This is a genomic window from Streptomyces sp. UF-297 (genome assembly GCF_058245575.1).
The window spans coordinates 1-40554 of sequence record NZ_JBSIBZ010000088.1 but is presented as its reverse complement, the minus strand read 5'-3'; the positions used below and the strand labels follow the sequence as shown (position 1 = coordinate 40554).

The following is a 40554-nucleotide window of genomic DNA, read 5'->3' as shown; positions in this document are numbered from 1 at the left end:
CGCCCCCCCCCCCCCCCCCCCCCCCCGCCGTCGACTCCCCGGTCCTCAGCTCCCGGCGTCCATCAGCCGGAACAGCTCCTCGTCGCTGGCCGACATCACATCCAGCGACTCACCGGGGCCGGTGTCCGTGCCACTGTCCGTGGCGGCCGTCCCCGCCGTCAGCGCCTTCAGCCGTGCCGCCGTCTCCTGCGAAACCTCGGCCCCGGACATGAGCAGGGACTCCAACTCGGCCACGACAGCGGCCATATCGCGCGCGGGAGAGGGCGGCGCGAGGCGTTCGCGGACGAGCCGCACGATGGCGTTCGGCGTGGGGTAGTCGTATACGAGCGTGGCGGGAAGCCGCATCTCCGTCGCCTCGATGAGGCGGTTGCGCAGTTCGACGGCGTTCACCGACGTGATGCCCAGCTCCTTGAACGTGCGGTTGCCCTCCTCCCCCCGCGTCTCCTGGCCGCCGAGGACGGCCGAGGTCTCGGCGAGGACCAGGTCCCGTACGAGCGCGTCCTGTTCGGCGCCGTCGAGGCCGGACAGCCGGGCCTGCAGCGCCGGCGGCTCTTCGGCGTCCGCCGTCCCGCCCGCGGCAACCGGGGCGTCCGCCGGGCCCCCGTCGGCAGCCGGGCCCGCCGGGGCCGACGCCAGCCAGAACCGCCGCCGCTGGAACGCGTACGTCGGCAGGGCGACGGGCCGGGCCCCGGGAAGCACCGCGTCCCAGTCGACGGCAACGCCATGGGCGTGCACCCGGGCGACCGCCGTGAGCAGGGCGTGCCGCTCCGGGTCGCCGGTGCGCAGCGTCGGCATCACGCAGGCCCCGGGCTGCGGGCCGGGCGACTCCAGGCACTCGTCGATCATCGGCGTGAGCACCGGCTCGGCGCCCAGCTCCAGGAAAGCGGTGACGTGCTCGTCCCGGAGCCGGCCGATCGCGTCCTTGAAGCGTACGGACTGCCGCACGTGCCGCACCCAGTGGTCCGGGTCGCACGCCTCCGCGCCGGTCAGCGGGCGGCCGGTGACGGTGGAGACGAGGGGAACGGTGGGCGCGGCGTAGGACAGGGCCCGGACGACCGCGCGGAACTCCTCCAGCATGGGGTCCATCAGCGGCGAGTGGGGCGCGGCGCTCACCATGAGCCTGCGGGTCTTGTGGCCGGCGGCGGCGAGCCGGTCCGTGAGCGCGGCGAGCGGGGCCTCGGCGCCCGAGAGGACGAGCGAGTGCGGACCGTTGACGGCCGCGATCGCGACCGCGTCCGTCAACTCCGCCAGCCACGGCTCCACTTCGGGCTCGGTGATGCGCACCGCCACCATCGCGCCACCGGGCGGCAGCGCGCCCATCAGCCTGCTGCGGGCCGCCACCAGGGTGCACGCGTCCTGGAGGCCGAGCACGCCCGCCACATGGGCCGCGGAGATCTCGCCGACCGAGTGCCCCACCAGGTGGCCGGGGGCCACGCCCCAGGACTCCAGCAGCCGGTACAGGGCGACCTGGACGGCGAACAGCGCGGGCTGCGTGTAGGTGGTGTCGTCGAGGAGGGCCGCCTCCTCGGAGTCGGGAGCCGCCCACATCACCGAGGTCAGCGGCCGCGGCAGCAGCGGATCCAGCGCGGCGCACACCTCGCGCAGCGCCTGCCCGAAGACCGGGAACGCCTCGGCCGCGCCCCGGCCCATGCCGTTGCGCTGGCTGCCCTGCCCGGAAAAGACGAAGGCCAGTCCGCCCGGTACGCCATCGTGCGGGATGACGCCCGAGGTGCGCTCACCGCGCCCGAACTGATCGGTCAGGGACAGCAGTTGGTCCCGGTCGGCGCCGCTGACGACGGCCCGGTGCCGGTGCCGGGCACGGGTGGTGGCCAGGGCGTGGGCGACATCCTGGGCCCGCAGGCCGGAATCGGCGCTCACGTGCTCGGCCAGCCGCCGCGCCTGGGCGCGCAGCGCCGCCCGGCTGTGGGCGGACAGCACCCACGGCGCGGCCACGTCATCGGCCGCCTCCTCCGGGCCCCGGGCCGCCCCGGACACGTACCGTCCCTCTGCCGGGGCCTCGCCCGGTGCCGCCTCCCCCGGCGCCTCCTCCACGATCACGTGCGCGTTGGTGCCGGTGATCCCGAAGGAGGACACCCCTGCCCGGCGCGTGTGTCCGCTCTCCCGTGGCCAGGGCCGGGCCTCGGTCAGCAGCCGGACCGAACCGGCCGACCAGTCCACCTCGGCCGAGGGAGCGTCCACGTGCAGCGTCCGCGGCAGGACGCCCCGGCGCAGCGCCAGCACCGTCTTGATGACCCCGACGACCCCGGCGGCGGCCTGTGTGTGCCCGAGGTTCGACTTCACCGATCCCAGCCACAACGGCCGCTCCGCGGGCCGCTGTTGGCCGTACGTGGCCAGCAGGGCCTGGGCCTCGATGGGGTCGCCGAGCGGGGTGCCGGTGCCGTGTCCTTCCACGGCGTCCACGTCCTGCGGCGTCAGTCCGGCGTCGGCCAGGGCCTGGCGGATGACGCGCTGCTGTGCGGGCCCGCTCGGCGCGGTGAGCCCGTTGGAGGCGCCGTCCTGATTCACGGCGGAGCCCCGTACGAGCGCCAGGACGCGGTGTCCGTTGCGCCGGGCGTCGCTCAGCCGCTCCAGCAACAGCAGCCCCGCGCCCTCCGACCACGCGGAGCCGTTCGCGGCGTCGGCGTAGGCCATGGAGCGGGAGTCGGGGGACAGCGCGCGCAGCCGGGAGAAGTGCGCGAAGGGCGCCGGGGTCGCCATGACGGTGACGCCGCCGGCCAGCGCCAGGTCGCTCTCGCCCGACCGCAGCGACCGGCAGGCCAGGTGCAGGGCGACGAGGGAGGACGAGGAGGCGGTGTCGATGGTCATCGCGGGGCCTTCGAGCCCGTAGGTGTAGGCGATGCGCCCCGAGACCGCGCTGCCGGAGGTCCCGGTGATCAGCATGCTCTCCCAGGCGCCGGGCGCGGCAAAGGCGCCCGCTCCGTAGCCGCGGTCCATCGCGCCCGCGAAGACGCCGGTACGGGTCCCCTTCAAGGACGTCGGGTCGATGCCCGCCCGCTCGAAGGTCTCCCACGCCGCCTCCAGGAGCAGTCGCTGCTGCGGATCGGTCGCCGTCGCCTCCTGGTCGGACAGCCCGAAGAAGCCCGCGTCGAAGTCGCCCGCGTCGTGCAGGAAGCCGCCTTCGCGCGCGTAGGAGGTACCCGGGCGGTCGGCGTCCTGGTCGAAGAGCCGGTCCAGGTCCCAGCCGCGGTCCTCGGGGAAGGGGGACATGGCATCGCTCCCGTCGGCGAGCAGCTCCCACAGGGCCTGAGGGGAGTCCGCTCCGCCCGGCAGCCGGCAGGCCATCGCGATGACGGCCACCGGGTCGGCGTCGTCCGCCGGGGTCCGGTACGGCTCCTGCGGGGACGGCTCCTCCTGCTCGGCCAGTACGCGCGCGACGGCCCGCGGGGTGGGGCAGTCGAAGGCCAGCGTGGCCGGGAGCGGCAGCCCGGTCTCCTCCCGCAGCAGATTCCGCAGCCGCACCGCGAGGATGGAGTCCAGGCCGAGCCGGCGAAAGTCCGTGTCGGGGGCGAAGGGGACGGCCGTGCCGCCGCTCCCGAGCACCTGGCCGACGCAGTCGCGTACCAGCTCCAGCGCCTCCTGGACCGAGTACGGCGGGACCGCGCCGAGCCGGGCCGCGACGCTCGCCGCCTCGTGGCCGGCGAGCAGCTGCTTGAGCGCCCGGCGGTCGAGCTTGCCTGCGGGAGAGAGGGGCAGCTCGCGCACCGAGACCAGTTCGAGGGGGATCTTGTGGTCGGCGAGCCCCAGCCGGCGCAGGAACGCGGTCACTTCGCTCAGGCCGATCGTGCGGTCCGCGTGGTCGGTCACGACCAGGCACGGGTACTCCCCCAGCCGGTCATCCGGTGCGCCGGCCACGGCCAGCGGGCCCAGGCCCGCAAGGCCCGCGAGCAGCCCCTCGACCTCGGTGGCGCTGAACTTGCGGCCGCCCGTGTTGATCAGTTCGCTCGCCCGGCCGTGCAGCACCACCACGCCGTCCGCGCCGATGGCCGCGAGATCGCCGGTGCGCAGCCAGCCGTCCTCGGTGAGGGCCGCGCGTGTCAGCTCCGGCTCGCGGAAGTAGCCGCGGAACAGCCCCGGCCCCCGGTACTGGAGTTCACCGCTCTCCCCCGCCGCGCACACCTCGCCGTGCTCGTCGAGGACCCGCAGGTCCACGCCGCGCACCGGCCGTCCCACGCTGCCGTCGAGGTCGTGGGCCCGGGTGCGGGTGCCGGTGCCGATCTCGGACATCCCCCACACCACGACCAGTTCGCAGTCCAGGACGGCGCGTACCCGGTCGGCGAGTACGGGCGCGACGGCGGCCCCCGCCGTACGCACCTGGTGCGGCGCGAAGCCCGCCGGCTCCTGCGCCCCGGCCAGCCGCGCCACGACATCGCGCAGCTGCGTGGGCACGGCGAAGACGACGCGGGGGTCGTGCTTCCTGGCCAGTTCCAGGAAGCGGTCCACGTCCCAGCCGGCCAGCAGGACCTGCGCGCGGGCGGCGAACAGCGCCGTGTGCATGGCCTGGAGGCCGAAGAGATGGGTCATCGGGCAGGCCGTCAGGACCGTACCGGCGAAGGCGTCGGCGGCCTCGGCGGTGACGGCCGCGGTGTTCGACAGCAGGCCGTCGTGGCTGTGCACACAGAGCTTGGGCCGCGCCGAGGCCGTGCCGGACGAGGGGATCAGGACGAGGGGCAGGTCGGGGGTGACGTCCACCGGCCGGGGCTCGCTGCCCGCCCAGGCCGTCAACAGCCCCTCCAGCGAAGCGAGTTGCGGCTCCTCGCGCCCTTCCTCCGGCGCACCGGCCATCAGCGCGCCGCGCAACGACGGCACGCTCTCCACCAGCGAGCGGGCCGTCGCCGCGCTCTCGTCCCCGGCGGCCGACAGGACGAGCAGGACGGGTTCCGCCCGGGTCAGCAGCGCGTGGGCCTCCGGGGCCGTGGTGCCCTGGTGGACGGGCAGCAGCACCGCCCCGACGGCCGCGACGGCCAGGTGCAGGGTCTGCAGTTCCCAGCAGTTCGGCAGCCGCACCGCCACCACGTCGCCGGGCCCGACGCCCGACTCCTGCAGACCGCGGGCCAGCGCGTCGACGTCCGCGCGCCACTGCGCCCACGTCCAGGAGCGGTCCCCGTCGACGAGGGCCACCGCGTCGGGGGCGGCTGCCACGGCGGACGCGAACACCTCGGGGAGCGTGCAGCCGCCCCGTACACCGGCCGCGTCGGCGGGCGGGTCGATCACGTAGTCATCTGTGCGAACGGGCACCATCACTCCCGGATGTCATGCGCTGTCGTCGGTTGCGGGGGTCCGGCGGGCGGATCGCCCGGGTCGGGCGTCAGCCCTCGTGCACGGTGATCGCCCGGGACGGGCACAGGCCGCCCGCGATCCGGACCTTGGACTCCTGGTCGGCGCCGGGCTCGGCGAGCAGGGTGACGATTCCGTCCTCGTCCTGGTCGAAGACCTGTGGCGCGGACAGCACGCATTGCCCCGCGCCCACGCAGCGGTCCGAGTCGATGGTGATACGCATGCCGATGTCTCTCCTGCAGTGGATCGGGTCCGCCGGGCGGCCGGTGGCACGCCGGGCGGACGGGTCGGGGCTCTTGGCCGGGAGGCCGGTGCCCTACCAGCGGACGGGGAGCTCCTCCAGGCCGTAGAGGACGCCGTCGTACTTGATGCTCAACCCCTCGACGGGAACGGCGAGTTGGATGTCGGGGATGCGCTCGAAGAGCTTGCGGTAGGCGATCTCCATCTCGACGCGCACCAGGTTCTGCCCCAGGCACTGATGGATTCCGTAGCCGAAGGCCACGTGCTGGCGGGCGCTCCTGGAGGGGTCGAACGCGTGGGGGCACCCGAAGGCGCCCGTGTCGTGGTTGGCCGCGGCGATCAGGGGCACGATGCCCTCGCCCGCCTTGATGAGCTGCCCGCCGATCTCCACGTCCTCGATGGCCACCCGCAGGGACACGATGTCGGCGACCGAGTGGAAGCGCAGCGTCTCCTCCACGGCCCGGTCGTCACCGATCCACTGGGGGTTCATCAGCAGCGTGACCACGCCGAGCGAGATGTTGTTGGCCGTGGTCTCGTGGCCGGCGATGAGCAGGAGCATCAGGACGCCCGACAGCTCGCGCGGAGCGATCGAACCGGAGGCCAGCAGCCTGCTGATGAGGTCGTCTCCGGGCCACTTGACCTTGATGTCCACCAGCCGCTTGATGTAGCGCAGCAGTTCCTTGACGGCGGCCTCGCGCTGCTCGTCGGTCGAGGCGCGGAGCGAGACCAGGGTGCGGGTCCTGGACTCGAAGAAGTCGCGGTCGCAGGGCGGCACGCCGAGCAGCGACGAGATCACCAGGGAGGGGACGGGCAGCGCGTAGTCGGCGACGAGGTCGGCGGAGTTGCCCGCGGCCAGCATGGCGTCCAGGCGCTCGTCCACCGTGCGCTCGATCGCCGGGCGCAGCCCCCGGATGCGCCGGACGGTGAATTCGGGGATCAGGGCCTTGCGGAAGCGGTCGTGCTCGGGGGAGTCCAGCCCCACGAACCAGCCCGGGATCTGCTCCTGCGTGGGCACGCCCACGGTCCCGACGTTGGGGAATCCCTTGTGCGCGGGGTTGGAGCTGATCCTCGAATCGGTCAGTACGGCGCGTACGTCCTCGTGCCGGGTGACCAGCCATGCCCGGGCGCCGTTGGGCAGGCGGGAGAGGACCAGTCCCTCCTGCTCCCGGTACTTGGCGTAGTCGGGCGGCGGAAAGGGCACGCCGGGCCGGCGCACGGGGAAGTCGACCACCATCGGGTCCGACTGCGTCATGTGCGGAATTCCTCTCTCGGACGGGACCGGTCAGCTGGCGCCGTAGAAGGCGCGGATTCGGCCGATGATGAAGTCCTGGTCGGCGGCGGTCAGATCGGTGTGCGTGGGCAGATACAGCCCGTCCTCGGCGAATTCACTGGCCTTGAGCAGGGGCCAGTCGGGGTGGAAATACATGGGCTGGCGGCTCATCGGCTTGAAGAAGAGCCGGGTCTCGATGGAATGCCCGGCCAAGAACGCCTGCAGCTCCGCCCGGCGCTCGGCCCGCAGGTCGTACATCCACAGCACATCTCTCGGCGGCATCAGCGTGATGCCGGGGACGTCGGCCAGCCCCTCGTCGTAGCGCTTCTCGATCCCGCGGCGCACTTGGAGAATCTCGTCCAGCCGCTCGGCCTGGGCCAGTGCGACGGCGGCCTGCATGGCCGTCATGCGGTAGTTGTAGGCCACCTTCTTGTGCAGGAAGCTGTGGTCCTTGGTGAAGGCCATGGCCCGCAGATGCGCCATCTGCCCTGCCAGCTTGGGGTCATCGGTGAGACAGATGCCTCCCTCACCCGCCGTAATGATCTTGTTGGCGAACAGCGAATAGCAGGCGATGTCGCCCACCGGCCGCACGCCATGGGCCTCGGCGCTGTCCTCCACGACCTTCAGGTTGTACTGGAACGCGATATCCATGATCGCGTCCATGGCGCAGCGCCGCCCGTAGATATGGACGGGCATGATGACCTTCGTCCGCGACGTGATCTTCTCTTCGATGCGGGAGACATCGATATTGAGGTCGTCCCCGCAGTCGACGAACACCGGCGTCGCACCGGTGTACGTGACCGCCCACGCGGAGGCCACCATGGTGAACTCGGGAACGATCACCTCGTCCCCCGGCCCGACGCCCAGCGCCCGAAGTGCCAACGTCAGCGCGGCCGTTCCGGACGAACAGGCCACACCGTGCGCGACCTCGTTGTACTGCGCGAAGGACTGCTCGAAGCGCTGGACCATCGGCCCCTGCGACGATATCCAGCCGTCCTCGACCGTAGCGGTCAGATACTCCAGCTCTTTTCCGCCCAGCGCAGGCCGGGACACGGGATAGGTGAACGCCATTCGCTATCTCATCCTCCTCATACGTGCACATGCCTCATACGTACTCACGAGCGCGCCCGCCCCTACGCTTTCGCCAGCGCCGGCAGCCCGAGAATCAGATCGGCGGCGGCCGTGCGCCCGCCCGCCGCCCGCTGCAGAGCGCCGAGCCGCTCGGCGTTCGCACGGAAAGAGGGGGTCTCCAGCACCCGGTTCAGCTTGTCGACCACATCGTCGACATCCATGTCCCGCGGCCGGTCGAGCGTCAGACTGATCCCGAAGTCCCGGCCGCGCACGGCCTGGTCGTAGCAGTCCACCCACAACGGCCGTACCACCAGCGGCTTTCCGAAGTACGCGCCCTCGTTGTAGCCATTGCCACCGGCATGCGTGAAGAACACCTTCACATTCGGGTGGGCGAGCACATCCAGCTGCGAAGGAACCCAGCTCTCGATCCGCAGATTGCCCGGCAGCGACTCCTTCGGCGGCAGCAGATGCTGCTGCTGCGAAGGCAGCTTCCACAGCACCTGATGCCGCCCCTCCAGGCGCCGGGCCACCTCCACCATCGAAGCGACCTGATCCCGCGTCAGACGGGTGATCGTCCCGAACCCCGCATAGACCACCGACGACTGGGCATCCAGCCAGGCCGAGAGCTCCTCGTCGTCCGGTGCCTCCGGCAGCGGCGGCACCATCGCCCCGACCAGCCGCATCTTCTGAGGAATCCGAAGGGGATAGTCCAGCTCGGCAATCGAATTGCACAGCACCAGCTCGGCTTCCTCGATCCGCGCCATCGGACTCATCAGCCCCAGCCCGAGCGCCTTTCGCCGCTGCGTGTCCTCCGCGACCACCTTGCGCATCTTCGGCGAAAGGAACAGTCCCAGCGTCCGCCACTTGAACAGCTGATTGCTGATCTGCTGCGCCGGCGACATCCGCAGCGGAAGTCCGGTATGCGGTACGGGAAAGCCCCACGGCGTATACCGCTTGCCGAACGGCGTGAACGCCGTCAGCACATTGCTCGGCGCGAACGGCACGCTCAGTACGAACGGAATCTTCCGTGCAATGGCCAGCTCGACCGCGAACCCACTGATGCAGTCGATGACCATCAACGCGGGCTGGACCTCGTCGACCACGGCCGCGAGATTCTGGAACTTCTCCTTCTGCGCGGCAGGCACGAACGACTGCCTGATCACCGCGCGATGCGCCTTGAACCGCGACGACTGAGTGATCTCCCGATAGACGTCATCGCCCCAGGTCACCGCCGACAGCTCGGAGATGACCTCCCCCAGCGAGGCGAACTCCACCGGAGAGCCCACCGAGATCCTCTTCACATCCTCGCGCCGCGGCTCATCGGTGGCGAACCAGAGATCCGGCACATTCTGTCGGGAGAGTTCCTCGGCGAGTACGAGCAGCGGGTTGGCCAGCCCGCTCTCCGGAAGGCTGACAAAGAGGATCGGCCGTCGGGAGGATTCCATGGATTACCTTTCAGCGATGACAGACGGGGTTCAGCAGACACACCCCTGTGCGGATCGACGGGCCGCACCCCCTCTTTGATCTCACGCCCCCCACCGGAAAATCCTTAGAACCCGTGCGAGCGCTTTCGAGACAGCAAAGAGTCAACCCCCGCCGCCCCGGAACAGCGGAAACGGCAGAAACGACAGAAACAGCGGAAACAGCGGAAACAGCGAACCGTGGGGTGCGGATCAGCGCGCGGCCCGGACGTCCTCCGCGACGATCCGCTCGATGTTCCGCTCGGCCAGCGCCGTAATGGTCACGAAGGGGTTGACGCCGATGGACCCCGGTACGAGCGCGCCGTCCGTGACATAGAGGTTGCGGTAACCGGCGACCCGGCCGTAGAGGTCGGTGGCCTTGCCCAGGACGCAGCCGCCGAGCGGGTGGTAGCTGAAGTCGTCGGAGAAGTTCTTCAGCTGCGGGCCGAACAGGTCGTAGCGGTACATCGTCGTGTTGGCCTTGTTGATCCGGTCGAAGAGCAACTTCGCGGCGTCGACCGCGGGCGTGTTCTGGTCCCGGGTCCAGCGCAGCGCGGCCCGGTCGGTGGCCTTGTCGTAGACGAAGGTGCCGCGCTCGGGGTTCTTGGTGATCGCCAGATAGAGGCTGACCCAGGTCTCCACACCGGCCGGCATCGGCGCGATCTCCGCGAAGACCGGGGCGGCGGGGTTGTCCCAGTCGTCGATGCCCAGGGCGGGAATCGAGGACTGGTGGGCCCCGGTGGGGTTCCAGACGTGATTGGCCCGGCCGGTCATGATGTTGCCGTTGGGGCCCCAGCCCGCGCCGACCTCGGCGTTGAGGTCGGGCAGCGTTCCGGTGTCCCGGGCGCGCACCAGCAGTTCGGTGGAGCCGAGGCTGCCGGCGCCGAGGAAGAGATGACGGCAGCCGATCTCCTTGCGGGCGACGGTTGTGCCGTCGGCGTCGGTCTGGTCCACGGACAGCACATAGCTGCCGTCCAGCTGCTGACGGATCGCCTTGACCTGGTGCAGGGTCTCGATGGTGACCTTGCCGGTGCCCAGCGCGGCGGCCAAGTAGGTCTTGTCCAGGCTCTGTTTGCCGTGGTTGTTGCCGTAGATGACCTCGCCCGCCAGCGCGGACTTGGGCGCCTCACCGGCCGCCTCGCGCCGCATGTGGCCGAAGTCGTAGACGTTGGGGACGAAGGTGGTCTTCAGGCCCGTCTTGCCTGCCTGTTCGCGCGAGACCCGCGCGAACTTGTACCACTCCGTCTCCTCGAACCAGCCCTTGTCGATGTGGTTCACCTTGAGCATGGAGTTGGCGCGCGGGAAGTACCGCCCGTACATCTCGGCGGCGTCCACCCGCGGCAGGACCTCCTCGAAGTACGAGCGCTTGGGCACGACGGCCATGCCGCCGTTGACCAGCGAGCCGCCGCCCACCCCTCGCCCCACGTACACCGACATCTGATCGAAGTGCACCCGGTCCAGCACGCCCGCGTACGGGTCGATGTCCCGGTTGATCACATCCAGCCACAGGAACGAGCCCAGCGGGGCCTCGGTGCGCGACTTGAACCAGCTGGAGCGGCGGTCGGGCTTGAGCATTTCGCAGAAGACGTTGCCGTCGGCGGCGGGCTGGTTCCACAGCTGGCCCATTTCGAGCATGAGCGTGGGGATGTTGGCCTCGCCGAGCCGCAGCGCGGAGACCGCGGCGCCGTATCCCGTACCGATCACCACGGCCGGTACGAACGAACCGCTGTCGGCCTGCCGACTGCCCTTGTCCGCGGCAGCGGCCCGCGGAGCGGCGGAAATCGTAGTCATTCCGGCGACGGCGGCGCCGCTGAGGGCGGCCAGTCCGAGCAGACGGCGCCGTGACAGATGCTGGTTCTGCTGGTTCTCGAACACGCTGGTAGTACCCGACCTTCGCCGACAGGAATTTTCCCCGCAGGGCTGCCCACGGCGACGCCCCGGTGGGGAGCGCGGGCCGTCTTCCACCGACCCGAGCCGCCGCGCGCCACCATCCTGATGGCGAAAATCTGGGGGAAATGCCAGAGATCCAGCCGCTGTTGACAAGGCGGCGATCGGCCGCGCCCCAAAGGGGCGCGGGGCGGCGTCGCTATGCGGCTCCGCCGCGTGGACGCGACCAGCCACAACGCGCCCGCAGACGACACCCGACATATCCAGCGCAGCGCTCAGACAGCAGGGCCCAGGCCAAGAGCGGTACGGGCCAGGTCCAAGGAGCGCCGCTCCTCGGCCTCGTACAGGGCGAAGGGATCGTGCACGGTGCGGCCGACCGCCCCGGACAGCCACTCGCGGTCATAGGCGGCAGCCTCCCGCACCACGTCCCGGCCGGACCCGGCCGCCCGCTCCGCGAGGTTGGAGTGGAAGATTCCGGCCGCCGAGCGGGGCAGGAAGTCCTCGTAGACGACCGGAGTGGCGGTCAGCCAGCCCTGCTCCACCAGGGCGGCCGGATCCGCGGGCGGGCGGCGGCCGTCCAGCGGGCGGTCCTCGGCGGCGGCGTAGGTGAAGAACGCGTGTCCGGACAGGGCGAGTTGGCGCTCGCTGGAGGGGAAGCGCCCGGTCCACAGCGCGCGGGCCGCCTCCTGGCGGGAGGGCGCGCCGGGCCGGTCGAGCCGCTGGTCGGTACGGGCCACGAGGTCGTCGTACAGGGCGCGGCCCGAGCGGGTCAGGGCGATGCCGCGGGCCTCGACCTCGCCGAAGCGGACCCGCAGCGCGCCGGTGGTCAGGGTGCCGTCCGGCTCGCGGAAGCAGCGCGGTTCGTCCAGGGCGCGGAAGGAGGTCTGGCGCAGCAGCACGTCCGGGCCGTCCCAGCGGGGCGGGCCCTGGATCTCATCGATCATGGCGATGCCTTCGGCGGCCATCCGGCGGTACAGCTCGTCGATGTCCAGGACGCGCGGGGTGAGGTGGTTGATGTGGGTGGTGGTGACGCCGCCGATGTCGGCCGCGACGCCGGATACGCGTTCCAGTTCGGCGTACCAGGCGCGGTCGACCGGCTCGGCGGACAGCGCGAAGGAGGCGGCGGCGAGGGTGAGGAAGCGCTCGGCGGCGGGCTCCGGCAGGCCGCCCTCGCGCTCGGCGCGGTCGGCCAGGTCCAGGAGCTCGGGCGGGAAGAGGCGGCGCCGGGCGAGGAAGGCCTCCAGGCGGGCGCGGAGCGCGGGGCCGAAGAAGCGGCCGTCGCCGGTGGCCAGGAGCGAGGTGAACACGCGAAAGGGGTTGCGGGCCAGTTCGGCGGGGTCGGTGGGGCGGAAGGCGGTGGAGACGACGGGTACGGGGCCGCCCGGTGCGTCCCGCAGGTCGTAGAACCCGACGGGGTACATGCCCATCGCTCCGAAGACCCGCGCGACCTCGTGCAGTTCGCGCGGGGTGCCGACGCGGATCGCGCCGTGCCGCTCGGCCGAGACCCGCTCCAGGCTGCCCAGCCGCGCGGCCCGCTCCGGGTCCCGCGCGGCCACCAGGTCGTTGACCTCGCGGGTCACCTTCAACAGGGTGGTGTAGGCGGGCACTTCGCGGCCGTAGAGGTCGGAGAGACGGCGGGCGAAGGCGGCCCGCAGCTGCCAGGGCGCGAGGGTCGGGGTGGGCATGGCGTGGCGTCCTCCGCTCTTCTCGTGGCGGGCCGGGGCACGCAGCCCAAGGCCCGTACGTCCGGCGCCGTCTACGAGACGAGACCACCGATCCGCGAGCGCGCACAAGACCGCGTCGCCACCGAGCGCGGAATCGGGCCGGGAGAGGCCGGGCGGCCCGGCGCGCCGCCGTCCCCGTCAACCGAGCCGCCCTCCCCATCGACCGGGCCGCCGTCCCTGTCAACCGACCTGCCGGACCCTCGACGCGGCTGCTTCCTTCGCGGCCCGTAACGGTCCATGATGATCCGCCGTCGGCCAACGACGGAGAGGACAGGCCATGGGGCTCCGTGCTGGACAGGGCGTACTGCGCCGCAAACCGATCGAACTCATCCAGGATTCGGAGGGCGGCAAGGGCGAACAGCTCCACCGCGTACTGGGGCTGTGGCAGCTGACCGCCATCGGCGTCGGCGGCATCATCGGCGCGGGGATCTTCAGCCTCGCGGGCACGGTGGCCAACGGCAAGGCCGGACCGGCGGTGCTGGTCTCCTTCCTGATCGCGGGCGTGGCCAGTGCCGCGGCCGCCTATTCGTACGCGGAGTTCGCCGGGCTCATCCCGAAGGCGGGCTCCGCCTACACCTACGGCTACGCGGTCCTCGGTGAGCTGGCGGGCTGGTTCATCGGCTGGGATCTGCTGCTGGAGTACACCGCGATCGTGGCGGTGGTCGCCATCGGCATCTCGGGCTATTTCACCTTCCTGGTCGAGGAGATGGGCGGTGATCTGCCCGCCTGGATGCTGGGCGCGCCGGGCACCGGCGAGGGCCACAAGGTCAATCTCTTCGCCGCCCTGCTGTGCCTGCTGATCGCGTATCTGCTCACCCTCGGCATCAAGAACGCCGCGCGCTTCGAGACGATCGTGGTCGGGCTGAAGGTGCTGGTGGTGCTGCTGGTGATCGGGGTGGGCTTCTTCCACATCAAGACCGGCAACTACACCCCGTTCTTCCCCTTCGGCGTCAGCGGCGCGTTCACCGGGGCCGCGACGGTCTTCTTCGCGGTGTTCGGGTACGACGCGATGAGCACCGCGGCCGAGGAGTCCAAGGACGCCCAGCGCCATATGCCCAAGGCGATCCTGTACTCCCTCGCGATCTCGATGGTGCTGTACGTGCTGGCCACGCTGGTGCTGACGGGCATGCAGAACTACCAGGACATCGACCCGGAGAGCGGGTTCTCCTCGGCGTTCGTGTCGGTGGGCCTGAGCGGGTTCGCCGATGTGATCGCCGTCGGCGCCATCATCGGCATCCTGACCGTGATGTTCACCTTCATGCTGGGCGTCACCCGGGTCTGGTTCTCGATGAGCCGGGACGGACTGCTGCCGAAGTGGTTCGCCAAGACGCACCCCACGCGCCATGTGCCGACCCGGGTGACCTGGATCGTGGGCTTCGGGTCCGCGGCGATCGCCGGTTTCGTGGACATCGCCGAGGCGGCGGAGCTGACCAACATCGGCATCCTGCTGGCCTTCGCGGTGGTGTGCACGGCCGTGATCGTGCTGCGCTACAAGCAGCCGGACCTGCCGCGGCAGTACAAGTGCCCGGGCATGCCGGTGGTGCCGACGATCGGGGTGGCGGCCTCGCTGTGGCTGATCACCTATCTGGCGTGGCAGACCTGGGTGCGCTTCGCGGTGTGGTTCGCGATCGGCCTGGTCATCTACTTCGCGTACTCCTACAAGCGCTCCGAACTGGCCAAGGCGGAGCGGGAGATCGACGAGCTGGAGGACCGCGAAGGGCGGCTGTGACCGTACGCCCCCAGGGGCGGTCCGCCGACCCGGGCCGGCGGACCGCCCTCGCGTATGGCCGGTGCGTACCGCCTGCCCGCAAGGCCCTCTTGACGGGCACCGGGCCGCTGTCAAAAATGACCGGAACCTGACAACGTTGTCCTAGGAGGTCGTGCTCCATGGCAGGCAACGGTCGACACCTCAGACGCACCATCATCAGACGTACCGCCATCGCGGCCCTGGCCGCGGCGCTGATCACCGGCGGTGTGGCCGCCCCCGCCTCGCAGGCCGGGCCGCGCCAGGACCGCGGCGCCGACGGCGGCAAGCTCACCGATCTGGTCAACCCCTTCATCGGCACCCAGAACGACGGCAACACCTTCCCCGGGGCCGCCGTCCCCTTCGGCATGGTCCAACTCTCCCCCGACACCGGCCACTTCTCCGGCTACGACTACACCCACGACCGCATCCGCGGCTTCAGTTCCGTCCACCTCTCCGGCGTCGGCTGCTACGCGGGCGGCGATCTGCCGGTGCTGCCGACCACCGGCGAGATCACGCAGACCGATCACGCGAAGTACGCGTCCCGGTTCAGCCACGACGAGGAGACGGCCCGCCCCGGCCACTACCGGGTGCGCCTGAAGGACTACGGCGGCATCCTCGCCGAACTGACCGCCACCACCCGCACCGGCAAGCAGCGCTTCACCTTCCCCGCCACCGACAAGGCCAACGTCCTGCTCAACTCGGGCCAGTCGCTGCACAAGAAGACCGTCTCCACCCGGGTGGAGATCCTCGATGCGCGCACCATACGCACCGCCATCACCGGGCGCGGCTTCTGCTGGGACTCCCAGCCCTACACCCTCTACACGACCACCCGCTTCGACCGGCCCTTCGACTCCTTCGGCACCTGGAAGGGCGGCACGGTCACACCGGGCTCCACCACCTCCACCTCCGACGGCCGCAACGGCGCCTACGCCCGCTTCGACACCCGCAAGCACCGCACGGTCGAGGCGACCACCGCGCTGTCGTGGGTGGACGCGGCCGGCGCCGAGCGCAATCTGCGCGCCGAGGGCGGCATCTCCTTCGACGGCGCCCGCCGCGCCGCCGACCAGGCCTGGGAGAAGCGGCTGGGCCTCGTACAGGTACGCGGCGGCGACCGCGCCCTGCGCCGCACCTTCTACTCCTCGCTCTACCGCGCCTTCCTCGCGCCCAACACCGGCGAGGACGTGGACGGCCGCTACACCGGCTGGGACCGCAAGATCCACCACGCCAGGGGGTTCACGTACTACCAGAACTGGTCGCTGTGGGACACCTACCGCACCCAGGCGCAGCTGCTGGCGCTGCTCGCGCCGCACGAGTCCCGCGACATGGCGCTGTCGGTGCTGCGCATCGACAAGGACAGCGGCTGGCTGCCCAAGTGGGGCATGGGCACGGTCGAGACGAATGTGATGACCGGCGACCCGGTCACCCCGTTCCTGACCAACGCCTACCGGCAGGGGCTGCTCAAGGGCCACGAACAGGAGGCGTACGCGGCGCTGAAGAAGAACGCCGACGGCGTGCCGCCCGCCGCCTCCCCCGCGGTCGGCCGCGACGGCAACACCCCCTATCTGCACGGCGGTTACGTGCCCTACGACAAGAAACGCCCCTCGCCCAAGCCCGGCGACTCCGACTTCCACTACGGCGCCTCGGCCACCCTGGAGTACGCCGTCTCCGACGCGATGCTCGCCCAGATGGCCCGCGACCTGGGCCATGAGGCCGACGCCCGGCGCTATGCCGCCCGCGCGCAGAACTACCGCGCCCTCTTCGACGCCTCCACCGGCTTCTTCCGGGCCAGGGACGCCTCGGGCGCCTTCACCGGCCCCGCCGACCCGGCCAAGAGCGAGGGCTTCCACGAGGGCACGGCCTGGCAGTACCAGTGGCTGGTGCCGCAGGACCTGCCCGGGATGATCTCGCTGATCGGCGGGAAGGCCGCGGCGGACCAACGGCTGGACTCGTTCTTCGCGTACGAACAGCTGCTGAAGGACCCGGAGAAGACGGCCCGCGAGGTGTGGGTCAACGGCCCGTACGACTACTACAACGCCGACAAGTACAACCCGCAGAACGAGCCCGACCTCATCGCGCCCTACACCTATCTCTCCACCGGCCGGCCGTGGAAGACCACGGATGTGGTGCACGCGGCGCTGACCCTGTTCACCGACGCGCCCACCGGCATGACCGGGAACGACGATCTGGGCACGATGTCGGCGTGGATGGTGCTGTCCTCGATCGGCCTGTTCCCCGTGCAGCCGGGCACCGACACCTGGGGGCTGAGCACCCCGGTCTTCGACCGGGTGGATCTGCGGCTGGACCGCCGCTACTTCCCCGAGGGGCAGTTCACGATCACGGCGCCGGGCACGTCCCAAGCGCGCCGCTACATCCAGTCGGTACGCCTGGACGGCGCCGCGCAGGACCATACGTATCTGCGCACCCGTGACATCCGGGCGGGCGGCGAGCTGGCCTTCTCCGTGGGCGGGCGGCCGTCCGGCTGGGGCACCGGCGAGGGTGCCGCCCCGCCGCCGGTGGGCACGGCCCGCTGAGGCACCGCCCGCCGGTCCGCAACCGCCCTCCGGCCGCCTGCGCGTCTGTCCGCGGGCGGCCGGAGGTGAAGGAGGCGGCCGGGCTCAGGCCTTCTGCAGGGCGGTCCAGAACTCGTCGAAGGACAGCAGTCCGTCGTTGTTGGTGTCCTTGGACTTGATGACGGCCTCGGCGACCGGGCCGGTCACGTACGGGTCGCCCATCTCGGCCATGGCCCGCTTGAACTCGTCGGCGGTGACCAGGCCGTCCCCGTTCACGTCGAACCGTTCGAATGCCGCCTTGGCCGTCTCTATGTCTGCCACGAGAGGTGCCCCTTTATCGGTGCTCGGTTGCTGCTGTGTCGCGCTGGACGCGGTGCCGTCTCCTTGACGACCTGCGTACATTAACCGACCGTCAGGCCGCGCCCGTCCCGGCCCTCCTGCGTGCGAGATAGCCCGCCGTGCGGCTCTCCTTCGAACAGGCCACTTCGGCGGGCGGGCCCGCGGCCATGATCCGGCCGCCCTGCGCTCCCCCGCCGGGCCCCAGGTCGATGACGTGGTCGGCGCCGGCGACCACCGTCATGTCGTGCTCGACGACCACGACGGTGTTGCCCGCCTCGACCAGTCCGTGCAGCTGGCGCAGCAGGACCTCGGTGTCGGCGGGGTGCAGTCCGGTGGTGGGCTCGTCCAGCAGATACAGGGTGTGGCCGCGGCGGGCGCGCTGGAGTTCGGTGGCCAGCTTGATGCGCTGGGCCTCGCCGCCGGACAGCTCGGTGGCGGGCTGCCCCAGCCGCAGGTAGCCCAGGCCCACCTCCTTCAGGGTGCGCAGGCTGCGGGCGGCGGCCGGGACATCGCAGAAGAAGTCGGCCGCGTCGTCGACGGTCATCGCCAGGACGTCGGCGACGGTCCGGTCCCGGTAGGTGACCTGGAGGGTCTCGGGGTTGTAGCGGGCGCCGTGGCAGTCGGCGCAGGGGGCGTAGGTGCCGGGCAGGAAGAGGAGTTCGACGGCGACGAAACCCTCGCCCTGGCAGGTGGGGCAGCGGCCGGAGGCGACGTTGAAGGAGAACCGGCCGGCGGTGTAGCCGCGGGCGCGGGCCTCGTCGGTGGCCGCGAAGACCTTGCGTACGGCGTCGAACAGGCCGGTGTAGGTGGCGAGGTTGGAGCGCGGGGTGCGGCCGATGGGCTTCTGGTCGACGCGTACGAGCCGGTCGACGGCCTCCAGGCCCTTGGCGTCGGCCAGTTGGGCCGCGGGCAGGTCCTCCTGCGTGCGGTCGCCGTCCTCCTCCTCGGGCGCGGCGGACGCGGCGGCTGCATCGGCTGCGTCGCCCAAGTGAGCGGTGACCGCGTCGGCCAGGACGCGGGTGACCAGGGTGGACTTGCCCGAGCCCGAGACGCCGGTGACCGCGGTGAAGACGCCGAGGGGGAAGGCGGCGTCCAGGTCCTGCAGGTTGTGGCACCGCACACCGGTCAGGGTCAGCCACCCGGTGGGCTCGCGCGGGACGCGCTCATCGGCCGCCGCGGTGTCGAAGACGAAGCGGCGGGTGGCGGACTCGGCGACGTCGGCCAGGCCCGCCACCGGGCCGCTGTGCAGCACCCGGCCGCCGTGCTCCCCCGCCCGGGGGCCGACGTCCACGATCCAGTCGGCGCGGCGCACCACGTCCATGTCGTGCTCGACGACGAACAGCGTGTTGCCGCCCTCCTTGAGGCGGCCGAGGACCGTGAGCAGCGCTTCGGTGTCGGCGGGGTGCAGCCCGGCCGAGGGCTCGTCCAGGACGTAGACGACGCCGAAGAGGCCCGAGCGCAGCTGGGTGGCCAGGCGCAGCCGCTGGAGTTCGCCCGCCGAGAGGGTGGGCGCGGCCCGGTCCATGCTCAGGTAGCCCAGGCCCAGTTCGGTCAGCACCTCGATACGGGCGAGCAGGTCGCGGGCGAGCGTGGCGGCCACCCCTTCGTCCCCGGCCTCGGCGGTGGGCCGCAGGACAGCGGCCAGGGCGGACAGCGGGAGGGCCGCGAGGTGGGCGATGTCGTGCCCGGCGAAGGTCACGGCGAGCGCCTCGGCGCGCAGCCGCCGCCCCTGGCACACCGGGCAGTCGGCGGCGACCATGAAGCGGCGCACCCGGGCCCGCAGCGTCTCGCTCTTGGAGTCGGAGTAGGTGTGCAGCACATAGCGCCGGGCGCTCATGTACTGGCCCTTGTAGGGGCGTTGGATACGGCCGGCCTCGCGGACGGGGTGGACGGTGACCACCGGCTGTTCGTCGGTGAACAGGATCCACTCGCGGTCGGCCGCGGGCAGCTCCTGCCAGGGCCGGTCGATGTCGTGGCCGAGGGTGGCGAGGATGTCGCGGAGGTTCTTGCCCTGCCAGGCGCCGGGCCAGGCGGCGATGGCGCCGTCGCGGATGGACAGGGAGGGGTCGGGGACCAGGGACTGCTCGGTGACGCGGTGCACGCGGCCCAGGCCGTGGCACTCGGGGCAGGCGCCCGCCGCGGTGTTGGGCGAGAAGGCGTCGGAGTCCAGGCGATCGGCGCCCGCGGGGTAGTCACCGGCGCGGGAGAAGAGCATCCGCAGGGTGTTGGACAGGGTGGTGACGGTGCCGACGGAGGAGCGCGAGGTGGGGGCGGAGCGGCGCTGTTCCAGGGCGACGGCGGGCGGCAGCCCGGTGATGTCCTCGACCTTGGGGGCACCGACCTGGTGGATGAGGCGGCGGGCATAGGGGGCGACCGACTCGAAGTAGCGGCGCTGGGCCTCGGCGTAGAGGGTGCCGAAAGCCAGGGAGGACTTGCCCGATCCGGACACCCCGGTGAACACCGTGATGGTGTCCCTCGGGATGTCCACATCGATTCCGCGGAGGTTGTGCTCACGGGCGCCGCGCACCCGTACGTACGAGTCGGTCATACCCCCCATGATCGGGCACGGTCAGACGGCCGCGTCCACGAGGACCTTTTCGCGTGCCTCCTCCCAGGGGACGGGGGTGGCGATGGTGGCCCGCAGGGCGCGGACCCGGCGCGGCGGCAGCCCGATGGCCAGGACGCCGCAGGCCAGGCCGCCGCTGCCGTACAGGGCGGCCATGCGCCGCTCCTCCTTGTCCAGGACGGCCGTCTCCACGCGGTCGGCGCCGGCCAGGACCCCGTACGCCTGGATCTTCAGCCCGTACTGGTCGGACCAGAAGTAGGGCACGGGCGCGAAGGGGCGGCGCGGGGGCGCCCCCGTGGGGCCGAGCTCGGCCAGGAGGTTGCGGGCGGCGGCCATGCCCTGCTCGGTGGCGTTCATCCGGTGCTCCACGCGCAGCTCGCGGCCGTGGACGGGGTGGTGCCAGCGGGCGACGTCGCCCGCGGCGTAGATGCCGGGGGCGGCGGCGCAGTACGCGTCGCAGCGCAGGCCGTCGGTGGTGTCCAGGCCGGGGGTGGCGCGCAGCCAGTCGACGGCGGGCTCGGAGCCGATGGCGACGAGGGCCACGTCGGCCGGGATGCGGGTGCCGTCGGCCAGGCGCAGGCCGGTGAGCCGGCCGTCCTCGGTGTCCAGGTCCTGGACGGTGCCGGTAAGCAGGCGTACGCCGTGCGCGCGGTGCTCGTCCGCGAGCAGTTCGGCGACCTCGCGGCCCACCGTACGGGCCATCGGCAGCGGGTCGCGGCCGACGAGGGTGACCTCGTGCCCCAACTCCCGTGCCACGGCTGCCGTTTCGCAGCCCAGGACGCCGTTGCCGAGGACCGCGACCCGGATGGCGGGGCCGGACAGGCGCGCGCGCAGGGCCAGGGCGTCGTCGAGGGTGCGCAGGGTGTGCACGCCGGACACGCCCTGCGCCGCGGTCAGGGTGCGGGCCCGTACACCGGTGGCCACGATCACACCGTCGCAGTCCAGGCGGGTGCCGTCGGCGAGGACGACGGTGTGCCCGGTGCTCGCCGTCCGAAGGCCGGTGGCCCGTACGCCCAGGCGCAGCTCGGCCTCCAGCGCGTCGAGCTGTTCGCTGCCGCGCAGGGCCAGCCGGTCCGGTTCCCAGTCGCCGCACAGGAGTTGCTTGGACAGCGGCGGCCGGTCGTAGGGGAGGTGGGGTTCGTCGCCGACGAGGGTCAGCGCGCCCGTCCAGCCGCCCCGGCGCAGCGCCTCGGCGGCGGCGAGCCCGGCCGCCGAGGCGCCGACGACGGCGATGCGCGCCGGTCGCGAGGACGTGGCGCTCACTCGTGCACCAGGATGACGGCGGCCGGGCAGATGGCGGCGGCCTCGCGGACCGCGTCGTGCTGCTCCGCGGGCGGGGCGGCGTCCAGGAGCTCGACGATGCCGTCCTCGTCGCGCTGGTCGAAGACCTCGGGGGCGATCAGCACGCACTGTCCGGCGGCGCAGCACTTGTCGGCGTCAAGGGTGATCTTCATGGCAGGGGGCTCCAGTGGTGGGGGTCGGGGGTGTTACCAGGTGACGGGCAGCGCGTGGCAGCCGTAGATGGCCATGTCGCCGCGGAAGGGGATCTGCTCGACGGGGACGGCGGGGCGCAGGCCGGGGAAGCGGCGCAGCAGGGTGCCGATGACGACCTGGAGTTCGACGCGCGCCAGGGCCTGGCCCAGGCACTGGTGGATGCCGTAGCCGAAGGCGACGTGGTGCTGGGCGTTGGGGCGGGCGACGTCCAGGCGGTCGGCGTCGGGGAAGACCTCCTCGTCGCGGTTGGCGGAGGGGACGGCGACCACGACGCCCTCACCGGCCTGGATCGGCTGTCCGCCGATCTCGATGTCCTCGGTGGCGACGCGGCGCGGTCCGTTGCGGATGATGCTGTGGAAGCGCAGGAGTTCCTCGACGGCGCCGCGCAGCAGGGTGGGGTCCTTGCGCAGCCGCTCGGCGGAGTCCGTATCGCGCATCAGGGTCAGGGCGCTCAGGCCGATCATGTTGGCGGTGGTCTCGTGCCCCGCGATGAGCAGCAGCCCGGCGAAGGCGACGACATCGGCGCGGCTGATCTCGCCGGGCCGCTCCTGCTCGGTGATCAGGCGGCTGAGGATGTCGTCGCCGGGGGCGGCGTCCTTGGCGGCCACCAACTCGCCGAGGTAGCCGCGCAGTTCGGCGCGGGCCGCCTCGCGCTCCTGGTGCGGGACCTCGCGGGCGAGCAGGGTGCCGGTGAGCTTCTGGAAGAGCTCGTGGTCCTCGTAGGGGACGCCCAGCAGGAGGCTGATGACGAGGGAGGGTACGGGCAGCGCGAGCGCCTCCACCAGGTCCACCGCGCCGCCCTCGCCGTGCTCGCGCTCCATCGCGTCGCACAGCTCGTCGGTGATCCGCTGGATCTCGGGGCGCAGCGCCTCCACCCGCTTGACCATGAACTCGCGGGTCACCATGCGGCGCAGCCGGGTGTGCTCGGGCGGGTCCATGCGGATGAAGCCGCGGTGTTCGGTGGTGGCGCCGCCGGTCATGCCGCTGCTGGGGTAGCCGGGGCGGGTGGTGTCGGAGCTGAAGCGGACATCGCCGAGGACGGCGCGGATGTCGGCGTAGCGGGTGACGAGCCAGGCCCGGCTCCCGTCCGGCAGCGAGATCTTGGTGACGGGCTCTTCGGTGCGCAGCCGGCCGAACTCGGCGGGCGGGTCGAAGGGGCAGCCGGCGGGCGGGTCCGTCGGCAGGGGGGCGAGAGAGGTGGTGGGGAGTGTCATGCCGCTCCTTGCGAGCACGCCGGCAGGGGGCGTGCGCCATGAGTCGAACGTTCGCCTAACACTCGTAAACTTACATCTGTAATGCGTGGGCAAAGAGACGGGGGTGGGTGACGGACGGTCCGTCACCCCCCCCCCCCCCCCCCCCCCCCCCCCCCCCCGGGGGCCGCTGACTCAGCGCTCCAGCAACAGCCCCAGGATCTCGTCCACGAAGCGGTAGAGCCGCCTGCTGTCCTTACGGCTGGGCATCACCTGCCAGAGCATGACCCGCCCGTGCACCGCCGACCACAGCACGTACGGCGCCTCCTCGCGCGCGCCGCGCACCCGCCAGCCCGCCGCCTCGCACGCTGCGAGCGCCGTGTGCAGGGCGCGCACCAGCGCCGCCGCCGGGTGCCCGGCCAGCCGCTCGTTGTCCACCGGGGTCTGCCGGGTCTCGTACAGCAGGCGGTACTTGGCGGGGTGGTCGACGGCATAACGGCAATAGGCACGCAGCTGGGCCCGCAGCCGCTCGTGCGGATCGCTCTCGTCCACCTCGGCGCGCGCCTCGGCCATGGCTTGGGCCAGCCGCTCGTAGGTGATCTCCAGCGTCGCCCACACCAGCTCGGTCTTGTCCGCGAAGTGCCGGTAGATGCTGGGCGCCGCGACGCCCGCCTCGCGGGCCACCGCCCGCAGCGACAGGGCGTCCTCGCTGCCGACCTCTTCGAGCAGCCGCTCGGTGGCGCTCAGGAGCTCCTCCCGCAGCCGCTCGCCCTGTCCGCGCGGATTGCGGGACCGTACGGCCGCACTCTCGGTCACCGCCGGTACGCCCCTTTCTGGTTTCTGGTCTGTCTCGTCTTCGGGCTTGTGGAAACCCGCCGGCCCGGCTCGGAAAGCGGCGCGCGGCGGGGCACTCAAGGGTTCCACACCGCGCCGCCGCCCGGCCCCGGGGCCGCTCTCACCTGCCCATTCTCAGCCCGGCAGCGGCAGCTCCCCGGCTGAGCACGGCCCGGCGGATCGCCTCGCGCACGCCCGCGAAGCGGGGTGTGGCGGCGAGGTTGACCATGCGCAGCGGCGGGCCGTGGTCGCAGAGCTGCGGTACGAACTCGGCGCGGGCCACCTCCCAGCGCCCGCCCGCCTTCTTGGGCGGCACGAAACGGAAGCGGGCGATGCTGCCCCAGTTGCCGCGCGGGCTCTCCATGATCCCGGCGATCTGGTCGCCCATGCCGTACACGACCCAGGTGCCGTTGACCTTCTCGTACGGCTGCGGGGTGTGCGCGTGGGTCCCGATGATCAGGTCGATGTCGGGGCGGCCCGCGGTCCGGGAGGCGGTGAGGGCGCGGGCGAGGGCGAGCTGCTGGGCGTCCGGCTCCGTCCGGTACTCCGTGCCCCAGTGCGGGCTGACCACCACGATGTCGGCGCCGGCCCGGCGCGCGGCGCGGGCGTCGTGGATGATCCGCCGGGCGTCCAGGAGGTTGACGCTGAACGGCTTGCCCGCCGGGAGCGGGGTGCCGTTGGTGCCGTAGGTGTAGGCGAGCTGGGCGACCCGGGCACCGCCGGGGGCCTGGAGCAGCGCGGGCCCGGCGGCCTCGGCGGCGCTGCGGGCCGAGCCGACATGGCGCAGCCCGGCCCGGTCCATGGCGTCCAGGGTGCGGCGCACACCCGCCGCGCCGTCGTCCAGGGTGTGGTTGGAGGCGGTGGAGCAGGAGTCGTAGCCGGTGGCCTTCAGCGCGGTGACCAGCTGGGGCGGCGCCTTGAACAGCGGATAGCCGGTGAACGGGCCGCCGGGCCCGCCCAGCGGCGTCTCCAGGTGACAGATCGCCAGGTCGGCGGGCGCGATGACGCTCTTCACCCCGGCCAGAATGCGCCGGAAGTCGTATCCGGTCCCACCGGCGTCACGCCGGGCGGTGCGCAGGACGGAGGGATAGGAGGCGATGACGTCCCCGGAGGCGACGAGGGTGAAGGGCCGCGGGGCACGGGCCTTGGACGCCGTGGCGGGCCGGGCCACGGACCCGGCGGCGCCCTGGTGGCGGCCGCCCGGCGAGGCCTGCTGCGGAAGGTGCCGCTCGGTACCGCACCCCACAGCCAGCGCGACGAGCAGCGCGACTGCTCCGTACCGTCGATAGACGTTCACGCCTGACAGATATCAGCCGAATTGCTCAATTGATTGATAATTCGTGCCGCTTTCAGACACCCAGCGACCGATATCGCCCGGACAGCGGCCCGGGCCCGCGCCCCCGTCAGCGGGGAACTGCGCGACCAGCCGCAATCGGCCCGCAGTCGGCCGACCGCTCCCGCAAAGCGCCTACGCTGCACGAATGGCCCACACCACCCCGCTCCCCGACCCCCTCGTCCCGCCCGCTCTCCCCGTCGTCGCCCACATGGGGAAGACCCCCTCCGGCCGCGCCTGGCTGGACCGCCTGCCCGCGCTGCTGCGCGACGTACAGCAGGAGTGGGAGCTGCGGCTCGGGGCGCCGATCCACGGCGGCAGCTGCTCGTGGGTGGCGCCCGCCGAACTCCCCGACGGCCGGACCGCGGTGCTGAAGGTGACCTGGCCGCACCGCGAGGCGGCCGGGGAGGGCACCGGGCTGCGGGTGTGGGACGGCAACGGCGCCGTACGCGCGCTGCGCCAGGACCGCGAGCGCTACGCCCTCCTGGTGGAGCGCTGCACGCCCGGTACGGAGCTGGGCGCGGCCCGACTGCCGCCCGAGGAGCGGCTGTCGCTGGCCGCCGGACTGCTCTCGCAGCTGTGGGCCGCACCGGTGCCGCCCGACGGCGAGCTGGAGCGGGTCGCGGACGTGTGCGCCGAGTGGGCCGATATCACCGAGGAGCGCATGCTCCGGCTGCGGCCCGGCTACGACCGCGGGCTGGTCGCGCTCGGCGCGGACCTGCTGCGCAAGCTGCCCGCCACCGCCACCCGCGAGGTGGTGGTGCACGGGGACTTCAACCCCGGCAACGTCCTGGCCGCCGAGCGCCGCCCCTGGCTGGCCATCGACCCCAAGCCCATGGTCGGCGACCCGGGGTACGACCCGTGGCCGCTGCTCTCCCAGGTCGACGACCCCTTCGACGACGAGGTGCACCAGGACCCGCTGCCGCTCCTGCGCGAGCGGTTCGCCCTGGTGGCCGAGGCGGTGGGCGAGGACGCGCAGCGGCTGATGGCGTGGGCCGCCGCGCGCTGTGTGGAGACCGCACTGTGGTGCGCCGACCACGACGAGGCGGACGACGGCGCCGATGTGCTCCACGAGGCGCGGGTGCTGGCGGATCTCGCGGGGCTGTAGGCCCTGTCGTCCGCCGGGCGGGACTTCGACGCCAGGCCCCGGTCACCCCTGGGGCGTTGTCCGGCCGCGCCGGGTGCGCCCGGCGGTCCCCGGCGCGGCCGGCCGTGTGCGGTCCGTGCGGGTCCCGGCACCCACCCCCGCGGGGGCCGGGACCCGCTGCTTGAGGGACCGTCAGGCCGGGGGCGGCGGCAGCTTCCAGACCTGCCAGGCCACCCCGGCGCAGTTGCGCAGGTTGATGCCCGCGTGCTCGCTGGGGTCGCCGTTGTTCTGGATGGCCAGGCACTGCCCGTTGACCTGCGTGATCAGGTGCTCGTCGGCGTAGTCCCAGCGCTGGTTGGCCTGGCCGTGGCAGTCGCCGACCGCCTGGGCCGGCGCGTTGGGCTCGCCGTTGCGCACGTCCAGGCAGTGCAGTTCGGCGCGGTTGCGCAGCGTCCTGCCCTGCCAGAACCACTGCTGGCTGCCGATGTCCCGGCAGTTCTGCACCTCCACGTTGTCCCCGTTGGTGGCCAGGCACATGCCGTGCAGGCCGCTGCGGATCGCGAAGTCCCCCGCCGCCCCGGCGGGCGTCGCCGTCATGCCGGTTGCCGCGCCGGAGAGCCCCATCACCAGGGCCGCCGCTGTGAGTCGACGTCGCATCACTGACTCCCGTTCTTTCCTGTCGGTCCGGTACCCCGCGTCGCCGTCTGTCGGCGGCTGTCACCGTGGACCGGTTACGCAACGAGCATCGCTTGTGCACCCGGAGTGAGAAATCCCGAGAACCGGGGGGTTGACCACGGGCATACTCGGTGCATGACACCGCAGGTGGAGACGGTCCACCGGACGGTTCCGGCAGTGGCGGGAGAGGCCACCACCGTGACCGAGCTGGGCCATGAGGTCTCCCGCCAGATCGGGCGGCTGGTCCCGCACGACGGCTATATGCTCTCCGGCCACGACCCCGTCTCACGCATGGGCTGCTTCCTGGCCCGGGAGCACGGCTACCACAGACAGTCGCTGCCCCGGCTGCTGGACGACGAGGCCAACGGCCGTGATCTGCACCCGTTCTCGCAGCTGGTGCGCGGCCCGTCCCGGGTCGGTGTGCTGGGCTGCGGCGCGCCCGAGGAGCGGCGCAGCCCGCGACTGCACGACATCATGGTCCCGCAGGGCTTCGGCAGCGAACTGCGCATCGCGCTGGTGATGGACGGCGTCATGTGGGGCACGATGCTCCTGCTGCGCGAGCGCGGCCGCCCCTCGTTCTCGCCCGGCGACGCCATGCACGCACAGCTCCTGGTGCCCGCTCTGGTCGCCGCCGTCAAGCGCTTCGTACGACAGCTGCCGATGTCCGCGCTGCGCGGGGCGCCGGAGCCGGGCGTGGTCATCTTCGGCGGCGACAACAGGATCAGGGCGGCGACGCCGACGGGCCGCGACTGGCTGCACGCCTGTGTGCCCAACCTCCAGGTGCCCGAGGACGACCTGGCCGTGGTGGTGTGGCACACCACCTATGTCGCGCGGCACTGCCCGTTCCCGGCGCAGACCCTCATCCCGACCACCGCGGGCTGGATCGCGGTGCGCGGCCAACTGCTGGGCGGCGGGGCGTCGGACGAGGTGGCCGTCACCGTACAGCCCGCCACCGCCGACCAGTTGCTGCCCGCCGTGGCCGCCTGGTACGGCATCACGCCCCGCGAGCGCGGCGTACTGGAACTGGCGCTGGAGGGCCTGCCCGCCAAGCAGGTGGCCCGCCGACTGGGCCTGTCACCGCATACGGTCAACGACCACTTCAAGGCCATCTACCGCAAGACCGGGGTGACCTGCCGCGAGGAACTGATCGCGCGGCTGTGCCGGTGAGGGGCGCACCGGCCGCCGTGCGCCCGGCCGTCATGCGCCGACGCGGGCCCATGTGGCGCAGTGCTCCCGCTGGGCGAAGGTCACACACATGCGCAGGCTGTTGGGGTCGGTCAGCTCCCAGACCGCCTGCTCCGGGCTCAGTTCCTCACAGGTCCAGTAGTCCGAGGTGTCCACGAGGCCTTCGAAGCGCGGGCCCTTGCCCGACATGGTCCACAGCTCCCGGCCCTCGGGGGTCACACAGTTCTTACCGCTGAGGATCTCCTTCAGCGCCACACCGGAGTACGTGTCGGGTCCCGTCGCACTGATGCGCATCTCCGAGGGCCCGGCCCGCCAGGTGCCGACGATCTCCGGCGGGGGCGGGGCCGTGGTGGGGCTGGGCGGCGGCGTCGTGGAGGTCTCCGGCACCGGGGTCGGAGTCGGCGCGGGCAGCGGCGGCGGAGCGGGCAGGGTGACGTCCGAGGCGACGTCGCTGCCCGCCGGGCGGCCGATGCCCTTGCCGCTGACGACGTCGGTCAGATGGAACCGGCCCTTGCGCGGCGGCTTCTTGCCGGGCTTGACGGTCGTGGTCTTCTTCGGGTCGTAGCGCTTGCGCCAGTCCGCGTCGCCGATGATGTCGGGGCTGATCTGGTCCGGGCGCACCGAGGGCGGGGCGAGGGGATTGCCGCAGTTGCACTTGACGACCGGGCGGCCCAGGCGGTCGATGAGCACCGCGATGCCCGCCTCCAGCAGGGACTCGAAGGCGGTGGCCGCGCCCTTGCGGAAGCCGTGGTTCTTCACGAGCGTGTCGTTGCGCAGGAGTACGGGGGTCAGCGGCCTGACGTACCGGGTGATGTCCTTGGCGTCGATGCCGTGGATCTTCGCCCAGGCGCGGGCCTTGCCGGCGTTGCGCGGGTCGGTCAGAAAACGGATCAGGCCCGCCTTGTCGCAGCTGCTCTTGTTCAACGTGCCGCCGTACAGGCCCGCCACGTCGCCGGTGCGGACCCCGCCCGCGCCCCCCGGGCCCAGGCCGCGCCGGTCCGTGCCGAGGGACTGGGTGAAGAAGGGGTCGGGGCCCAACTCCCCCGCGGCCACCGCCTTGACGTCGGCCCCGGAGTCGCCGTTGCCGCAGCCGGTGGCGGTGAGCGCCAGGGCCAGTACGGCTGCCGTCAGCGCCGCGACGGCCCGTGGTGGGATGAACGGTGCCATGGTGTCCCCCTCCGCGCCCGGCAGCCCCGGTCCGCAGTGCCGGGACACCCGAGCGGTCCTCCCACCATGGCCCCGTACGGACGGGTACGACAGACGCTCCGCCGGCTCGCCCCAGGCGTGCGGTAGCGCCCGGCGCTCCGGGCGCGCAACCGCGCGCTGCGGCTCACCGGGCCCCGCCGGACACGGGGGCTCAGGCCACCTCGATGCCGAAGTCCTGGACCAGTGCCTCCAGTCCGCCCGGATAGCCCTTGCCGCCGATCACGAAGTCCCAGTCCCCGCCCGCCCGTCGGCGGAAGGAGCCGAGGACGAGGGCCCTTTCGCCGCGTCTGCCCTCGGAGACCTCCAGGGTGCCCAGCTCGGTGCCCGCGGCGTCCAGCAGCCGGATGCTCGCCTCGGTGAATCCGGACAGGTCGGCGTCGGGGTCGGCCTGCGGGTCGATGGCGGCGACCAGGACGAGGCGGTCCGCGCCGGAGGGCAGGTCCTCGAAGCGCACCTGTACGGCGGCGCGGTCGGGCGCGAAGCCGGGCAGCATCCGCACCGAACCGTCCGGGGTGCGCGGGTTGTTGTAGAAGACGAAGTGGTCCTCGCTCAGTACGGCGCTGCCCCGGCACACCAGGGCGCAGACGTCCAGTGCGACGGCGCCGGACCAGTTCATGCCGAGGATGTTGTGGTCCTGCGGGGACTCCTCGCGCCCGGCCGGGTCCTCGGGGGCGGCCCGCGGGGAGTCAGGGTGCGCCGGTGCGGACGCGGCGGCGGGCCGGTCCTGCGGCTCGGCGGCGGGTTCCGGGCCGGTGCGCTGCGCGGGGACGGTGGCCTCGCCCAGCCGTCCGCGCAGCCCGTGGCGGGCGAGCAGGTCGATGAGTTCCGGCCCGGAGATCAAGGTCAGCGGCTTGCCGTTGGCGAAGGTGTGGGCGCCGGGTCCGAAGCGTGAGGTGGTCACCAGGACGCCCTTGTTGGCGCCTTCGGACTGGACGGTGCCGTACAGGTCGCGGACGGCGGTGGGCGGGACGGTGTTGCGGTAGCGCTTGACCTGCACAATGATCTTGCCGCCGCGGATGGGGTCGGGGTCCAGCGCGTCCACGTCCACCCCGCCGTCGCCGGAGCGCTGGGTGGTCACCGCCTGCATGCCCATGGCGCGCAAGAGTTCGGCGACCAGGTCCTCGAAGGCGAGCGGGTCCATGGCGAAGAGGTCCGGCTCCTCCTCGCCGCCGTGCCGCACCACGCCGCTGCCGACGTCACCGGGCAGGCGTCCGGGGCGTACGGCGACGCCCTGGTCGGGGCGCGCGGAGAGCTGGCCGCGCAGCCCGTCGGTCAGGCAGTCCACGGCGCTGACCTGGGCGAGGTTGAGCGGTTCGAAGGCGCTGCGGGAGGCCATGACGGTGGCCAGGAAGATCTGCGCGGGGCGGCCGGTGGCCGGGTCCACCCCGTCCACGAACCCGTTCAGGGCCACCGAGTCCAGGGTGTGGAAGGCATCGGCGGCGAAGAGGTCGCGCAGCGCCAGCAGCACGCACTGGGCGAGGACGTCGCGGTACAGGGCCCGGCGCTGGGCGGCCGGCCTGGCGGTCTCCTTGTCCTGGTCGGCGCCGGGCATGTACCGCACCGACTTGGCCTCGGGCACGATGTCGTAGCCCGGCAGCTCCCAGTCCAGCACCAGCTGACGGGCCATCGGGTCGTACGCCGCCGACACCTGGTGCGGGAAGCCCTCGGGCCAGCCGGTGGACGCGTACAGGGCCGCGGAGAAGTACTCCACGGCCGCCTCCGCCTCGCCCGCGCGCAGCCGGCCCAGCAGCTCCTCGATCCCGGCGTTGTGCGCCCTGACCGAGGCCAGCTGTCCGGCGGCCCACTGGTCGTACTGCCGCCGGTAGTCGGCCAGTTGCTGCCGGCGCTGGTGCTCGGCTGCCTGTGCGGCGTACCAGTCCCGCTCGTAGCGGGCGTGTGCCTCCTGCTGGGCCTGGGCGCGGCGGGCCGCTCCCCAGCCGCCGCCCTGGGGCTGGTACGCGGCGGGGTCGGGCAGCGGGATCGGGGTGGCGAGCCGGCCGGGCGCGAACTCCTGGACCTGCTCGGGCTGTTTGAGCGAGGCGGCGCTGAAGGCGGGCGCCCGGCAGCCCTCGGCGAGCAGGCCCGTCAGGGCGGCGACGCGGGCCTCCAGCTCCTCGGTCCTGGCCTGGGCGTCGGCCTCCCGCCGGCGGCGGTAGGCCTGCTGGCGCTCCCGGTGCATGCGGGCCATCGCCCGCTCGGTGTCCCGCTGCCGCCGCTCCTGCTCGCGCAGGTCCTGTGCCCGCTCGCGGCGCTGCGCCTCGTGCTGGCGTTGCTGCTGGCGCTGCGCCTCGGCCCAGATGGCCACTAATCCGTTGGAGCGGCGACTCATGTGGATCCGTGTCCTCCCCTCGGGGCGGCCGGTGCCCGGGCCCCGCGTCGGCGCGTTCACCTGCGCCGTTCCGTCGATATCGCTCCGACTTTAACGGGATGGTGATATGCCGCCCACCTCCGGGTTGAGGGGGCCGGCCGCCGGGGCGGGGCCGGGGGCCGCAGCGCGGATGCCGCGGCGGGAACACCACAGAAATCACACCGATCCCGTGATGTTCACGTCTTGATTTGAGAACTTCACATGTGATTTTGTTGGAAGCATCATGAACGACGTGATTCCCGAGGCCTCCGCACCGGAGAGACGACCGGTGGTCGGGGTGTCCCTGAAGCTCTACTTCGGCCTCGCCGAGACCCGGAAGTGGCTCGCGGAGCTGGCCGGGCTGTCCGGCACCCTGGCCGCCCTCCCCCGGCCCGTCGACCTCTTCGCGCTGCCCGCCTTCCCGGCCCTGGCCGACGCCCGCGAGCTGCTGGGCGCCACCGGCATCGGGTACGGCGCGCAGGACGTGCACTGGGCCGAGAGCGGCGCGTGGACCGGCGAGGTCTCCGCCGGGATGCTCGCCGAGACCGGCGCGCGCTATGTGGAGGTCGGCCACGCCGAGCGCCGGGCGCACTTCGGCGAGACGGACCAGATCGTCGCCGCGAAGACCCGCGCGGCCACCCGCGCCGGGCTCGTCCCCGTCATCTGCGCGGGCGAGCGCGACGGCACCGACCTGCCAACTGCCGTACGGGAGACGGTGACCCAGGTGCGCTCGGCGCTCGGCGGCGCCGTACCGGGCAGCGCGGTCATCGTCGCCTACGAACCGGTCTGGGCCATCGGCGCGAGCCGTCCCGCGCCCGCCGAGCACGTACGGACCGTGGCCGCCGCCGTGCGCGCCTGTCTGCGCGAGCACGATGGGCGCGGCCGGGTCATCTACGGGGGCACGGCCGGACCCGGCACCTTCGAGCAGCTCTCCGGCAGCGTCGACGGGCTGTTCCTGGGCCGCCGCGCCCACGACACCGAGGGCCTGCGCACGGTCCTGAAGGAGATCTCGGCGGCCTGAGCCCCGCCGGTGACATCAGCGGACGAGGAGACAGCGATGCAGCACACCACACAGGGCGCCGCACAGCAGGCGGCGGGCGGCGGCAGCGGCCGCGTCGCCGTCGGCTGCGACGACGCCGGAACCGCCATGCGGGACGCGATGGTCGCCCACCTCACCGAGCGCGGATACCCGGTCACCGACCTGAGCGCGAGCGGCGGCGAGGACTACCCCGACGTCGCCGAGCGCGTGGCCCTGGGCGTGGCGCAGGGCACGTACGAGCGCGCCGTCCTGATCTGCGGCACCGGCATCGGCATGGCCATCGCGGCCAACAAGGTGCCCGGCATCCGGGCCGCGCAGATCCCCGACAGCTACAGCGCCGAGCGCGCCCGCAAGTCCAACGACGCGCAGATCGCCTGCTTCGGCGCGCGCACCATGGGCGTGCAGGCCGCCCTGGTGTGCCTGGACCACTGGCTGGCCGCCGACTTCGCGGGCGGCCGCTCCGCGCCCAAGGTGGAGAAGATCCGGCAGGTCGAATCCCGTAATCTGCGCGCCGCTTGACGCGACGTCATGCAGTGCCGAGGCCCCAACCCTTGTGAAAGGCGGTAACGACCATGCGCGCAGTTGTCATCGAGGAGCCGGACAAGATGTCCCTCACCACGGTCGCGGACCCGGTGCCGGGGCCCGGCGAGGTCGTCCTGCGGGTCGCCGCCGCGGGGCTGTGCGGGACCGATGTGCACATGCTGGCGGGCGAGTTCGGGCCGACGCGCTACCCGGTGATACCGGGGCACGAGTTCTCCGGCGAGGTGGTCGCTATCGGCGCGGGCGTCACCGCGTTCGCCGAGGGCGACGCCGTCGCCGCCGACCCGGCCATCTACTGCGGCGCCTGCCACTTCTGCGCCATAGGCCGCGGGAATCTGTGCGAGCACTGGGGCACCGTCGGCATCACCGTGGACGGCGCCTGCGCGGAGTACGTCAAGGTGCCCGCCCGCAACTGCTACCGGCTGCCGCGGACGGTGGCCCTGGAGCACGCCCCGCTGATCGAGCCGCTGTCCACCATCGTGCGCGGCTTCGACCTGGTCGCCCCCAAGCTGGGCGACCACTTCCTGATCTACGGCGCGGGCACCATGGGCCTGCTCTACCTCCAGGTGGCCCGGCGCGCGGGCGCGGCCTCGGTCTCGGTGGTCGACACCAACGCGGCCCGCCTGGAGGTGGCCCGCACGCTGGGCGCCGACGCGGTGGCCACGCACGCGGACGCCCTGGTGGCGGACCACCCGCGCGGCTGGGAGGTGGTCACCGACTGCACCGGCAACGTCCGGGCCATCGAGGACGGGCTGACCCGGCCCGTGCGCGGCGGTACGTTCCAGCAGTTCGGCTGCGCCCCCGACCAGGAGACGGCGCGCTTCTCGCCGTTTCGCATCTACAACGACGAGATCCGCATCGTCGGCAGCATGGCGATCCTGCACAGCTACGGGCGGGCGGTGGAGCTGCTGGGCAAGGGCGTCGTCGACTGCGAGACGATGATCACCCACCGGTTCGCCCTGTCCGAGTACGCCACCGCCCTGGACACCTTCGGGCAGGGCACCGGGCGCAAGCTCCAGATCGTGCCCGGCCTGGCGGCGTCATGAGCGCCCTTCCCGCCACGATGCGGGCCGCCGTCCAGCGCGGCCCGCGCACCCTGGCCGTCGAGGAGGTCCCGGTCCCCGCGCCCGGCCCCCGGCAGGTGCTGGTGCAGATCCTCGCGGTGGGCACCTGCGGCTCGGACGTCCACTTCTACGAGGAGGGCAGGCTGGGCAGCTGGGCCGTGCGGGGGCCGCTCATCCTGGGCCACGAACCCAGCGGCGTGATCGTGGCCACCGGCGAAGGTGTGACCCGGCGGTCCGTGGGCCAGCGGGTCTCCATCGAGCCGGGGACGCCGTGCGCGGCCTGTGAGCAGTGCCGGCGGGGCCGCTACAACCTGTGCGAGGCGATGCACTTCTACGCGATGCCCGGACAGGCCGACGGCGCGTTCGCCCAATTCGCCCTGGCCCACGAGGACTTCGCGCACCCGGTGCCCGACCGGGTCTCCGACGAGGCCGCCGCACTCCTGGAGCCGCTGTCGGTCGGCGTGTGGGCCAACGAGAAGGGGCGGGTGCGGCCCGGCGACCGGGTGCTGGTGACCGGCGCGGGGCCGATCGGCCTGGTGGCGCTGCAGACGGCGCTGGCCTTCGGCGCGAGCGAGGTCGTGGTCAGCGACATCAACCCCCACCGCCTTTCCCTGGCACGGGAGTTGGGCGCCACCGCCACCCTCGACGCGACCGCCGCACCGCTATCCGGGAGCGGCTTCGAGCCGCAGGTGCTGCTGGAGTGCTCCGGCTCCGGGCCGGCGACCACCGAGGCCGTCGGCCAACTGGCCCGCGCCGGGCGGGCCGTACTGGTCGGCATGGGCGGCGAGGAGGTCACCCTCCCGCTGAGCCGTGTGCAGAACTACGAACTCGAGGTGACCGGGACCTTCCGCTACGCCCACACCTGGCCCACCGCGCTGAGCCTCGTCGCGGGCGGCGAGGTCGACCTGGACCGGCTGGTGACCCACCGCTACGGCCTGGACGAGACCGAGCTGGCGCTCACCGCGGGCGCCCGGGACGCGACCGCGGTCAAAGCGGTGGTCCTGCCCCAGCATTGACCAATGCGCCGCGGGTGCACGGGAGTTGAGACCTCCCGGGCACCGGCGGCCCGTTCACTTCCCGGTGAGTTCCGCCAGCTCCGTACCCGCCAGCAGGAAGGCGCCGACGCCGAAGTCCGCGGTGTCCTGGTAGGTGACGGGCTGGTGGGAGTCGGGGCGGTCGCCGGGCTTTTGCACGTACCCCAGGAAGCCGTCGGGGTGGACGGCGGTGGTGACCAGACCGTGCCAGGCGCGGGCCGCCACGGGCTCGAACGCGGCGGCCCCGACGAGGCGGGCGCGCAGCGCGTAGGCGGTGGCGTAGAGGAAGAAGGCCGTGCCGCTGGTCTCCGGGCCGGGGAAGTGCCGGGGGTCGGCGAGGTTCACATTCCAGAACCCGTCGGGGCGCTGGACCGCGCGCAGCGCGGCCAGTTCCCGCACGAGCGCCGCGCGGTACTCGGGGACGTCGGGGTGCCGGGCGGGGAGGGCCTTGAGGGTCTTGACGTGGCCGCCGGCCACCCAGCCGTTGCCCCGGGACCACAGCACCGGTCTGCCGTCCGGAGAGAGGATGCCGCCGGGCAGGAAGCGCTTGTCGCGGTACCACAGGCCGCTCTTCGCGTCGTGGAGGCCGGGGCCGCCCTCGGTGTGCTTGGTGTGCGAGTACAGCGCGTACAGCTTGTCCCAGTAGGCCGTGTCGCGGCGCAGCGCGCCGATGCGGGCGAACGGCGGCATGGCCATGTGCAGGGCGTCGTCCCACCACCAGTCGTCGTGCTTGTCCGGGCGGTCGGTGTACGTCATTCGGTGCAAGGACTCCTCGATCGCGGCGATCCTGGCCGGATCCGGCTCGCACGCGTACAGGTCGAGGTAGGTCTGGCCGGCGCAGTGGTCGTCGGCGTGGCGGGTGGTGACGCCGTTGTGCAGCCCGTAGCGGTGCTTCTCGGCCCAGCCTCGGGCGTAGTGGGGATAGCGCGGCTCGCGGGTGAGGCGGTGCAGGGCCATCAGGCCGCTGAAGAAGGTGGCGCGGGCCCACTGGTTGTCGCCGGGGTCGGCGTGGGCGGCCAGCCAGTGGTCGGCGACCCGGCGCAGGACGGCGGTGATCTCCGCGCGGCCGGGCAGGGCCGGTGCGGGGTGCGCCCCCGCCGGGCTCCGGCCGGCCGCCGCCGCGGGGGCCGACAGCGCGGGCAGCGCCGCCACGGCCGCCAGCGCGGCGCCCGCGGCGAGGAATCGCCGGCGGGCCGGGCGGCCTGCGGTTTCGCGCTCCGTGCTGCGCTCCGTACGTCGCTCCATCCGGCCTTCCATGGACACACCCCTCCGGGACGGGAGTTCAGGTACGCGGACGATGTTCGCTGATGTGGCGCGAGCGCGCCCATGGTGGCAGTGAAATCCGTTCAGTGGAAGGGTGGTTCGCCATGACCGACTCCCCCGCCGACCCCTGCGGCCTCTCCCCCGAGGAGCGCGCCGCCGTCGACCTCGTCCATGACTTCGTGGAGCGCGATGTACGGCCCGTGGCACGGGAGTTGGAACACTCCGACAGCTATCCGCACCACCTGATCGAGCGGATGAAGGAACTCGGGGTCTTCGGCCTGGCCGTCCCCGAGACCTACGGCGGCACGGCCGTCAGCACCCCCTGCTACGCCCTGGTCACCGAGGAGCTGGCGCGCGGCTGGATGAGCCTGGCGGGCGCGATGGGCGGCCACACGGTGGTGTGCACGATGATCCTGCGGTACGGGACCGAGCGGCAGCGCGAGCGCTGGCTGCCCCTGCTGGCGACCGGCGAGGTGCGCGCCGCCATGGCGCTGACCGAACCGGGCGGCGGCTCCGACCTCCAGGCGCTGCGCACCACCGCGCGGCGCGCCCCGGACGGCTCCTACCGGGTCGACGGCGCCAAGACGTGGATCACCAACGCCCGCCGGGCCGGGCTGCTCGCCCTGCTGGTCAAGACCGACCCGGCGGCCGACCCCGGGCACCGCGGCATCAGCGTGCTGCTGGCCGAGCACGGCCCCGGCCTGACCGTCTCGCGCGACCTGCCCAAACTCGGCTACAAGGGCGTGGAGAGCTGCGAGCTGGCCTTCGAGGACTTCGCGGTGCCCGCCGAGGCGCTGCTCGGCGGCGTGCCGGGCCGGGGGTTCGCGCAGATGATGCGGGGCCTGGAGATCGGCCGCATCCAGGTCGCCGCGCGGGCGGTGGGGGTGGGACGGGCCGCGTTCGAGGACGCGGTGCGCTACGCCCGGCAGCGGGAGACCTTCGGTCGGCCCATCTGGCGCCACCAGTCCATCGGCAACTACCTGGCGAACATGGCCACTTCGCTCACCGCGGCCCGGCAGCTGGTGCTGCATGCCGCCCGCACCTACGACAGCGGGGCGCGGGCGGATCTGGAGGCGGGCATGGCCAAACTCTTCGCCTCGGAGACCGCGATGCGCATCGCCCTGGACGCGGTACGGGTGCACGGCGGCTACGGCTACTCCACCGAGTTCGACGTGGAGCGCTACTTCCGGGACGCCCCTTTGATGATCGTCGGCGAGGGCACGAACGAGATACAGCGGGACGTGATCGTACGGCAGTTGATGGAGCGCGGCGGGCTGTGACGGGCCCGCCCGCGCCCCTCTCACGGGTCGTCAGATGTTGCTGCCGTGCCCGGCCCAGTACGGGGCGCGCAGGCGCCGCTTGAAGAGCTTGCCGGAGTCGTCGCGCGGCAGGCTCGTCTCGAAGACCACCACCTTGGGTGCCTTGTAGGACGCCAGCCGCCCGGCGACATGGGCCCGTACGTCCTCCGCGGTCAGCAACGACGCCGGTTCGGCCTCGATGTGCGCGGCCAGCGATTCGCCGAACTCCGGGTCGGGGATGCCGAAGACGGCCGCGTCCAGCACCCCGTCCAGGGTGAGCAGACAGCTCTCGATCTCCGCCGGGTAGATGTTGACGCCGCCGGAGATCACCATGTCGCTGCGGCGGTCGCTGAGGTAGAGATAGCCGTCCTCGTCGAGGCGGCCGATGTCGCCGATGGTGACATAGCCGGGGAGGCGCGAGGAGTCCATGGCGGCGCGCTTGACGGGGTCGCCGAGGTAGCTGAACCGGGGCCAGTTGTCGGAGGGCTTGAGGTAGATCTCGCCGGTTCGCCCGGCCGGCAGCACGCTCCCGTCGTCCCCCACCACCGCCACCGCTCCGGTGCCCTCCGCGCGCCCGACCGTACCCGGGTGCTCCAGCCACTCCTGGCTGTCGCACCAGGTCACCGCGCCGGTCTCGCTGCCGCCGTAGAACTCGCTGACCACCGGCCCCAGCCAGTCGATCATGGCGCGTTTGACGTGCGGCGGGCAGGGCGCGGCGGCGTGCACGACCGAGGTGAGCGAGGACAGGTCGTAGCGCTCGCGTACGTCCTTGGGCAGCCGCAGCAGGCGGACGAACATGGTCGGTACGACCTGCACCTGCTGGATGCGGTGGCGCTCGACCAGGCGCAGGAACTCCTCGGCGTCGAAGCGCGGCATCAGGGTGATGTCCAGGCCCGCGGCGAGCGAGAGCACGGTGTGCTGGCTGGGCGAGGAGTGGTAGAGCGGGGCGGGGACCAGGGTGCGGTCGCCGGGCCCGACGCGGCACAGCTCGCTGAACTTCCGTACGCCTTCTTCCAGTTGCTCGGGGGTGACCGGGTCGCGCAGCACGCCTTTGGGACGCCCCGTGGTTCCCGAGCTGTAGATGACGGTCGGCGGGCGGCTGGTGGCGGGATCCGCCAGCGGCCGGTGTCCGGCGAGCCAGTCGTCCAGGACCGGGTGGTCTCCGGTCAGGGGCGGGGGCGGGAAGCCGCAGGCCTCGGCCAGCCCCTCGGGCACCGGCACCTCGATGATCCGGGCACCGGCGGGCAGTACGGCGCGCACCGCGGGCAGCAGGTCGGTGTGCGCGAAGACGACCTTGCTCCCGCTGTCGGTCAGCACATGGCGCAGATCGTCGTTCTTGAAGTGCCAGTTGACGGGTACGGCGGAGGCCCCGGCGTGTGCCGCGGCGACCGTGATCTCCACATGCGCGGGCTCGTTGCGCAGCACGACGGCGATCCGGTCACCGGGCCGTACGCCCAGCTCGCGCAGGCCGGTGGCGATGCGTGCCGCGCGCTCGAAGAGCAACGGATAGGGGCGCTCCACGCCCGCGGAACGGACGGCGGGAGATGCGGGAGGTATGGGGGCGGGGGCACTGTCCATACGGCCTCCAATATGTCGCGGCTCACTGCTGCTTGCTGACTGCTCGCCGTGCGGGTGTGCTCGCCGTGCCGGTGTGCCCGTGCGCCCGATGCGCCGGTTCCGCGCCGTGCCGGCCGCCGGTGGCCGCGGCGACCGCGCGGCCGGAGCCGGAACCGGGGCCGTCGGACGTTTCGCACGCGAGGTGGCCTCATTGAACAGGCGCGGCGGCGCGTTTTCCAGAGCGCTGACGAGATGCCAACGCGCGGGCGCCGCCCGGGACTCCGGCACCCCTAGCCGATCCCGCGCCCACACGGCCCCGCCCCTCCCGGACATTGCGCCGTGTCTCCGCCGCGCCTCCCCCGCGTTGCTCCGCGTCTCCCCCGTGCCCCCCCGCGTCGCCCCGCACGGCCTCCGTACGGCTCGCGTACGGCCTCCGCCTGCTCCCGTACGACCCTGCGGGCCCACCGCACTCAGCCCCACACGATCCTGCGAGCCCACCGCACCCAGCCCCACACAACCCTGCCGGCCCACCGCACCCAGCCCCACACAACCCTGCCGGCCCACCGCACTCAGCCCCACACGATCCTGCGAGCCCACCGCACTCAGCCCCACGCAACCCTGCGGGCGCGCAGCCGTGCCCACCTCAGCATCGCCAGGGACAGCCCCCAGCAGATCGCCGCGCCGCCGAGCGTGGGGCCGCCGCCGAAGGCCGCCGTCAGGGACGCGGCCGCCAGGAGCGGTCCGATGGCGTACCAGATCGCGACGATCTGCGGGGCGACCTGGGCGCCGCTGGCAAGGATCCACAGCGGTGCCGGGGAGCGATAGGCGCTGAGCAGTCCGCCCGCGACCAGCAGGGGTGCCGCGCCCGCGGCGTACAGCAGCACCGCGGGGCCGTAGGCGGGCAGGGCGGGCAGGGACACGAGCCAGCCGATCGCCAGCAGGGTGAGCACGGGGGTGACGGCGTGGGCCGGGGCGTGGCGTTCGTAGGGCAGGGGGGACCAGGCCGTGCGGTGGCTGTCGTCGGCGTCCAGGCGGGCGGGCTCCAGGAGCTGGGCGGCGGCCTGGCTGCCCAGCAGGGCGCACAGCGCGGTGAGCCCGTACGGGGCGCCGCTGTGCGTGCCCGCGCCGAACGCCGCGATGCCCGCGATCACCAGGCCGAGCAGCAGCGTGGCGCCCGGCCGCTTGGGCTCGGCGAGCAGCGCGAGGGCGTCCCGCCAGGGGATCAGCAGCCGCGGCGAGCGCGGTGGCCGCCGCCGGGCGCACCAGCGGGCCGTGGGGCCGGGGGGCCGGGGGCGGCCC

At 72.7% G+C, this 40554-nt stretch carries 28 protein-coding genes and 1 pseudogene; 9 read left to right on the top strand and 20 right to left on the bottom strand.

Going from position 1 to position 40554, the window contains the following annotated elements; translation table 11 throughout:
* Positions 1–45: 45 nt before the first annotated feature.
* From AC4IJH_RS35310 to hglS, 7 genes are all read right to left on the bottom strand, one after another.
* Positions 46–5259: a type I polyketide synthase gene (locus AC4IJH_RS35310; RefSeq protein ID WP_490856056.1), complete on the bottom strand. Its 5214-nt coding sequence runs from the start codon at positions 5257–5259 to the stop codon at positions 46–48.
* Between the two features lie 67 nt (positions 5260–5326).
* On the bottom strand, positions 5327–5518 hold the full coding sequence (locus AC4IJH_RS35305; RefSeq protein WP_490856055.1) for a ferredoxin: 192 nt from the start codon (positions 5516–5518) through the stop codon (positions 5327–5329).
* Between the two features lie 93 nt (positions 5519–5611).
* Positions 5612–6787: a cytochrome P450 gene (locus AC4IJH_RS35300; protein ID WP_490856054.1), complete on the bottom strand. Its 1176-nt coding sequence runs from the start codon at positions 6785–6787 to the stop codon at positions 5612–5614.
* A 30-nt stretch (positions 6788–6817) separates the two neighbouring features.
* On the bottom strand, positions 6818–7876 hold the full coding sequence (locus AC4IJH_RS35295; protein WP_490856053.1) for a DegT/DnrJ/EryC1/StrS family aminotransferase: 1059 nt from the start codon (positions 7874–7876) through the stop codon (positions 6818–6820).
* Positions 7877–7938: 62 nt separating this feature from the next.
* Positions 7939–9321, bottom strand: coding sequence for a glycosyltransferase (locus AC4IJH_RS35290; RefSeq protein ID WP_490856052.1), 1383 nt, complete (start codon positions 9319–9321; stop codon positions 7939–7941).
* A gap of 228 nt (positions 9322–9549) precedes the next feature.
* Positions 9550–11211, bottom strand: coding sequence for a GMC oxidoreductase (locus AC4IJH_RS35285; RefSeq protein WP_490856051.1), 1662 nt, complete (start codon positions 11209–11211; stop codon positions 9550–9552).
* Between the two features lie 287 nt (positions 11212–11498).
* On the bottom strand, positions 11499–12908 hold the full coding sequence (gene hglS / locus AC4IJH_RS35280) for a 2-oxoadipate dioxygenase/decarboxylase (RefSeq protein ID WP_490856050.1): 1410 nt from the start codon (positions 12906–12908) through the stop codon (positions 11499–11501).
* 316 nt (positions 12909–13224) lie between these two features.
* Here hglS and AC4IJH_RS35275 point away from each other — a divergent pair, with 316 nt between their 5' ends.
* Both AC4IJH_RS35275 and AC4IJH_RS35270 read left to right on the top strand, forming a co-directional pair.
* The gene (locus AC4IJH_RS35275; protein ID WP_490856049.1) at positions 13225–14676 is read left to right on the top strand and encodes an amino acid permease; all 1452 of its coding nucleotides are present in this window, start codon (positions 13225–13227) and stop codon (positions 14674–14676) included.
* A gap of 158 nt (positions 14677–14834) precedes the next feature.
* The gene (locus tag AC4IJH_RS35270; RefSeq protein ID WP_490856048.1) at positions 14835–17225 is read left to right on the top strand and encodes a GH92 family glycosyl hydrolase; all 2391 of its coding nucleotides are present in this window, start codon (positions 14835–14837) and stop codon (positions 17223–17225) included.
* Between the two features lie 84 nt (positions 17226–17309).
* Here the strand turns inward: AC4IJH_RS35270 and AC4IJH_RS35265 are convergent, their stop codons facing one another.
* From AC4IJH_RS35265 to AC4IJH_RS35235, 7 genes are all read right to left on the bottom strand, one after another.
* A complete protein-coding gene (locus tag AC4IJH_RS35265) occupies positions 17310–17525 on the bottom strand; it encodes an EF-hand domain-containing protein (RefSeq protein ID WP_490856047.1) in 216 nt (71 codons plus the stop codon).
* A gap of 91 nt (positions 17526–17616) precedes the next feature.
* Complete coding sequence (gene uvrA, locus AC4IJH_RS35260) at positions 17617–20091, bottom strand: excinuclease ABC subunit UvrA (RefSeq protein WP_490856046.1); 2475 nt, start codon at positions 20089–20091, stop codon at positions 17617–17619.
* Positions 20092–20112: 21 nt separating this feature from the next.
* Positions 20113–21372: an NAD(P)/FAD-dependent oxidoreductase gene (locus tag AC4IJH_RS35255; RefSeq protein ID WP_490856045.1), complete on the bottom strand. Its 1260-nt coding sequence runs from the start codon at positions 21370–21372 to the stop codon at positions 20113–20115.
* Positions 21369–21563 carry a ferredoxin gene (locus AC4IJH_RS35250; protein ID WP_490856044.1) on the bottom strand — a complete coding sequence of 65 codons (195 nt, stop codon included), beginning with the start codon at positions 21561–21563 and terminating at the stop codon, positions 21369–21371. Before AC4IJH_RS35250 ends, AC4IJH_RS35255 begins: the two co-directional genes overlap by 4 nt.
* Positions 21564–21596: 33 nt before the next feature.
* Positions 21597–22817: a cytochrome P450 gene (locus tag AC4IJH_RS35245; RefSeq protein WP_490856043.1), complete on the bottom strand. Its 1221-nt coding sequence runs from the start codon at positions 22815–22817 to the stop codon at positions 21597–21599.
* A gap of 171 nt (positions 22818–22988) precedes the next feature.
* A complete protein-coding gene (locus tag AC4IJH_RS35240) occupies positions 22989–23609 on the bottom strand; it encodes a TetR/AcrR family transcriptional regulator (RefSeq protein WP_490856042.1) in 621 nt (206 codons plus the stop codon).
* A gap of 139 nt (positions 23610–23748) precedes the next feature.
* On the bottom strand, positions 23749–24924 hold the full coding sequence (locus tag AC4IJH_RS35235) for a CapA family protein (protein WP_490856041.1): 1176 nt from the start codon (positions 24922–24924) through the stop codon (positions 23749–23751).
* Positions 24925–25108: 184 nt separating this feature from the next.
* On the opposite strand from AC4IJH_RS35235, the gene AC4IJH_RS35230 reads away from it, so the two are divergent.
* Positions 25109–26068, top strand: a complete 960-nt coding sequence (locus AC4IJH_RS35230; RefSeq protein ID WP_490856040.1) for an aminoglycoside phosphotransferase family protein — start codon at positions 25109–25111, stop codon at positions 26066–26068.
* Between the two features lie 171 nt (positions 26069–26239).
* Here AC4IJH_RS35230 and AC4IJH_RS35225 read toward each other — a convergent pair whose 3' ends face one another.
* On the bottom strand, positions 26240–26704 hold the full coding sequence (locus tag AC4IJH_RS35225) for an RICIN domain-containing protein (protein ID WP_490856039.1): 465 nt from the start codon (positions 26702–26704) through the stop codon (positions 26240–26242).
* 153 nt (positions 26705–26857) lie between these two features.
* Here AC4IJH_RS35225 and AC4IJH_RS35220 point away from each other — a divergent pair, with 153 nt between their 5' ends.
* Positions 26858–27889 (top strand): helix-turn-helix transcriptional regulator, encoded by a 1032-nt coding sequence (locus AC4IJH_RS35220; protein WP_490856038.1) that lies wholly within the window; start codon positions 26858–26860, stop codon positions 27887–27889.
* A gap of 30 nt (positions 27890–27919) precedes the next feature.
* On the opposite strand, the gene AC4IJH_RS35215 is transcribed toward AC4IJH_RS35220, so the two are convergent.
* Positions 27920–29074, bottom strand: coding sequence for a DUF6777 domain-containing protein (locus AC4IJH_RS35215; protein WP_490856037.1), 1155 nt, complete (start codon positions 29072–29074; stop codon positions 27920–27922).
* A gap of 190 nt (positions 29075–29264) precedes the next feature.
* Positions 29265–31442, bottom strand: a complete 2178-nt coding sequence (locus tag AC4IJH_RS35210) for a restriction endonuclease (protein WP_490856036.1) — start codon at positions 31440–31442, stop codon at positions 29265–29267.
* A gap of 262 nt (positions 31443–31704) precedes the next feature.
* Between AC4IJH_RS35210 and AC4IJH_RS35205 the strand changes: the two genes are divergently transcribed.
* Genes AC4IJH_RS35205 through AC4IJH_RS35190 form a run of 4 tightly spaced genes read left to right on the top strand, consistent with a single transcriptional unit; the run spans position 31705 to position 35119 of the window.
* The gene (locus AC4IJH_RS35205) at positions 31705–32481 is read left to right on the top strand and encodes a triose-phosphate isomerase family protein (protein WP_490856035.1); all 777 of its coding nucleotides are present in this window, start codon (positions 31705–31707) and stop codon (positions 32479–32481) included.
* Between the two features lie 36 nt (positions 32482–32517).
* On the top strand, positions 32518–33018 hold the full coding sequence (locus AC4IJH_RS35200) for an RpiB/LacA/LacB family sugar-phosphate isomerase (RefSeq protein ID WP_490856034.1): 501 nt from the start codon (positions 32518–32520) through the stop codon (positions 33016–33018).
* A 53-nt stretch (positions 33019–33071) separates the two neighbouring features.
* A complete protein-coding gene (locus tag AC4IJH_RS35195; RefSeq protein ID WP_490856033.1) occupies positions 33072–34085 on the top strand; it encodes a zinc-dependent alcohol dehydrogenase family protein in 1014 nt (337 codons plus the stop codon).
* On the top strand, positions 34082–35119 hold the full coding sequence (locus tag AC4IJH_RS35190; protein ID WP_490856032.1) for an NAD(P)-dependent alcohol dehydrogenase: 1038 nt from the start codon (positions 34082–34084) through the stop codon (positions 35117–35119). Before AC4IJH_RS35195 ends, AC4IJH_RS35190 begins: the two co-directional genes overlap by 4 nt.
* 54 nt (positions 35120–35173) lie before the next feature.
* Here AC4IJH_RS35190 and AC4IJH_RS35185 read toward each other — a convergent pair whose 3' ends face one another.
* Entirely contained in the window at positions 35174–36382 is a 1209-nt protein-coding gene (locus tag AC4IJH_RS35185) for a glycoside hydrolase family 88 protein (RefSeq protein WP_490856031.1), read from the bottom strand.
* A gap of 122 nt (positions 36383–36504) precedes the next feature.
* Here AC4IJH_RS35185 and AC4IJH_RS35180 point away from each other — a divergent pair, with 122 nt between their 5' ends.
* Positions 36505–37680 (top strand): acyl-CoA dehydrogenase family protein, encoded by a 1176-nt coding sequence (locus tag AC4IJH_RS35180; protein ID WP_490856030.1) that lies wholly within the window; start codon positions 36505–36507, stop codon positions 37678–37680.
* A 30-nt stretch (positions 37681–37710) separates the two neighbouring features.
* On the opposite strand, the gene AC4IJH_RS35175 is transcribed toward AC4IJH_RS35180, so the two are convergent.
* Together AC4IJH_RS35175 and AC4IJH_RS35170 are read right to left on the bottom strand one after the other, a co-directional pair.
* Positions 37711–39276, bottom strand: coding sequence for an AMP-binding protein (locus AC4IJH_RS35175; protein WP_490856029.1), 1566 nt, complete (start codon positions 39274–39276; stop codon positions 37711–37713).
* A 581-nt stretch (positions 39277–39857) separates the two neighbouring features.
* Positions 39858–40554: pseudogene (locus AC4IJH_RS35170) on the bottom strand (DUF6297 family protein); the annotation flags it as partial.

Bases quoted from the DNA above. Each gene is read 5' to 3' on its own strand.
- AC4IJH_RS35310 (WP_490856056.1), bottom strand. From the start codon at position 5,259: ATGGTGCCCGTTCGCACAGATGACTACGTGATCGACCCGCCCGCCGAC.
- AC4IJH_RS35305 (WP_490856055.1), bottom strand. From the start codon at position 5,518: ATGCGTATCACCATCGACTCGGACCGCTGCGTGGGCGCGGGGCAATGC.
- AC4IJH_RS35300 (WP_490856054.1), bottom strand. From the start codon at position 6,787: ATGACGCAGTCGGACCCGATGGTGGTCGACTTCCCCGTGCGCCGGCCC.
- AC4IJH_RS35295 (WP_490856053.1), bottom strand. From the start codon at position 7,876: ATGGCGTTCACCTATCCCGTGTCCCGGCCTGCGCTGGGCGGAAAAGAG.
- AC4IJH_RS35290 (WP_490856052.1), bottom strand. From the start codon at position 9,321: ATGGAATCCTCCCGACGGCCGATCCTCTTTGTCAGCCTTCCGGAGAGC.
- hglS (WP_490856050.1), bottom strand. From the start codon at position 12,908: ATGCCCACCCCGACCCTCGCGCCCTGGCAGCTGCGGGCCGCCTTCGCC.
- AC4IJH_RS35275 (WP_490856049.1), top strand. From the start codon at position 13,225: ATGGGGCTCCGTGCTGGACAGGGCGTACTGCGCCGCAAACCGATCGAA.
- AC4IJH_RS35270 (WP_490856048.1), top strand. From the start codon at position 14,835: ATGGCAGGCAACGGTCGACACCTCAGACGCACCATCATCAGACGTACC.
- uvrA (WP_490856046.1), bottom strand. From the start codon at position 20,091: ATGACCGACTCGTACGTACGGGTGCGCGGCGCCCGTGAGCACAACCTC.
- AC4IJH_RS35250 (WP_490856044.1), bottom strand. From the start codon at position 21,563: ATGAAGATCACCCTTGACGCCGACAAGTGCTGCGCCGCCGGACAGTGC.
- AC4IJH_RS35245 (WP_490856043.1), bottom strand. From the start codon at position 22,817: ATGACACTCCCCACCACCTCTCTCGCCCCCCTGCCGACGGACCCGCCC.
- AC4IJH_RS35230 (WP_490856040.1), top strand. From the start codon at position 25,109: ATGGCCCACACCACCCCGCTCCCCGACCCCCTCGTCCCGCCCGCTCTC.
- AC4IJH_RS35225 (WP_490856039.1), bottom strand. From the start codon at position 26,704: ATGCGACGTCGACTCACAGCGGCGGCCCTGGTGATGGGGCTCTCCGGC.
- AC4IJH_RS35220 (WP_490856038.1), top strand. From the start codon at position 26,858: ATGACACCGCAGGTGGAGACGGTCCACCGGACGGTTCCGGCAGTGGCG.
- AC4IJH_RS35215 (WP_490856037.1), bottom strand. From the start codon at position 29,074: ATGGCACCGTTCATCCCACCACGGGCCGTCGCGGCGCTGACGGCAGCC.
- AC4IJH_RS35210 (WP_490856036.1), bottom strand. From the start codon at position 31,442: ATGAGTCGCCGCTCCAACGGATTAGTGGCCATCTGGGCCGAGGCGCAG.
- AC4IJH_RS35205 (WP_490856035.1), top strand. From the start codon at position 31,705: ATGAACGACGTGATTCCCGAGGCCTCCGCACCGGAGAGACGACCGGTG.
- AC4IJH_RS35200 (WP_490856034.1), top strand. From the start codon at position 32,518: ATGCAGCACACCACACAGGGCGCCGCACAGCAGGCGGCGGGCGGCGGC.
- AC4IJH_RS35195 (WP_490856033.1), top strand. From the start codon at position 33,072: ATGCGCGCAGTTGTCATCGAGGAGCCGGACAAGATGTCCCTCACCACG.
- AC4IJH_RS35190 (WP_490856032.1), top strand. From the start codon at position 34,082: ATGAGCGCCCTTCCCGCCACGATGCGGGCCGCCGTCCAGCGCGGCCCG.
- AC4IJH_RS35185 (WP_490856031.1), bottom strand. From the start codon at position 36,382: ATGGAGCGACGTACGGAGCGCAGCACGGAGCGCGAAACCGCAGGCCGC.
- AC4IJH_RS35180 (WP_490856030.1), top strand. From the start codon at position 36,505: ATGACCGACTCCCCCGCCGACCCCTGCGGCCTCTCCCCCGAGGAGCGC.
- AC4IJH_RS35175 (WP_490856029.1), bottom strand. From the start codon at position 39,276: ATGGACAGTGCCCCCGCCCCCATACCTCCCGCATCTCCCGCCGTCCGT.